46 protein-coding genes, 3 tRNA genes and 2 pseudogenes (1 of these 51 cut by a window edge) are annotated in these 56,392 nt (G+C 74.0%); 34 read left to right on the top strand and 17 right to left on the bottom strand.

Annotated elements, in window-relative coordinates:
* The 4 genes and pseudogenes from ACGFMM_RS14085 to ACGFMM_RS14100 all read left to right on the top strand — a co-directional run.
* Positions 1 to 450 (top strand): annotated as a pseudogene (locus ACGFMM_RS14085) (pyridine nucleotide-disulfide oxidoreductase); the annotation flags it as partial.
* 60 nt (positions 451 to 510) lie between these two features.
* Positions 511 to 1,731, top strand: coding sequence for a T4 RnlA family RNA ligase (locus ACGFMM_RS14090; protein ID WP_393646329.1), 1,221 nt, complete (start codon positions 511 to 513; stop codon positions 1,729 to 1,731).
* A 3-nt stretch (positions 1,732 to 1,734) separates the two neighbouring features.
* The gene (locus tag ACGFMM_RS14095) at positions 1,735 to 2,652 is read left to right on the top strand and encodes an AAA family ATPase (RefSeq protein ID WP_393646331.1); all 918 of its coding nucleotides are present in this window, start codon (positions 1,735 to 1,737) and stop codon (positions 2,650 to 2,652) included.
* 47 nt (positions 2,653 to 2,699) lie between these two features.
* Positions 2,700 to 3,569 (top strand): hypothetical protein, encoded by an 870-nt coding sequence (locus ACGFMM_RS14100; RefSeq protein ID WP_393646333.1) that lies wholly within the window; start codon positions 2,700 to 2,702, stop codon positions 3,567 to 3,569.
* 2 nt (positions 3,570 to 3,571) lie between these two features.
* Here the strand turns inward: ACGFMM_RS14100 and ACGFMM_RS14105 are convergent, their stop codons facing one another.
* Complete coding sequence (locus tag ACGFMM_RS14105; protein WP_393646335.1) at positions 3,572 to 4,180, bottom strand: TetR/AcrR family transcriptional regulator; 609 nt, start codon at positions 4,178 to 4,180, stop codon at positions 3,572 to 3,574.
* 177 nt (positions 4,181 to 4,357) lie between these two features.
* Between ACGFMM_RS14105 and ACGFMM_RS14110 the strand changes: the two genes are divergently transcribed.
* Positions 4,358 to 5,761, top strand: coding sequence for a purine-cytosine permease family protein (locus ACGFMM_RS14110; protein ID WP_393646337.1), 1,404 nt, complete (start codon positions 4,358 to 4,360; stop codon positions 5,759 to 5,761).
* 30 nt (positions 5,762 to 5,791) lie between these two features.
* Positions 5,792 to 7,441 carry an amidohydrolase gene (locus ACGFMM_RS14115; RefSeq protein WP_393646339.1) on the top strand — a complete coding sequence of 550 codons (1,650 nt, stop codon included), beginning with the start codon at positions 5,792 to 5,794 and terminating at the stop codon, positions 7,439 to 7,441.
* An 87-nt stretch (positions 7,442 to 7,528) separates the two neighbouring features.
* Here the strand turns inward: ACGFMM_RS14115 and ACGFMM_RS14120 are convergent, their stop codons facing one another.
* From ACGFMM_RS14120 to ACGFMM_RS14130, 3 genes are all read right to left on the bottom strand, one after another.
* A complete protein-coding gene (locus ACGFMM_RS14120) occupies positions 7,529 to 7,873 on the bottom strand; it encodes a tetratricopeptide repeat protein (RefSeq protein ID WP_393646341.1) in 345 nt (114 codons plus the stop codon).
* A gap of 105 nt (positions 7,874 to 7,978) precedes the next feature.
* Complete coding sequence (locus ACGFMM_RS14125; RefSeq protein WP_393646343.1) at positions 7,979 to 9,142, bottom strand: N-acetylmuramoyl-L-alanine amidase; 1,164 nt, start codon at positions 9,140 to 9,142, stop codon at positions 7,979 to 7,981.
* Positions 9,142 to 9,750, bottom strand: coding sequence for a hypothetical protein (locus ACGFMM_RS14130; protein ID WP_393646345.1), 609 nt, complete (start codon positions 9,748 to 9,750; stop codon positions 9,142 to 9,144). The genes ACGFMM_RS14125 and ACGFMM_RS14130 overlap by 1 nt, the downstream gene beginning before the upstream one ends.
* Positions 9,751 to 9,997: 247 nt before the next feature.
* Between ACGFMM_RS14130 and ACGFMM_RS14135 the strand changes: the two genes are divergently transcribed.
* The gene (locus ACGFMM_RS14135; RefSeq protein WP_393646347.1) at positions 9,998 to 10,423 is read left to right on the top strand and encodes a hypothetical protein; all 426 of its coding nucleotides are present in this window, start codon (positions 9,998 to 10,000) and stop codon (positions 10,421 to 10,423) included.
* An 88-nt stretch (positions 10,424 to 10,511) separates the two neighbouring features.
* Here the strand turns inward: ACGFMM_RS14135 and ACGFMM_RS14140 are convergent, their stop codons facing one another.
* Together ACGFMM_RS14140 and ACGFMM_RS14145 are read right to left on the bottom strand one after the other, a co-directional pair.
* Positions 10,512 to 11,477, bottom strand: a complete 966-nt coding sequence (locus ACGFMM_RS14140; protein ID WP_393646349.1) for a pirin family protein — start codon at positions 11,475 to 11,477, stop codon at positions 10,512 to 10,514.
* Positions 11,478 to 11,567: 90 nt separating this feature from the next.
* Complete coding sequence (locus ACGFMM_RS14145; RefSeq protein WP_393646937.1) at positions 11,568 to 14,216, bottom strand: FAD/NAD(P)-binding protein; 2,649 nt, start codon at positions 14,214 to 14,216, stop codon at positions 11,568 to 11,570.
* 182 nt (positions 14,217 to 14,398) lie between these two features.
* On the opposite strand from ACGFMM_RS14145, the gene ACGFMM_RS14150 reads away from it, so the two are divergent.
* The 5 genes from ACGFMM_RS14150 (at position 14,399) to ACGFMM_RS14170 (ending at position 17,672) form a co-directional block, all read left to right on the top strand.
* Positions 14,399 to 14,866, top strand: coding sequence for an RrF2 family transcriptional regulator (locus ACGFMM_RS14150; protein WP_393646351.1), 468 nt, complete (start codon positions 14,399 to 14,401; stop codon positions 14,864 to 14,866).
* Between the two features lie 36 nt (positions 14,867 to 14,902).
* Positions 14,903 to 14,974: transfer RNA gene (locus ACGFMM_RS14155), tRNA-Ala, on the top strand.
* A gap of 6 nt (positions 14,975 to 14,980) precedes the next feature.
* A tRNA-Ser gene (locus ACGFMM_RS14160) sits at positions 14,981 to 15,053 on the top strand.
* 37 nt (positions 15,054 to 15,090) lie between these two features.
* Positions 15,091 to 16,428, top strand: a complete 1,338-nt coding sequence (locus ACGFMM_RS14165) for an SDR family NAD(P)-dependent oxidoreductase (protein WP_393646353.1) — start codon at positions 15,091 to 15,093, stop codon at positions 16,426 to 16,428.
* Positions 16,422 to 17,672 carry a ribonuclease inhibitor gene (locus tag ACGFMM_RS14170; RefSeq protein WP_393646355.1) on the top strand — a complete coding sequence of 417 codons (1,251 nt, stop codon included), beginning with the start codon at positions 16,422 to 16,424 and terminating at the stop codon, positions 17,670 to 17,672. The genes ACGFMM_RS14165 and ACGFMM_RS14170 overlap by 7 nt, the downstream gene beginning before the upstream one ends.
* 43 nt (positions 17,673 to 17,715) lie before the next feature.
* On the opposite strand, the gene ACGFMM_RS14175 is transcribed toward ACGFMM_RS14170, so the two are convergent.
* The 3 genes from ACGFMM_RS14175 to ACGFMM_RS14185 form a co-directional block, all read right to left on the bottom strand.
* Positions 17,716 to 19,641 (bottom strand): glycoside hydrolase family 5 protein, encoded by a 1,926-nt coding sequence (locus ACGFMM_RS14175; protein WP_393646357.1) that lies wholly within the window; start codon positions 19,639 to 19,641, stop codon positions 17,716 to 17,718.
* 114 nt (positions 19,642 to 19,755) lie between these two features.
* Positions 19,756 to 21,609, bottom strand: coding sequence for an AAA family ATPase (locus ACGFMM_RS14180; RefSeq protein ID WP_393646359.1), 1,854 nt, complete (start codon positions 21,607 to 21,609; stop codon positions 19,756 to 19,758).
* Positions 21,606 to 23,009 (bottom strand): hypothetical protein, encoded by a 1,404-nt coding sequence (locus ACGFMM_RS14185; RefSeq protein ID WP_393646361.1) that lies wholly within the window; start codon positions 23,007 to 23,009, stop codon positions 21,606 to 21,608. The genes ACGFMM_RS14180 and ACGFMM_RS14185 overlap by 4 nt, the downstream gene beginning before the upstream one ends.
* A 103-nt stretch (positions 23,010 to 23,112) precedes the next feature.
* Between ACGFMM_RS14185 and ACGFMM_RS14190 the strand changes: the two genes are divergently transcribed.
* Positions 23,113 to 23,188, top strand: a tRNA-Trp gene (locus tag ACGFMM_RS14190).
* A gap of 52 nt (positions 23,189 to 23,240) precedes the next feature.
* Here the strand turns inward: ACGFMM_RS14190 and ACGFMM_RS14195 are convergent.
* Positions 23,241 to 24,080 (bottom strand): hypothetical protein, encoded by an 840-nt coding sequence (locus tag ACGFMM_RS14195; protein ID WP_393646363.1) that lies wholly within the window; start codon positions 24,078 to 24,080, stop codon positions 23,241 to 23,243.
* 113 nt (positions 24,081 to 24,193) lie between these two features.
* Between ACGFMM_RS14195 and ACGFMM_RS14200 the strand changes: the two genes are divergently transcribed.
* The 10 genes from ACGFMM_RS14200 to ACGFMM_RS14245 all read left to right on the top strand — a co-directional run bounded on the left by ACGFMM_RS14200 (position 24,194) and on the right by ACGFMM_RS14245 (position 35,814).
* Positions 24,194 to 27,568 (top strand): hypothetical protein, encoded by a 3,375-nt coding sequence (locus ACGFMM_RS14200; protein WP_393646365.1) that lies wholly within the window; start codon positions 24,194 to 24,196, stop codon positions 27,566 to 27,568.
* 102 nt (positions 27,569 to 27,670) lie between these two features.
* Positions 27,671 to 28,441 carry an amino acid ABC transporter ATP-binding protein gene (locus ACGFMM_RS14205; protein ID WP_393646366.1) on the top strand — a complete coding sequence of 257 codons (771 nt, stop codon included), beginning with the start codon at positions 27,671 to 27,673 and terminating at the stop codon, positions 28,439 to 28,441.
* A 96-nt stretch (positions 28,442 to 28,537) separates the two neighbouring features.
* Positions 28,538 to 29,386: a glutamate ABC transporter substrate-binding protein gene (locus ACGFMM_RS14210; RefSeq protein ID WP_393646368.1), complete on the top strand. Its 849-nt coding sequence runs from the start codon at positions 28,538 to 28,540 to the stop codon at positions 29,384 to 29,386.
* Between the two features lie 10 nt (positions 29,387 to 29,396).
* The gene (locus ACGFMM_RS14215; protein WP_393646370.1) at positions 29,397 to 30,062 is read left to right on the top strand and encodes an amino acid ABC transporter permease; all 666 of its coding nucleotides are present in this window, start codon (positions 29,397 to 29,399) and stop codon (positions 30,060 to 30,062) included.
* Positions 30,059 to 30,973, top strand: a complete 915-nt coding sequence (locus ACGFMM_RS14220) for an amino acid ABC transporter permease (RefSeq protein ID WP_393646372.1) — start codon at positions 30,059 to 30,061, stop codon at positions 30,971 to 30,973. The genes ACGFMM_RS14215 and ACGFMM_RS14220 overlap by 4 nt, the downstream gene beginning before the upstream one ends.
* 54 nt (positions 30,974 to 31,027) lie before the next feature.
* The gene (gene bla / locus ACGFMM_RS14225; RefSeq protein WP_393646374.1) at positions 31,028 to 31,966 is read left to right on the top strand and encodes a class A beta-lactamase; all 939 of its coding nucleotides are present in this window, start codon (positions 31,028 to 31,030) and stop codon (positions 31,964 to 31,966) included.
* A gap of 102 nt (positions 31,967 to 32,068) precedes the next feature.
* A complete protein-coding gene (locus ACGFMM_RS14230) occupies positions 32,069 to 33,190 on the top strand; it encodes a substrate-binding domain-containing protein (protein WP_393646376.1) in 1,122 nt (373 codons plus the stop codon).
* 73 nt (positions 33,191 to 33,263) lie between these two features.
* Positions 33,264 to 34,163, top strand: a complete 900-nt coding sequence (locus ACGFMM_RS14235) for an SIS domain-containing protein (protein ID WP_393646378.1) — start codon at positions 33,264 to 33,266, stop codon at positions 34,161 to 34,163.
* Between the two features lie 22 nt (positions 34,164 to 34,185).
* Positions 34,186 to 34,947 carry a PIG-L deacetylase family protein gene (locus tag ACGFMM_RS14240; RefSeq protein WP_393646379.1) on the top strand — a complete coding sequence of 254 codons (762 nt, stop codon included), beginning with the start codon at positions 34,186 to 34,188 and terminating at the stop codon, positions 34,945 to 34,947.
* Positions 34,948 to 34,980: 33 nt separating this feature from the next.
* A complete protein-coding gene (locus ACGFMM_RS14245) occupies positions 34,981 to 35,814 on the top strand; it encodes an enoyl-CoA hydratase/isomerase family protein (protein ID WP_393646381.1) in 834 nt (277 codons plus the stop codon).
* Between the two features lie 4 nt (positions 35,815 to 35,818).
* On the opposite strand, the gene ACGFMM_RS14250 is transcribed toward ACGFMM_RS14245, so the two are convergent.
* The 3 genes from ACGFMM_RS14250 to ACGFMM_RS14260 all read right to left on the bottom strand — a co-directional run bounded on the left by ACGFMM_RS14250 (position 35,819) and on the right by ACGFMM_RS14260 (position 38,723).
* Positions 35,819 to 36,601 (bottom strand): VOC family protein, encoded by a 783-nt coding sequence (locus ACGFMM_RS14250; protein ID WP_393646383.1) that lies wholly within the window; start codon positions 36,599 to 36,601, stop codon positions 35,819 to 35,821.
* Between the two features lie 141 nt (positions 36,602 to 36,742).
* The gene (locus ACGFMM_RS14255; protein WP_393646385.1) at positions 36,743 to 37,639 is read right to left on the bottom strand and encodes an SDR family oxidoreductase; all 897 of its coding nucleotides are present in this window, start codon (positions 37,637 to 37,639) and stop codon (positions 36,743 to 36,745) included.
* A 73-nt stretch (positions 37,640 to 37,712) separates the two neighbouring features.
* Positions 37,713 to 38,723, bottom strand: coding sequence for an NAD(P)/FAD-dependent oxidoreductase (locus ACGFMM_RS14260; RefSeq protein WP_393646387.1), 1,011 nt, complete (start codon positions 38,721 to 38,723; stop codon positions 37,713 to 37,715).
* A 65-nt stretch (positions 38,724 to 38,788) separates the two neighbouring features.
* On the opposite strand from ACGFMM_RS14260, the gene ACGFMM_RS14265 reads away from it, so the two are divergent.
* The 11 genes and pseudogenes from ACGFMM_RS14265 (at position 38,789) to ACGFMM_RS14315 (ending at position 52,448) form a co-directional block, all read left to right on the top strand.
* Positions 38,789 to 39,385: a helix-turn-helix domain-containing protein gene (locus ACGFMM_RS14265; protein WP_393646389.1), complete on the top strand. Its 597-nt coding sequence runs from the start codon at positions 38,789 to 38,791 to the stop codon at positions 39,383 to 39,385.
* Between the two features lie 83 nt (positions 39,386 to 39,468).
* Positions 39,469 to 40,437 carry an NADPH:quinone oxidoreductase family protein gene (locus tag ACGFMM_RS14270; RefSeq protein ID WP_393646391.1) on the top strand — a complete coding sequence of 323 codons (969 nt, stop codon included), beginning with the start codon at positions 39,469 to 39,471 and terminating at the stop codon, positions 40,435 to 40,437.
* Positions 40,438 to 40,481: 44 nt separating this feature from the next.
* Positions 40,482 to 41,663, top strand: coding sequence for an acyl-CoA dehydrogenase family protein (locus tag ACGFMM_RS14275; RefSeq protein WP_393646938.1), 1,182 nt, complete (start codon positions 40,482 to 40,484; stop codon positions 41,661 to 41,663).
* Complete coding sequence (locus tag ACGFMM_RS14280) at positions 41,660 to 42,745, top strand: acyl-CoA dehydrogenase family protein (protein WP_393646393.1); 1,086 nt, start codon at positions 41,660 to 41,662, stop codon at positions 42,743 to 42,745. The genes ACGFMM_RS14275 and ACGFMM_RS14280 overlap by 4 nt, the downstream gene beginning before the upstream one ends.
* Positions 42,746 to 43,526: 781 nt before the next feature.
* Positions 43,527 to 44,951 carry a hypothetical protein gene (locus ACGFMM_RS14285; RefSeq protein ID WP_393646939.1) on the top strand — a complete coding sequence of 475 codons (1,425 nt, stop codon included), beginning with the start codon at positions 43,527 to 43,529 and terminating at the stop codon, positions 44,949 to 44,951.
* Complete coding sequence (locus tag ACGFMM_RS14290; protein ID WP_393646395.1) at positions 44,948 to 46,264, top strand: VWA domain-containing protein; 1,317 nt, start codon at positions 44,948 to 44,950, stop codon at positions 46,262 to 46,264. Before ACGFMM_RS14285 ends, ACGFMM_RS14290 begins: the two co-directional genes overlap by 4 nt.
* A gap of 12 nt (positions 46,265 to 46,276) precedes the next feature.
* Positions 46,277 to 47,401, top strand: coding sequence for an AAA family ATPase (locus tag ACGFMM_RS14295; RefSeq protein WP_393646397.1), 1,125 nt, complete (start codon positions 46,277 to 46,279; stop codon positions 47,399 to 47,401).
* Complete coding sequence (locus ACGFMM_RS14300; RefSeq protein ID WP_393646399.1) at positions 47,398 to 50,202, top strand: hypothetical protein; 2,805 nt, start codon at positions 47,398 to 47,400, stop codon at positions 50,200 to 50,202. Before ACGFMM_RS14295 ends, ACGFMM_RS14300 begins: the two co-directional genes overlap by 4 nt.
* A 108-nt stretch (positions 50,203 to 50,310) precedes the next feature.
* Positions 50,311 to 50,448 (top strand): annotated as a pseudogene (locus ACGFMM_RS14305) (hypothetical protein); the annotation flags it as partial.
* 123 nt (positions 50,449 to 50,571) lie between these two features.
* Entirely contained in the window at positions 50,572 to 50,766 is a 195-nt protein-coding gene (locus ACGFMM_RS14310) for a hypothetical protein (RefSeq protein WP_393646401.1), read from the top strand.
* A 98-nt stretch (positions 50,767 to 50,864) separates the two neighbouring features.
* Positions 50,865 to 52,448, top strand: a complete 1,584-nt coding sequence (locus tag ACGFMM_RS14315) for a hypothetical protein (protein ID WP_393646403.1) — start codon at positions 50,865 to 50,867, stop codon at positions 52,446 to 52,448.
* A gap of 80 nt (positions 52,449 to 52,528) precedes the next feature.
* On the opposite strand, the gene ACGFMM_RS14320 is transcribed toward ACGFMM_RS14315, so the two are convergent.
* From ACGFMM_RS14320 to ACGFMM_RS14335, 4 genes are all read right to left on the bottom strand, one after another.
* Positions 52,529 to 53,326: a VOC family protein gene (locus tag ACGFMM_RS14320; protein WP_393646405.1), complete on the bottom strand. Its 798-nt coding sequence runs from the start codon at positions 53,324 to 53,326 to the stop codon at positions 52,529 to 52,531.
* A 124-nt stretch (positions 53,327 to 53,450) separates the two neighbouring features.
* Positions 53,451 to 54,617 carry a phosphodiester glycosidase family protein gene (locus ACGFMM_RS14325; protein ID WP_393646407.1) on the bottom strand — a complete coding sequence of 389 codons (1,167 nt, stop codon included), beginning with the start codon at positions 54,615 to 54,617 and terminating at the stop codon, positions 53,451 to 53,453.
* Between the two features lie 133 nt (positions 54,618 to 54,750).
* Positions 54,751 to 55,113 (bottom strand): DUF779 domain-containing protein, encoded by a 363-nt coding sequence (locus ACGFMM_RS14330; protein WP_393646408.1) that lies wholly within the window; start codon positions 55,111 to 55,113, stop codon positions 54,751 to 54,753.
* Positions 55,114 to 55,194: 81 nt separating this feature from the next.
* On the bottom strand, positions 55,195 to 56,392 hold the 3' portion of the coding sequence (locus ACGFMM_RS14335; protein WP_393646410.1) for a phosphoribosyltransferase family protein. The gene runs 98 nt beyond the window's last position; the window shows 1,198 of its 1,296 coding nt (coding positions 99-1,296); its start codon lies beyond the right edge, outside the window — the gene reads right to left on this strand; it ends in the stop codon at positions 55,195 to 55,197.

A 56,392-nucleotide genomic window follows, 5' to 3' on the forward strand; every position in this document is an offset into this window, starting at 1 on the left:
GCCATCGCCGCGCGGGCCGCCGCGGTCCCCCTCCTGGAGACCGACCGCTGGGGTGCGCACGCCGCCACCGCCGACCACGCGGCCCTCCCGCAGGTGGTGTTCACCGACCCCGAGGTCGGCGCGGTCGGCCTGACGCTCGCCGAGGCCGAGCGCGCCGGCCACCGGGTGCGCGCCGTGGACCAGGACCTCACCTCCGTCGCCGGCGCCGGGCTCTACGTCCACGGCTACCGCGGCCACGCCCGCCTGGTCGTCGACCTCGACCGCCGGGTCCTGCTCGGCGCGACCTTCGTCGGCCCCGGCATCGGCGAACTGCTGCACTCCGCCACGATCGCCGTGGCCGGCGAGGTCCCCCTCGACCGCCTCTGGCACGCCGTCCCGGCGTATCCGACGCTGAGCGAGATCTGGCTGCGGCTCCTGGAGGCGTACCGCGCCCAGGAGACCGGGGCGTAATTCGGTGTCGGACGGTCCCTCCCGCACACGACAATGAGTGATCACCGAACGGGAGGGACCATGAGCCAGGAGACCCTGACTCTGCAGGAGCTGCTGCCGAGCGAGGACCTCGCGGCCGCGATCGACGCCGGCCACGTCACGCGCAAATCGCACCCCGAACTGCCGCTTTCCATCTACACGTACACGCGAGCCGCGCAGTACGAACGTGCCTGGACGACGGTCACGACGCGCTGCCGCGGACTGGTGGCCGACGACGAGACCGGGCGGATCGTCGCGCACTGCCTCCCGAAGTTCTTCAACGTCGGCGAGCACACCACCGGGCAGCCCTACGCGCCCGCGCTGCCGGTCGAGCCGTTCGAGGTGTACGACAAGGTGGACGGCAGCCTCGCCGTCGTCTTCCACTACGCGGACCGCTGGCGGATCGCGTCCAAGGGGTCGTTCATCAGCACCCAGGCGACCTGGGCGCAGCGCTGGCTCGACGCGAAGGACACCTCCGCGCTGGTGCCGGGCGTGACCTACCTGGCCGAGATCCTGTACCCGCAGAACCGGATCGTCGTCGACTACGGCGACCGCCGTGACCTCGTGCTGCTCGCGGCGTTCCGGGCGGACGGGACGGAGGTCCCGCTGGCCGAGGCGGCGCCGCGGTGGGAGGGGATCGGCTCGGTCGTCACCGTCTGGCCCGCGATGTCGCTGGACGAGCTGACCAAGCTGACCGAGACGAACACCCTGCCCGGCGGCGGGGCCGCGACCGGCACGGACGCCGAGGGCTTCGTACTGCGGTTCGCCTCCGGCGTCCGGGCGAAGGCCAAGATCGCCGAGTACGTGCGGCTGCACAAGGTCCTCACCGGCGTCACCGAGCGGGACATCTGGCGCAGCCACGGCGTCGAGCGCTTCGCCGGCACCGCCGCGAAGCGGCTGGCGCAGGGCCTCGGGCTGTCCGTCGCCGAGCTGGGCGGGCTGCACGCGCAGGGCGGCCGGCCGCTGGAGGCGCTGCTGCAGCAGGTGCCCGACGAGTTCGACGCCTGGGTGCGCGGGGTCGTCGCCCGGCTGGAGGACGAGGCCGCCGCGTACGAGCGCGCCATCGACGAGGCGTACGCCTCCGTCGCCCATCTCGCCGCGGACCGCGGTGCGTTCGCCCGCGCCGTCAAGTCGCTGCCGGTCGGCTCCGGCATCCGGTCGGCGCTGTTCCTGCGGCTGGACGGCAAGTCGACGGACCTGATGGTCTGGAAGCAGGTACGCCCCGAGGCGTCCGACCCCTTCGCCACCGACGAGGAGAACTGATCCGTGCCTTCCGTACACGTCATGACGGGACTGCCCGCCTCCGGCAAGACCACCGCCGCGAGGAGGCTGCAGGCCGAGTCCGAGGGCCGGATGCGCCGTGTCAACCTCGACGATCTGCGTGCGATGTTCGACGTCCCGGCGCCCGAGCGCGGCCGCTCGCACGCCCATGAGCAGACCGTGCTCGCCGTCCAGGATGCCGCGGTCCGCGAGGCCGTCGCCGGCGGCTTCGACGTCGTCGTCGACAACACCCACCTCACGCCGCACATACCGAAGCGGCTGAAGGCGGCCGTCACCGGCCTGGACGTGACGTTCGTGGTGCACGACTTCACCGAGGTGCCGGTGGAGGAGTGCGTCCGCCGGGACGCGGTGCGCGAGCGGCCGGTCGGCGAGGAGATCATCCGCATCCTCGCCGACAAGCACACCAAGGCCCGCAAGGGCGGCTGGCGGCTCACCGCCGAGTGGCTGGGCGACCGGCCCGGCGTCGAGACGTACGTCCACGACCCCGCGCTGCCCTCGGCGGTGCTGTGCGACATCGACGGCACGCTCGCGCTGCGCGGCGACCGCGGCCCGTACGACTTCACCCGCTGCGACACCGATCTGCTCAACCCGCCGGTGCGGCAGGCCCTGTTGGCGTTCCGGAAGGCGGAGAACGACACCATCGTGCTGCTGTCCGGACGCAGCGAGGACCACCGCGAGATCACCGAGCAGTGGCTGAAGCGGCACGACGTGCCGTACGACGAGCTGTGGATGCGCGCCTCGGGCGACACCCGCAGCGACGACATCGTCAAGGCCGAGCTGTTCGACGCGAACGTCCGCCGCCGGTACGCCGTCCGGGTCTCCCTGGACGACCGCGACCGTGTGGTGGCGGTGTGGCGACGGATGGGTCTGCCGACCTGGCAGGTCAACTACGGCAATTTCTAGGGGGGTTCCGGAGACCTGAGGGGGGCCGAGCCGAGCTGGGAGCGCACATGGACCGGGACGCGCCTCACCCCCGTCAGAACCGGACGAACGACTACCCCGCGCCGTGCGCGGCCTGCGGCGAGGTCGTCGCGGCCGGCGCCGGGGTGCTGGTCGGGCTGCGGCCGAAGGGCTGGGCGGTGTACCACCCGGAGCATGTGCGCGAGCCCGGTCCGCCGCCCCGGCACGACCATCCCGGCTGGCACCGGCGCGGGCTGACCGCCTTCGACCTCGCCGCCACCGGTCACCGGCACTCCGTCGACCGGATCCTCGCGGTGTCAGTGCGTCGCGCCGACGGCACGGCCCGGGACTGGCTGGTCGACCCGGGCCCGGGCCCGCTGGCCGTCGACCCGGGCAAGCGGCACGGGATCACCGTGGAGCGGGCCCGCGCCGAGGGCGTCCCCGCCGCGCCGGCGCTCGACGAGCTGGCGGAGCTGCTCGCCGGGTCGCTCGCGGCGGGGGAGCCGCTGGTGGTCTGGTACGCGCCGTACGTGCTGACGATGCTGGAGGCCGAGCTGGCCCGGCACGGGCTGCGCCCGCTCGGCGCTCGGGTGCCGTACGGCCTCGCCCCGGTGTGCGATCCGCTGGTCCTGGACCGCCACGCCGATCCGTACCGCTCGGGCGGCCGCGCCCTGGAGACGGTCACGGCCTGGTACGGCGTGCCGCACGAGCGCCCCGGCGACGCCGCCTCCGACGCCGCGGCGACGCTGGCCCTCGCGCAGAGCCTGGGCGCCCGCTATCCGGCGCTGGCCCGGCTGTCCCCGCCGGCGCTGCACAACGAGCAGATCATCTGGAACGCCGCCGCCCACGGCCGCCACGAGCCGGAGCCCTGGCCGGTCGCGCCCGTCGAGCCACTTCCCTGGCAGGCGCACGGGACCTGAGGCTACGAGCGGCCGATCAGCCGCTCCGCCGCCGCCCGGGCGACATCGAGGGCCGGCCTCGGGTCCGGGCCGGGGGCGCCCTGGCCGAGGACCACGCGGGTGCTCAGCCCGTCGAGCAGCGCGAGGAGTTCCGAGGCGCGGGCCGGGACGTCCAGGTCCGGGAAGCGGCCCTGGGCGACGCCCTTGGCGAGCAGGGCCTCCAGGTCCTGGTGCCAGGCCAGGTCCATCTCCTCCTGGGCCGTCCGCAGGGCCTCGTTGGCCGGGGTGCGGGCCCACAGCTCGATCCAGAGCATCCAGCGCGGATCGCGCGGGCCGCGCGGCAGGTAGAGCTCGAGGAAGCGGTCGAGCTTCCGCTCCGCGGTGATCCGGCGGCCGAGCAGGGCCTGCCGTTCCTCGGTCAGCGCGGCCTCGCTCCAGCGCAGGGCGGCGAGCAGCAGCAGGTCCTTGGAGCCGAAGTAGTACAGGATGTGGCCGCCGCTGGTGCCGAGGCGTTCCGCCAGCGCCGACATGGTGAGCGCGGCCAGACCGTTCTCGGCGATGGCCGCCATGGCCTCCTCGAGCATGCGCTCCTGCGCGATGTGCCCGTCCCGCCGTCGTGCTGCCCCTGCCACTGTCCCCGCCTCGTGCGCTCGAAGGGTCGTCCGGGCACGACCCTAACCGCAACCTACCGGGGTCTTGACGCGGTCCGGCCTTGTCGCACATCTTGAATGCTGTTCTAAAAGTTAGAACGCCATTCAAGATCCCTTCACGATCCGGTCGGGTGCCGGATCCGAGGAACGGAGCCCGGTGTGATCGAAGAGCGGACCGTCGAGACCGCAGGTCGGGACGAGGTGTTCCAGGTCGAGGCGCACGGCATCGACCCCATCCCCGACGACGAGAGGCACGGCAGTGCCAAGGACGTCTTCTGGCTCTGGTTCGGCTCGAACCTGACCTTCACCTATGTGATCAACGGCGCTCTCGCCGTCGCCTTCGGGCTCTCCTTCTGGCAGGCCACGGCCGTCGTGGTGATCGGCGGACTGTCCTTCTTCGCGATCAGCGCCGCCGGCCTGAGCGGCATCCGCACCGGCACCGCGACCCTGGTCGTCTCCCGCGCCGCCTTCGGCGTCCGCGGGAACTGGCCCGCCGGACTGCTCAACTGGATCGTCAGCATCGGCTACACCATCGTCAACACGGTCGTCGGCACCCTCGCCCTGGAGGCCTTCTTCGCCGACCTCGGCTGGTCCGGCGGCCCCGTCCCGCGCGCCCTCGCCCTCGCCGTGACCCTCGCGCTCACCTTCGCCGTCGCCCTGTGGGGCCACGCCACCGTCCAGTTCGCCGAACGCTGGATGGCGTACGTGCTCGCCGTCGGCTTCGCCGCGCTGCTGGTCTTCCTGCTGCCCGGCGCGGACACCGGCGCCCCGGCCGCCGCGCCCGGCGTCTCCGGCTGGAGCCTCGCCTTCGTCGTGATGCTCGCGGGCCCGTTCTCGTACCTGCCGATGCCCGCCGACTACACCCGCTACCTGCCCCGCACCACCACCCTGCGCTCCGTCACCTGGAGCGGGGCGCTCGGCGGCCTCCTCTCCTCGGTCGCCCTCGGCGTCGCCGGCGTCGCCGCCGCCACGCAGACCGACATGACCGACGCGGTCGCGGGCGCCGAGAAGCTGCTGCCGGGCTGGTTCCAGCCGCTGTTCCTGGCCCTCGTGCTCGGCGGCTCGGTCACCAACTCGATCATCACCCTCTACTCCTCCAGCCTGAACCTCCAGGTCCTCGGCATTCCGTGGAGCCGCGCCAAGGCCATCGTGATCAGCGCCGCGGTCACCGCCGCCGGCTCGCTCGGCGCGCTGTTCCTCACCGACTTCACCGCCTCGCTGCTCTCCTTCCTCTCCCTCCTGATCATCGTCTTCGCCCCGTGGGGCGGCGTCTTCCTCGCCGACATGCTGCTGCGGCGCTGCCGGTACGACGCCGAGGCGCTGCACACCGGCGCGGGCGGCGGCTACTGGTACCGCGCCGGCTACCACCCCGCCGGCCTGGCGGCGCTGCTCGCCGGAATGCTCTTCGCCGCCCTCACCTGCGACTCCGAGCTGTGGACCGGCCCGCTCGTCGCCCCGCTCGGCGGCGCGGACCTCACCCTGCTCGGCGCCCCGGTCGCCGCGCTCGTGTACGTGCTGCTGGCCCGCGGCCGGACCGCAGCGCCCGCCCCGGCCGCTCTGTAACACCCCGCACTCGCACAGGAGTTCACCCTCATGCCCCGCCCCAATCCGCCCGCGGACCTCGTCCTCACCCACGCCCGGATCCACACCGTCGACCCCGACTTGCCCGAGGCCGAGGCGCTCGCCGTCCGCGACGGGCGGATCGTCTGGCTCGGCGCGGCCGCCGACGCGGCCGCCTGGACCGGCCCCGACACCGAGGTCCTCGACGCGGGCGGCCGGCTCGTCCTGCCCGGCTTCGTCGACGCCCACAACCACGTCCGGCTCGGCTCCGACGACGCCTGCGTCCAGCTCGCCGGCGCCCGCAGCCTCGACGAGATCCACGCCCGCATCCGCACCTGGCACGCCGCCCACCCCGACGCCCCCTGGGTCGAGGCCGAGGCCTTCGACTACTCGGCCCTCGGCGGCCGGATGCCCACCGCCGCCGACCTCGACCCGGTGACCGGCGACGTCCCCGCGATCGTGCTCAGCTACGACGTGCACACCGCCTGGCTGAACACCGCGGCACTGCGCCGCTGCGGCATCACGCGGGACCGCACCAGTGTTGCCTTCGGCGAGGCCGAGACCGACCCCGAGACCGGTGAACCCACCGGATTCGTCCGGGACTTCGCGGTCAAGGGCCTGTCCCGCGACGGTCACCGCGCGCTGCACGAACTCGGCGTGCCGTGGGCCTCGCCGGACCGTCAGTACGGGCGGCTCGCCCGCAGCCTCGACGACGCGATCGGCTACGGCATCACCACCGTCGTCGAACCGCAGAACTCCCTCGACGACCTCGCCCTCTTCGAGCGGGCCCGCGCCGAGGGCCGGCTGCGCTCCCGGATCGTCGCCGCCCTCTTCCACCCGCGCGGCACGAGCGCCGCCGAACTCGACGCGTTCGCCGCCGCGGCCTTGGAGTACGCCGACGACCGGCTGCGCGTCGGCCCGCTGAAGCTGTACATCGACGACGTCGTCGAGCCGCGCACGGCCGCGCTCCTGGAGCCGTACGCGGGCTGCGGCCACCACCGCGGCGAGACGTTCTACCCCGCCGAGGAGTTCGCGGAGCTGCTCGCCGGACTCGACGCCCGGGGCTTCCAGTGCTTCGTGCACGCCACCGGCGACCGCGGCATCCGCACCGTGCTCGACGCCGTCGCGCACGCCCGCACGGTCAACGGCCCGCGCGACGCCCGGCACCAGGTCGTCCACGTCGAATGCCTCGACCCCGACGACACCCCCCGCTTCGCCGAACTCGGCGTCGTCGCCTGTATGCAGCCCCGGCACGCCGCACCGGAGATCGCCGGACCCGGCCAGGACTGGGCCGAGAACGTCGGCCCCGAGCGCTGGCACAAGGCCTGGCCGCTGCGCAGCCTGCACGCCGCGGGTGCGACGCTCGCCTTCTCCAGCGACTGGAACGTCGCCGAGATGGACCCGATGATCGGCGTCTACTCCGCCGTCACACGGTGCCCGCTCGGCGGCGGCGAGCCGTGGACCGAGGCGGAGGCGGTGGACGTCGAGACCGCCGTCGAGGCGTACACGATGGGCTCGGCGTACGCCAACTTCCTGGAGGACGAACGTGGTTCGCTCACCGTGGGCAAACTGGCGGACTTCGTGGTGCTGTCCCGGGACATCCTGCGGATACCGGCCGAGGACATCGTCGGCACCGTCGCGCAGACGGTGGTCGTCGGAGGGGAGATCGTGCACCGGGCCTGACGCCCGTCGATCCCCGGGCCCGTCGCACACCGCACGGGCAACGGCCGCCGGCCCGCGAAGGGCCGGCGGCCGCCGGAGCCGTCCTGGTCAGTCGGTGAACTCGCCAGCCATCGCCGCCGCCAGCCGCAGGTGCGGCGCGGCCTCGCCGGCCCGGCCCTGGCGCTCCAGGGTGCGGCCCAGCATCAGCAGGGCGTACTGCTCCACCGGGTCGCGGTCCAGGATCGCCCGCAGCTCGGTCTCCGCCCGGCCCAGCTGGGCCGAGTGGTAGTACGCACGGGCCAGCAGCAGCCGCTGCGCCGTCTGCTCCGGCGCCTCGTCCACCAGGCCGCGCAGGATCCGCGCCGCCGTGAGGTACTCCTTGGCCTCGAAGAACAGCTGCGCCCGGTCCCAGCGCTCGGCGGCCGTCCCGAACTCGTAGTAGGTGTCGCTCACCGGCGCTCCCCTTCTTCGTGTCGTCGTGGGCGCCGGGCCCTCTCGGCCCGGCACCCCGCTCAACACGACGGAGCGACGGAACATTCCACCGCCGCGGAGGCGGCCCTACTGCACGGCGAGCGTGCGGATCGTGGGCAGGTCCGCGTACAGGTTGTTGCCCGGGCACTCGGTCGGGAAGCCGTCGCGGTGGCCGGATATCCGGTTCATCGCGACCTGCTGGCCGGCCGTGTACTTGCCGTTCGACGCGGCGGCCGTCATGACCACCGTCGACGTCGGGTCGTAGCCGTACAGCCCCAGCTTCCAGGCGGCGACCGCGGCGAGGGACGCGCGCACCTCGGGCGTGCTCGTCGCGTCGTTGTAGTTGCCGAGCACGGCGACGCCGGTGGTGTCCGTGTTGAAGCCGTACGTCTGCGCGCCGATCACCGGCTTGTCGATGCCGCCGGCCCGGCCCTCGTAGACCGTGCCGCACTTGTCGACGAGGAACTGGTAGCCGATGTCGTTCCAGCCCTGGCTCTGCACGTGGTACAGGAAGATCCCGTTGACGACCGAGGCGGACTCCTCGCAGGCGTAGGTGTTGGTGCCCGCCGTGTGGTGGACGAACACCACCTTCGTCTCCTTGGAGTACGTGGCCGGGTCCTTGACCAGGGTCTCGTCCGCGCCCCAGGCGGAGCGCGGCAGGATCGCCGGCTGCGGGGCGGGCGTCACGGTCTTGGCCTCCGCGGTCACCGTTGCCGCTGTCGCCGTCCTGGCCTCGGCTGCCGTCGCCGTGGCCGTCGGGGCCACCAGCTCGATCCGCAGCCCGTCCGGCAGCGCCGACGCCTTGCCGGACGCGCCGCGGACCCGCGCCTGCACGCCGTCGGCCGGGCCGGTCCACAGCGGCTGGGTGCCCGCCCGCACGCCGGCGGCGGTGCTGTCCCGGCCGGTCTCCGGGGTGCGGACGTCGGAGTCCAGGTCCCGCCACGCGGACCAGCCGCCGGAGGCGCGGTCGCGGACGCGGACCTGCGCGGTGCCGCCGAGCTGCGCCCGGGCGTCGGTCCAGGTGAGGCCGACCATGCTGAACGGCGCGGTCCGGCGGGCGGACAGCTCCCGCACGGCGCGGTCGGAGTCCGGGAGGACGATGCTGTGCACCGAGCCGCGGCCGGAGGCGGCCGGACGGGCCTGCTCCGCGGACGACGCCGGAGCGGCCGAGCCGAGCGTGCCGGCCAGGACCGCGGCCGTCAGGGCGGCGGTCGGAGCGGCCAGGGGGATACGACGCGCGGGGAACGCCATCAGTGTTCGCCTCCAGGAGTGGTGCCCGCGCCTTCCGGAGCGGTGAGTTCGCTGCTGCATGTGGCGCGGCCGAACGCGCCGGTGGCCGAGGAGAGCTGGACGTGCTTGCCGCCGACGGCGAGCTTGCAGCTGGCCTGGCCGCCCTTGGCGCCGAGGGTGATGCTCACGATCGGCTGCTTGCCGAGCGGCACCCGGACGGTCTTCTTCCAGGGCAGGCTCGCGCCCTGGGCGACATCGGCCCGGCCGGCCTCGGCCGCCTTCCCCTCGCCGAGGTAGGTGATGTCGGCCGTACCGGTGCCGAGCACCTCGTACGTCACGGCGGCGGTGGGCACGGCGCGCTTCTCCGGCTCGTCGCCGGAGTCGAGCAGGCCGTAGCCCACGAGTCCGCCGGTGACGAGGAGCAGCGCGCCGGCGATGGCGGCCACGGCGCGCCGGTCGGAGCGCCGCTCCGCCTTCTCGGAGTCGACCGTCTCGGCGTCGACCGTCTCGGTGTCGACCGTCTCGGCGTCGTCCGTCCCGGGAGCGGCCGCGCCGGCCGCGGACGCGTCGGTCGTCGTCTCCCCGTCGTGCGGGGACCCTTCGCTGTCGGTGGTCTCACTCGTAGGCATCGTCAGGCTTTCGTGTTCGGCGTGCATTTCCCCGGCACGAATGCACCGGGGAGGTAAATCCGCCCGGTTCTACACCAGCGGATCAACGCCTCGCAACAGGCCGGAGAAAAGGGACGATTCACCGGCACGAAAACCGACTGCCCGAATTGTCTACAGGGTTGACGGCCCATGGGAACTCTGATTAGAAATCCGCCCCGGTAGGCAGGAATGGCGGCGCGGCATGCGCCCGGTAATGGGGAGTACTCAGATGACCTTGCGCGCACGACTCGTTCAGCTCTTCGCCGTGCTCACCCTCGCGGTGGGCTCCCTCGTCGCGCTGCCCGCGCAGCCCGCCGCCGCGGCCAACGGCTGCAACGGCAGCGTGATCGCCTGGAACGAATGGCGCGACTCCGCCGGCCGCCTGGCGGCCAAGACGTACTACTACGACGAGGGCGCCAACACCTGCGTCAACCTGGTCGCCCAGGGGATCTACTACGGCCAGAGCAAGTACATGGCCATCAAGCTCTGTGACAGCTACAACACGGGCTGCGTCACCGACTCCGGCACGTTCCTGTACTACGCCGGCCCGGTCCGCCGTCCGGCCGACGTGTGCATGTGGGCCGTCTCCACGATGAAGAACTCCGCCGGCACCACCATCGTGAACAAGAGCACCTACGTTCCGCCGTGCAACTGACGCATTGAGAATGCGTCAGAACGGATAGTTCTCGCCGTCGTCGCCCCGCACTTATCCACCGAGCAGGGCGGCGACGGCTTTTCGTCGCTCAGCGCACGCGGCCGCGTGGCTTCAGTGGGACCGGCGGGAGTTCGGGGGCGGTGAGCGGGGCGCCGTCGTAGCCCTTGACCTCGCCGAAGCGGGTGCCGCCCTGCCAGTCGCGGCGGGCCTGCTCGATCTCCTCCTGGCTGCGGCCGATGAAGTTCCACCACATGACCAGCTCCTCGTCGAACGGCTCGCCGCCGAGCAGCATCAGACCGGCGTCCGAGACCGCGTGCAGGGGGAGTTCGGTGCGGCCGCAGCCGAGGTAGAGCATCGAGCCGGGGAGCACCGGGACGCCGTCGACGCGGGCCTCGCCGGACATCGCGAGGACCGCGTACTCGAAGTCCGGCTCCACAGGCAGCGCGGTCTGGGTCCCCCCGGCCAGCGCCAGGTCCGCGCCGACGATCGGGCTGTACGTGGTGCCGGGGGAGCGGGCGCCGTCCAGCTCGCCCAGGATCACGGTGGCCGTCACGCCGGGGGCGGTGGCCGTGGGCAGCGCGGCGTGGTGCTGGAAGTGCGGCTCGACGTGCCGGTGGGCGTCCGGCAGCGCCACCCAGAGCTGTGCGCCGTGCAGGAGGCGGGCGTGGTCGCGCGGGCTCTCCTCCGAGTGGGAGATCGCCCGGCCCGAGGTCATCAGGCCCAGCTCGCGCGGTCGGATCGTCTGCAGGCTGCCGGTGCTGTCGCGGTGCAGCACCTCGCCCTCGTGCAGCCAGCTGACGGTCTGCAGGCCCATGTGCGGATGGGGCGGGACCTGCATGCCGGGCTCGTCCGCGATGTCGTCCGGACCGTAGTGGTCGACGAACGCCCACGCGCCGACCATGCGCCGGCCCAGATTGGGCAGCAGCCGGCGCACCTCGGTCGACTCGCCGAGCTTGACGTGACGCGGGCTGAGGAGTTCCCGCACGGGTTCGGCGACGACGAAACCGCGTCCGCCGCAGACACTGGGCGTGGGCTGACGGTCAAGGTTGCTCATGGCCACAACCTAGTCCGCCGGGACCCGGGGCCGGGCGTTTTCACCGGGTGAAACACACCCCGGGTCGAGCCCGTCCGGCCCCGCCGGAATTCATGAGGGGGTGGGCAGGGCGGCCAGGCGGCGGGTGTCCAGGGGGGAGTCGCGGCGGTCCAGGCGGGTCTGGAGGAGGTGCCGGGCCGCGTCGCTCTGACCCGACTCGACCAGGGCGTACAGCAGGGTCTCCTCGACCACCTCGCGCTGCGCCGCGCTGCCGCCGACCCGGCGCAGCGTGGGAAGCAGCCCGCGCAGGCCCCCCACCGCCTCCGGCCAGCGCTCCTCGAGGACGGCCTCCAGGGCCGCGCACAGCGGGGCGACCACCTCGCGCTGGACCTCGTCCGCGCCCGCCGCGTGCCGGCCCAGCCGGCGCAGGGCCGCCAGGTCACCGGCCGCGGTCAGCGCGACCGCGCTGTGCAGCGCCGTGAACGCCGTGGCCGGGCGCTCGACGAGCTCCGCGGCGACGGTGTCGAGGACGTGGTCGACCGGCATCCGTCCCGACCAGTTACGGCACATCCGCGCCCGCCACAGCAGCGAGCCCGAGTCCACAAGCGCCCGCACCCCGTTGACCCGCCGCGGCGCGAGCTGGGCGAACCAGCGCCGGCGCACGGCCTCCGGGTCGTCCAGGGCGAGTTCGTGCAGCGCCACGTGCCAGGAGAAGTGTGCCCGGTGCACCGCCCCGCGGCCGTGCCCGGAGATCCAGCCGTCCAGCCAGTCGCGCCCCGCGTGATGGTCGCCGGACTCGTAGTGGACGTGCGCCAGGGCGTGCACCGCGTGCCCGGAGGCGGGTTCGGCCGCCAGCGCCTCGCGGGCCAGGACGCCGGCCTCGTCGATCCGGCCCTCCTCCTGGAGCAGGAAGGCCCGCAGCGAGGTGTGGAACCAGTGCCCCTCGTACGCGGACGCGGTCCGCTCCACCAGCCGCTGCGCGAGACGGTCGTCGAGGTCGCCGACGCCGGAGAACGCGATCGTCGGCACCGCCGTGCTCAGCGCCAGCGCGTCGCCCGGGTGGCGGTCCAGGTGGTCCACGAGCGCTCGGTCGCCGTCGTCCGCGGCGATCCGCCGGCCGACGACCTCGACGAAGGACCGCTCCCGTTCGTCGCCGCGTTCCTTCGCGGCCCGCCGCGCGTCGGCCAGCGCCCGGGGCACGTCGACGTCCGCCCCGCACTCGTGCCCGAGCAGCGCCAGCGCCGCGTGCCCGAGCGCGAAGCCGGGGTCCAGCTCGACGGCCCGCGCGAACGACTCCGCCGCCTTGGCCCGTACCGTCACCACCCGGGCGAGCCCGGAACGGTACGCGGCGGCGGCCGCCGCGTGCGTGGTCAGCGGCAGCCCGAACTGGTCGGTGGGCCGACGGCGGGCCGGCCGCACCCGGGCGGCGGCCGGGGCGAGCACCGCCTCGGCGACCTCCCGGGCCTGGGCGCGGATCTCCGGGATCGCGGTGGTCTCCCACAGCTCGCCGCGCCGGGGCGCGCCGAGCGTGAACAGCGGGCGGAGGGAGGTCCCCGCGGCGTCCGTCAGCCGCCCGCCGTCCGTGGCCACGCCGATGCCCAGCGGGCCGGGGACCGCGAGCCCGTCGGCGAGCAGCCCGGCCCACAGCGGGTCGCCGCCGGCGCGCAGTCCGGGGCCGGTGCAGTCGACCACCCGGCCGACGTGCAGCTCCCCGCCGTCGGCGAGGGACACGGCGAGCCGGCCGTCGTCCAGCGGCCGGACGCCCGCGACGCGGCCGGCGTGCAGCCGCAGCCGGTGCGCGGCCCGGATCCGGGCGATGGCCTCGGCGGTCGTCGGCGCCATCCGGTGCCGGTGGACGTTCCAGCGGGTGGCGTCGCGGCCCAGGAACTCGGTGCGCTCGTCGTCGTTCAGGCCCTCCCACAGCGCCGCGATGTGCGGCCGCAGCCCGTCCATCGCGGGCCGCCAGTCGCCGTGTTCGCGCAGCGAGGCGACCAGGTGACGGTGGATCACGGACCGCAGCCGGGCGAGCGGCAGCCCGGCCAGTCCTTCCGGCACCGGGACCGGCGGCAGCGGGGCGACGGCGTGCGGCCGGGGGAGCAGTCCGCTGCGGGAGAGGGCGTGCACGGTACGGCCGGGCCGGTCCAGGACGAGCGCCAGGTCGACGGCGGTGAGCCCGGCACCGACCAGCAGCACGTCGTCCGTGTCGGCGACGGCGTCGAGCGCGCCGGGCGCCCAGGGGCGGGCGACGAACCGGTCCGAGGCGCGCAGTTCCTGCGGGGCCCAGGAGGACGGGCCGGCCGCCGGGCCGGTCGCCAGGACCACGCTGTCGGCGGCCAGTTCCGTCCCGTCGGCGAGGTTCAGCAGGAAGCCGTTCCCGTCGGCCGCGCACCGGGTCGCGGTGGTGCGCAGCCGGCGCACCGAGACGACGCCGTGCGCCGTGATGATCGCCCGGCCCAACGTGTCGGCGAGGTACGAGCCGAAGCGGTAGCGGGCCGCGAAGTCTGCGGCGGTGACGGCCGATTCGCCGTGCCGGCAGAGCCAGCGCTGAAAATGGCCGGGATCGTCCGGGTAGCAACTCATACCGCCCACCGGCACGTTGAGCCGGTGCTCCGGAGCCTCCGTGGCGTACGCGACCCCGCGCCCCGCCTCGGGCGCGGGGTCGATCAGCACCAGCTCCAGCGGGGTCCGCCGCCGCGCGGCGGTCTCGCAGAGCTGGACGGCGACCAGCGCTCCGGCCGCGCCCGCGCCGACCACGGCCACGACGGGGCGGTCGGTCACGGCGGGCGCAGAAGCCTCGGGAACCACGGGAACCACCTGAACCTCCGGAATCGGGGCGGGACGACGCGCATACAGGGAAGTTCACTATCTCGATAAACAATATGAAGAGACAAGGCCGCCGCACCGCTTCCGCCATTTCCCGCCACTCGTGAGACATTGAGTCGGTGAGGATCTCAGCGCGCACGGACTACGCGGTACGGGCCATGGCGGAGCTCGCGCTGTCCCCCGAACGGCCCCGCAAGGCGGAGGACGTCGCCGGCGCCCAGGACATCCCGGTGCGCTTCCTCTTCGTCGTCCTCAGCGAGCTGCGCCAGGCCCGGCTGGTCCGCAGCGAACGCGGCCCCGACGGCGGCTACCTGCTGGCCCGCCCGCCCGCCGAGATCACCCTGGCCGACATCATCCGCGCCATGGACGGCCCTCTGGTCAGCGTGCGCGACCTCAAGCTGACCGGGCTCGAGTACGAGGGCGCCGCCGCGCCGCTCCCCGACGTCTGGCGTGCCGTGCGCACCAGCCTGCGCGATGTCCTGGAGGGCACCACCCTGGCCGACCTGGCCTCGGGGGAGCTGCCCGCACTTGTGCGGGAGCGGGCCCGGGCGTACACCGACGACCCCCGCACCTACCCGCCGCGCTGAGCGGGTCCGAGCCGACGATATGATCTCCGGCACTGTCCGGACGTCGCGCAGAGGCAGGCGCTCCGACTCCGCAAGTCGGCTACGTCGGTTCGAATCCGACCGTCCGGGCAGCCCGGTCCCGTAGCGCAGAGGCAGTCGCACCCTCCTGCTCGGAGGGGACACGCCGGTTCGATTCCGGCCGGGACCACGGGGACGGGACGGCAGCGGGGCGGGCGGGGCGGGACATGGAGCACATCAGCGACGAGGAACTCGCCGCCTTCGACCGTACGGTCGCCAGGCTGCGTGCCCTCCCGGTCGACGACCCGGTCCGGCTCCGTGCCGAGCAGGTCGCCTCCTCCTTCACCCGCGACGGCCGGACCCGCCGCCGCAAGTCCCGCACCGACGCCCGCGCCGACGCCGACGCGGCGGTGATGGCGGCCACCGCGACCGGCGCGGTCGCCCGGCGCGAGGACGCGCCGCTGACGCCCAGGCACGGCGGAGAGGGCGGCGTCTACCAGCGGCCCCGGCGCTGCTACGTCTGCAAGTCGTTCTATCGACAGGCCGACGTCTTCTACCATCTGCTCTGCCCGGAGTGCGCCGCCGACAACACCGCCCGCCGCGCGCTGAGCACCGACCTCACCGGCCGCCGCGCCCTGCTCACCGGCGGCCGGGTCAAGATCGGCTACCAGCTGGCGCTGATGATGCTCCGCGACGGCGTGGAACTCCTCGTCACCTCCCGCTTCCCGCACGACACCCTGCGCCGGTTCCGCGCCGAGCCCGGCAGCGCGGCCTGGCTCGACCGGCTCACCGTCGTCGCCGTCGACCTGCGCGACCCGCGCCAGGTCCTCGGGCTGTGCGAGCGGCTCCGCGAGGAGGGGCAGCCGCTGGACATCCTCGTCAACAACGCCGCCCAGACGGTGCGCCGGCCGCCCGAGTCGTACGCGCTGCTCGCCGCCGGCGAGACCGGCGCGCTCCCGCCGGGCGTGTGGCACGCCCCCGGGTACGAGCCGCTGCGCGCCCTGGAGGCGCCGGCCGCCGGCGCGGCGCTGGCACTCGTCCTGGACCAGGCCGACGAGGCGGGCCTGCTGCCCGACCACGCACCGGTCAACTCCTGGTCGGCGAGGCTGGGCGCGCTGGATCCGGCCGAGCTCCTGGAGACCCAGCTCGTCAACGCGCTCGCGCCCGCCCTGCTGGTCGACCGGCTGCTGCCGCTGCTGCTGGCCTCGCCCCGGCCCCACCGGTACGTCGTCAACGTCACCGCGGTCGAGGGCCGGTTCGCGGCCCGCCGCAAGACGTCCGGCCACCCGCACACCAACATGGCCAAGGCGGCCCTCAACATGCTCACCCGCACCAGCGGGCCGGAACTCGCCGAACAGGGCGTCCACATGTGCGCCGTCGACACCGGCTGGATCACCGACGAGAACCCCCTGCCGAAGAAGAACCGCATCGCCGAAGCCGGCTTCCGCACCCCGCTGGACATCGTGGACGGCGCGGCGCGCGTGTACGACCCGATCGTGCGCGGCGAGGCGGGCGCACCCGTCTCGGGCGTGTTCCTCAAGGACTACCGGGAGGCGGCATGGTGAGCGGGCCGGAGCAGCGGGGCGGGGACGCGGCACCCGACGGCACCGCACCGGACCTTCCCTTCGCCGGCGTGCCCGAGGTGCTGCCGCGGTCCGTGGCCGAACTCGGGCCGCTGCTCGACTGGCTGCGCGGCGGGGCCGCCGCGGACCGGCGGCTCGACTTCGCGGCCGGGACGGCGATGCCCGACGGGCGGCTCGACCTGTGCAAGCAGGCCCTCGGCCCCGAGGGCGCCGCGCTGATCGCCGAGGCCCTCGGCGACAGCGCAGGACCGCCTCGCGTACGGCATCTGCTGCTCGGCACCGACGGGCTCGGCGACGACGGCGCGGCCGGGGTCGCCGAACGGACCGCGGGCGCGGGGGTCGAGACCCTCTATCTCGGCTGTAACGGAATAACCGCGGGCGGCGCCTGCCGGATCGCCGACAGCCTGCGCGCCTCCGAGCACGTCGTCGGCGGCGTATGGCTCAAGCGCAACCCGCTCGGCCCGGCCGGCGGCCGGGCCGCCGCCGACCTCGTCGCCGCCGCGTCCGGGCTGCGCACCCTGGACCTCGTGCAGACCGGCCTCGACCCGGCCGGGCTCGCCGTACTCGCCGAAGCGCTGCTCGCGGCCGCCGCCGACGGCCGCCGCATCGAGCGGCTGTTCGTCGGCGGCAACGCGCTCGGCCGCACCGGGGCCGCCCCGCTGGCCGCGCTGCTCGCCACCGGTGCGGTCGGCGAACTGTACGTCTCCGCCGCACGGCTGGGCGACGAAGGGGCGCTGCTGCTCGCCGCGGCGCTGGAGCGCGCCCCGTACGGCCGGACCGCGCGGCTGTCCGTCGCCAGCAACGGCATCGGCCCCGAGGCCGCCGTCCGGCTGGTCGCGGCCGCGGCCGGCGCGGGCGTCGAACTGCTCGACTTCGGCCGGGTCCGCGCCGCGGGCACCCTCGGCGCGGCCGACAACCGCCTCGACCTGGGCGCCGCGAAGGCGATCGCCGAGACGCTGGCCGGCCGCGAGCACCGGCTCGGCCATCTCGTCCTCGCCCACACGGGCCTGCGCAGCCGCGAGGCGCACACGTTCCTCGACGCCGCGCCCAGGGCCGTCAGCCCGACCCGGTACGTGCTCGGCAAGGGCATCGCGACCAGCGTCCGCCGCCGCCTCGAGACGTACTGCGCGGAGCTGCCGCTGCCGGCGGTCGCCGCGGACGTCCTCGCCGTCCGCAGCGTCCACCGCACCGCGCCGCCGTCCGTCGACGAGCCGGACGCGGACTGACCCGGGCCCGACCGGGGCCCGACCCGGGTCAGGACCGGGCCCGCTACAGGGTCCGGCAGAGCAGGGCCGCGGGCTTGTTGCCCCTGGCCCAGGCGCCGGAGTGGGCGACGCCGGCGGCGTACTCGCCGCTGCCGCACTGGCCCTTGTAGGCGCCGCGGGCGAACTCGCCGCCGGGGGCGTCGGCCGGGCGGTTGTCGCCGCGGTCGAACCAGAGGGTGCGGCCGCTCTTCGGCAGGGCACGGCCGGCCCCGGCGCACAGCACCGCGGACAGGGCCCGGCCGCGGACGCTGTAGCCGACCATGAACTGGTCGGCGGGACACTGGTACTTGGTGTAGCCGCCGGCCCAGTCGCCGTCGGTGACGTACCGCTCGTCGGTGACGACAGTGAGCGCCCCGCCGGGCGCGGCGAGCCCGCGTGCGCCGGTGTCCGTGCACAGGCCGCGTCCGCTGTCGTGGGAGAGGCCGACCAGCCGCTGACCGTCGGGGCAGGCCGCCTTCCGGGCGCCGTTGTCCCAGTCGCCCTTCGCGCGCACGCGCAGGGACTGGACGAAGTCCGTGTGGTCCGTGGTCAGCTGGTCCCAGGTGTCGGCGACGGGCACCGCGCCGGTCCGGCCGGGGGCGTCGACGAGCCGGCGCCAGTGCGGGGCGCGCCAGTCGTCGCCGTCGAGGACTCCGGAGCGGTTGCCCCGGTCGTCGTAGTCGAGCAGCTTCCACCGTCCGTGGCCGGTGAAGCCGACGGCCGGCCAGTAGGCGAAGTCGGCGTCGTGCTCGATCAGGTAGTCGACGAAGTTCGCGAACCAGGTGCGGCCCTGGGGGTTGGTCTCGTCGGCGCCGATGCCGAACTCGCTGATCCAGACCGGGGCGGTGTAGTGGCGCCGGGTGTCGTCGGCGACGAAGAGGGCCTGGCGGGTAAGGGTCCGGAACAGCTCCTCGCGGGACAGTTCCTGGTAGCGCGGGTCGTGGGTCTCGCCGGTGCCGGTCGCGCCGGTGTGGTTCGGTCCGGTGTAGCCGTAGAAGTGGGCCGAGTAGACCAGCTTGTCGGAGGCGACGAGGGTGTGGGAGAGCTCGCGGGCCGGTTCGAGGGTGGGCCGCCCGTGCGGGGTCAGATCGGTGGGGATGCCCTGCCAGTTGATGCCCTCGACGATCACCAGCAGATCGGGGTTGGCCTCGGTGAGCAGCCGGTCGCCGAGGCGCTGTGTGGCGGCCCACCAGTCGTGGTCGTTGCCCCAGCCCCAGTTGGCGTCGTCCATGACGGTGCGGCGGACCTCGTTGTACAGATCGGCGCCGACGACGCGCTTGTTGTCCTTGTAGCGCTTGGCGAGGAAGAGCCAGTCGGACTCCCACTGCGCGGTGGACTGGCTGGTGTTCCAGCGCTCGTTGCCGTCGAGGCCGCAGCACCAACGGGAGGTGTTGGTGTGGTTGTTGAGGATGACCGCGAGGCCCTCCGCGGTGGTCGCCGCGATCACCGCGTCGAAGATCTGGAGGGGCGTCCTGCCCTTGAAGGCGGGGTTGGCGGCGACGGCGGCGTCCGGCACGGGCCGCTGGTCGTGCAGCATCTCGTTGGAGAAGGGCAGCCGGATGCTGTTGGCGCCGAGCCGGTGGAAGTCGGCGAGGATGCTCGCGAGCGGGGCCCGGTCCAGGCCCAGGGGCACCTGGTCGGACTTCTCGGCGTCGTGGTGGCTCGCCGGGTCGTTCACATCGCCGGAGCCGTTGTAGGAGCCCTGGGCGCCGTGCCAGTTCACGGACTTGAGCTTGAAGCGCTCGTCGTCGGCGTCCACGACATAGCGGCCGCGGGTGCTCAGAGGCGGCCGCCAGCTCTCGGCGAGCAGGGTGCCGGCGGACGAGGGCGCGGACGCGACGGCGGACGCGGACGCGGTCGAGCGGGCCGGTTCGGCGGTGGCGGGGGCCCCGGCGGCCCCGGTGGCCAGGAGGGTCGCGGCGAGCGCGACTCCCGGCAGCGATTTCTTCATGACGGCCTTCGGGTGGGTGAGGGGTGGGAGCCGTGCCGCAGCATGTTTGCGTGAACACCACGTGGCTGACAAGACTCGCGTACCGACAAGTAACCCCTCTGTGCCGTCCGTTCGTCAGCGGTTCATCGTCGTGAACACCTCGATCCAGAACCGCTGTTGCTGCTCGGAGGCCCCGACCAGGTACGTCGAGCGCAGCTTCGGCGGCAGCAGGGCCACGAGCCGGGCGACGGCCCTGCGGTGCTTCTTCAGCTGGGACAGCTCTGCGTTGGCGATGATCTGGTGCACCGTGTCGCTGTCGTCGCCGCCCTCCGCCGACTCCTCGGCGGCGCGGCGCAGCCGGGCCTCCCAGGCGTCGACCTGACGGGCGAGCTCCCGCAGTCCGGTCACCGGCCGGTCGTTGAGCCGGTCGATCAGCGCGGTGAGCGGCACCGGCGCGTACTCGCCGTCGCCCAGGTACACCGTGCCGATCTCCAGCGGCAGCCCCCGCTGGTGCAGCTTGATCATCCGCTCGATGGTGCGCTTGGTGATCCAGGCGCGGCCCTCCTCGTCGATGTCGTGCTTCCACCACTCGAGCACCGTCTCGGCGACCGGCCCGTACTTCTGGATCAGCCACTCGTTCGCCGGGATGTCCTCGGGCTCCACGGTCAGCGAGGCCGTGAACCGTGTCGCCTGGGCGATGTTGTTCCGCGACACCAGCAGCTTGCGGCCCAGGTGGTACGGCGGGTTCTGTACGGCGATCTGGGCCCGCAGCCCCTCGATCCTCCGGCCCGCGAGCGACCACTCCTGGGTGATTTCCATGAGCTTGGCGAACGCCGCCTTGTCCTTGGGCCGGTTGTACTCGTCCCAGACGATCGCCTTCGGCTCCGTACCGGTGAACGCGGCCGCGAGCAGGTTGTCCAGGGAGCCGTCCGGCGTCGGGATCGGCGCGCAGAGGTCCTCCACGTTGGTCACCGGCATGGAGAAGTACAGCGGCTCCCGGCCGTCCAGGCCCTCCCGCACGGTCTGCCGGACCAGCTCCGTCTTTCCGCAGCCGGGCGGGCCCTGCAGCAGGACCGTCCAGCGGTTGCGCAGTGCCGCGCGCACCACCTGGCGGACCGGGTCGGGGATCGTCGACGGGTTCGGCACGCCGAGGGCCTGGGCGATCCGGTCGAGGATCTCCTGGGTGCGGTTCTGCCCCGGCCGCCCGTCGGGGCGCGGCTCGGTCAGCTTCAGCCGCTCGCCGTTGACCAGCGGCAGGCCCCAGCGCAGCGGGAAGCCCTCCTGCGCGTTGGCCAGGATGTGGTCCAGGGTGCGCGGCGAGAGCAGTTCGCGCACCACGGGGCTCACCGAGGCCCACACCTGGAAGACGCCGGAGAGGTCCTGACGCCGGTACTTCGCCGCCAGTTTGAACCGCCAGGCGGTGTCGTTGGCGGTCATCCGGACGGTGACCATCCGGTCGAGGATCGCGAGGTCGCTGCGCCGGGCCGCCGTCTCCGCCAGCGACTCGTTGTCGGTGAGGAACACGCCGATGCAGCCGAGGGCCCGCAGGTCGTGGTCGCCGAGCGTCCAGTTGCAGGCGATCTGCATCAGCTGCGACTGGATGGACTCGCCGGCCTGCAGCGAGTCGTCGATCAGCAGCACGAACGGCCGCCCCGGCCTGAGCTGGCTCATCACCAGCTGGCGCAGCACCAGTTCACCGGTGGCCGCGTCCCGCACCGGCGCGTTGGCGAGCAGGTCGTCCGGGGTCAGGTTGGCCGCCGGCACGAAGACCAGCTCGGCGTCCGGGTACGCCTCGGCGATGTGCGAGAAGAACGTCGCGGTCTTGCCGATGCCGTGCTCGCCGAAGACCTGCCCGGTCTGGCCCATGTCGATCATCGCGTCGATGAAGGACTCCAGGCGCGACACCCCGGTCCAGCCCTTGGGCGGCTCCGGATAGGTGGCGTTGGGACGCCAGGCGGCGGTGCGCGGCGGCGCGGGGGTGGCGGTCATCTCGATCCTGTCGTGACGCGATGGCAGGCCATCGGGGGAGTGTGCGAGTCGGGCCAGTCGTTTCCGCCCTCGGTGATCAGCCAGATCCATTTGTCGGGCTCGGCGGGGGTGATGGTCGGGGCATAGCCGTCGGTGAGCATGATCACGGCGTCCGGTGTCAGGTCGAACGGCCGCCCGGCGATCGTCGACCGGCCCTCCACGTAGTCCGCCACGGCCTGGAAGCTCGTGCCCCCGCCGCCGTAGACCCGCTCGCCGGGCGCGAACGGCATCACGATCGCGTCGAAGGAGAGCCAGTGGGCCTCCACCCCGTCGATCCCGCCGACCAGTTCGGTCAGCCAGTCGACCACGTGGTCCGGCATGGAACCGGACGTGTCGTACGCGACGACCAGGACCTTGTCCCGCACCGGGCCGCGCCGCGACAGCATCGGGTCGTGCCCGAGCGCCGCGAGCAGCGCGCCCCGCTTCTTCGGGTACACCAGCCGCTCGCCCTCGCGCAGCTTCGACGCCACCACGTCCACCAGCCAGCGCTGCCACCAGTCGACCCGGCCGGTACGCGCCGTCCGCCCGCGCAGCAGGCCCGCGCCGAGCCGGCCCCACATCTTGGACAGCCGCTCGGTGGCCCCGTCCGTCCGGTCCATCAGCTCGCCGAGCTCCTGCTCGGCCACCCCGTGCCCGCGGCGGGCCGCGAGCAGCGTGTTGAGCAGCACCGAGGACGCCACGGTGTCCACCGTCTCCTGGTCGGCGGGCACCCCGCCCTCCGCCAGATGCACGCACACCGGCGCCGGCACCGGCGGATGCGCCATCCGCTTCAGCTCCGTGTACACCGACATGTCCGTGGCGACGAACTCCGTGTACTCCACCGGCGCCAGGCCGTGCGCCAGCAGGTCCGCCCGGTACTCCTCATGGATCCGCCGCGGGTCGATGCCGACCGGCCGGCCGTCCTGCAGCGGCAGCTCGGTGCGGCCGAGCCGGACCAGCGCCACATGGTTGATGGACACCTCGGCGGCCAGCGTGAACACCGGGTCGTCCCGCAGCTCCGGCTCCACGAACAGATGCCGGTGCACCAGGTGGCGCGCCTCGTGGAAGAGGACGAACGCGACCCCGTCCAGGCCGAGGGCGACGAAGAACTCCGGGTTGTACAGCAGCAGGCAGGTGCCGTCGCCGCTCGCCACCACGGCCGCGGTGTCGACCGCCGTCGTCGGTATTTGGTGGTGGCACTTGGCGTACAGCCAGGAGGCCACGGCCGAGCCGGACAGGCCGAAGTCGAGCAGCGCGGCCTCCTTAAGCCGCCGAGCCTCGGCCACCACGGCCTCGTCGGCGGGCCGGAAGCGCTCCAGCGCCCGGCGGTCCGCCAGATCGACGACATGGCGCGGCCGACCCCCGCGCTCCCGGTATGCCATGGTCCGTGCACCCCCCGTCGTTCGTGTTCCATTGGTACCAAGCGCCACCGACAACGGGCGAAGCTGTTTTCGCCGTGACGTTTCCCCTAAGATCTCCGGCAGGGCGGGGCCGTAGCGCAGAGGCAGACGCACCGGTCTCCAGAACTGGGACACGCTGGTTCGATTCCAGCCGCCCCGCCCGCCTTTCGTCCTGCGGCCGCCTCTCGTCCTCCGCCCGCCTGTCGGCCTCGCTCAGGCGATCGCGCCCGAGGTGACGATCAGTTCCGGCACCGTCCCGGTGAACGTCGGCAGCAGCTGGGCCAGTACGGCCCACGCCTCGACGTTGCCCCCCAGCGAACCGAGCACCAGCGGCCGCAGCAGCTCCTCCGCCTCCGGCATGCGCGTGGGGAACGCCCAGCGCCCGGTGTGCAGGACGGCCAGCACCGACCGGGCCGACCGCCACTCCCGCGCGTACACCGCCGGACTCGCCACGATGCCGCTGTTCCGCATCCGGTACGCGTACGACGGGTGGTCCGAGAACCGCTCCCGCAGCACACCCGGGCAGTCGGGCCGCAGCGCCAGCGCCCACCGGGCGAAGCCGGGCAGCGGGTCCGCGACGTCCGCCTCGATCACCGCCGTCCAGTCCGCGCGGCCCAACTGGGCGGCGGCCCGGCGGCCCTGCTGCATGGTGCCCACGGCGCGCAGCGCGGGCACCGCCTCGCCCGGGGCGAACCGCGTGACCCCCAACGGCATCGGCCGCCCCTGCAGCGCCCCGTGGAGCGGCAGGGTGCGCCCCCCGTCGGGCCCGAACGGCTCGCCCATCAGGACGGACATCTCCAGGGCGCCGGGCAGACGGGCGGAGAGCACGACGAGTTCGTTGAGCTCGGGATCGTCGGCCTCCAGCATCCACAGCCGGGCCGAGACCGGCAGCGCGGCCTCGCCGATCGCGGAGACGGCGGCCCAGCGGTCCGGCCGCTGCGCGGCGGCCGGGGCGGCGACGCCGATCCGCTCGCGCACCCGCTCGGCGTCGTCCGCGCCGGCCAGGGAGATCAGCAGGTCCAGTGCCCTGTCCGTGTCGCGGTGGTGTTGCATGACCCCTGCCCTCCCGTTGTTGCCCGGCCCGTGTCGCCCTTGGGCGTCCGCCCGATCATGCCAGGTTCGAAAACCGTTACGAGAACCCCGGGGTGACCAGGCACAATCCGCGCATGACCACTGGCTCCCGCGCGCGGACCGAGCGGCTGCTCGACGCCCTCGAACCCCTTCCGTACCACCGCCGCACCCGCGAACTCGCCGACCACGCCCGGGGCCTGGACCGCACCGGAGTCACGGAGCTGCTGCGGCAGCTGGACGCGCGCGGGGCGTACGAGCGCGGCCTCGCGACGGTCGTCGCCGCGGCCGCCGGCGACGGGGACTGGCTGGGCGAACGGCTCGCCGACCCCGACGCGTTCGTACGCGGGCACGTACTGCGCGTCGCGCGGCCGCCGGTCGTCCCGGACGAGGCGTACGCGACCGCCCTCGACGACGCGCCCGAAGCGATCCGCCGCGATCTGCTCACCGCCGTCGTCGCCCAGGGGCGCACCGCGCTCGCGGACCGGCTGGTCGACGCGCTCCGTGACGCCTGGGGCGACGCGGAGGCGGCCCGCCTGCTCCCCGGCTGCGGCCCGGACACCGTACGGCGGCTGCTGCCCGGGGTGTTCCACGCGGTCCCCGGCTGGACGGCGCTCGTCAAGCGCCACCCGCAGGCCGTCGCCGACGCCGCCGAACGGGAGCTCGCCGCGCTGCCGGCCGGGCTGCGGGACGACTGGTGGAAGCGGTACCTGCCCGCGCTCCTCGTCCTCGCCGAGGCGGCGCCGGAGCGCGTGACCGGGTTCCTCGCCGCGTACCCGCCCGGCTCCCGGCCCTGGCGGTTCGACCGGGTCGTCCGCACCCTCGCGCTCGGCGACCCGGCGGGCATGGCGCGGGTGCTCGTGCGCGACACCGGCGGGCTGGTCGGCACCGTCCTCCGCAGCGCCGAGGCTGCCCGCCGTCTCGCACGGACCGCGCCGCCGGAGCACGTGCTCGCGCTCGGCCGCACCCTGATCGACGGGCCGGGCGTCCTGGCCAAGCTGATCGCCGCCCATCTGCCGGCCCGCCGCACCGCGTTCCACGCGGCCGTGTTCGACGGCCGCACCGGGGCCAGGCGCCTCGCCCACACCGAGGTCCTGGCCGTCCTGCCCCGAGAGGCCGCCGCACGCGAGGCGCGCGCCGTCGTCGCGTATTGCGAGGACCGCACCGGCACCCGCCAACGGCGCCTGGAGGCCACGGCCTTCCTCCCCGTCGCGGAGGCCCGCGAGCCGCTGCTCGCCGCGACCCGCGAGCCGGTCATGGAGGAACGGGCCGAAGCCTGGCCCCTGTTGATCCGCAACGCGGCCCGCTCCGGCGACCCCGACGCCGTCACGACCGTCCTCGCCGACATGACCCGGCTGCGCAACGAACCCGACTCGGTCCGCCGGTCCGCCCTGACCGCCCTCGCCGCGCTGCCGCCACGCCTGCTCACCCCCGCCGCCGCCCCGGGCCTGGCCCGCGTCGCCGCCGACGCCACCGAGGCCCCGGACCTCTCCGCCGAGAGCCGCCGCGCGCTCGGCGACCTGGCCCGCAGCCTGCTGCGCGCGCATCCGGACGAACCCGCCCTGAGGGATGTCGCGCTGGACGTCCTCGTCCGGCTCTGCGGCATCAGCGGGCCCGCCGGGCTCGGCCACCTCGACCACGCCCTCCGCCCGGGGCAGGAGTCCCTGCTCCTCGACGCGCTGCGGCCGCTGGTCGAACCGGCCGCCGCCAAGGCCGACTTCGGGCCGGTCCTGGCTCTGACCCGCGCCCTCGGCGCCCGCGCCGCCGCCCTGCCGGAACTCCAGGAACTGCTGTGGCGCGCGATCCGCGAGGGCGACGGCGTCACCGCGAGCTCCGCCGCCGGGCTCTGGCTCGCACCGGCCGCCGAGCGCGACGCGCGGGTCGAGCGGCTGCTCGCCCACGATCCCTCGGCCGCCGTGCTGCCCGAGGTCCTCGACATCCTCCTGAGCCGCCGCACCGACCTGCTGGGACCGCTGCTCGGCGACGACCTGCCGTACGGCCGCTTCCTCGCCGCCGCCACCCGCTGGACCGTGCCCGTACGGCCCGAGGCCCGGCGCTGGACCGGCCGCCAGCAGCAGGCCGCGGTCCGCCGCTGGGAGAGCGTCGTCGCGGACACCTCGCTCCCGTCGTACGACCGGGCCGAGGGCCTGCGCCCGCTGGCCGGGCTCCCGGACGGCGCCGACGCCGTCCGCGCCCGCACCGAGGACCCCTCCGTGGTCCTCGCCGAGGCCGCGCTCGCCGCCCTCGCCCACACCGTCCGCCCCGGCGACGCCCTGGCCGCACTCCTCGGCCACGCGGGCGACGACCGGGCCCGCGTCGCCGTGTACGCGGCGGACCGCGCCTCCCGGCACGTACCGCCGTCCCGGCTGTCCGCCCTGCTGCGCCCCCTGCTCTCCCCCACGGGGACCAAGGTCACCAGCCGCAAGGAGGGCGTCCGCCTCGTCGCCGCCCGGCTTCCCCGGGCCGAGGCGGCGGACCTGGTCGCAGAGGCCTTCGAGCGGCCCGACCAGCACCGCGACGTCCGGACGGCCTGCGTGGCCGCCGCCGCCAGGCTCTTCGGCGAACCGCGCGCCCGGCGGCTGCTGACCGGGGCGGCCTCGGGCCACACCGCGCAGCGGCGCGCCGTACTGCGCGTCCGGCCGTCCGACCTTCCCGAGCCGTACCGGCCCGCGTACGCCCGGCTCGTCGAGGAGGTGTGCGCCACCGACGACGACGAGCTGGCGCACGACGCCTACCAGGCGCTCGCCGCATGGCTGCCGTGGTCGCCCGCGGCCGCGCAGACGCTGAAGGCGGGGGTGGTCGACCTCGGCGTCGAGGACGCCTGGTACGCCGCCGGGCAGGCCCTCGCCCGTGCAGCCGGCGCGGTGCCCGCGGCCCGGACCGCGTACGCCGAGACCCTGGACGTGCTGCTGGCGGCGGACGCCGCCGCCGTCGGCGGCCCCCGGGACGCCGGCGCCGAGACGGACCGGCCCGCCCTGCGGCGCATCGGCCTCCTGACGCGCCTGCTCTACGCGCCGGGCGGGGACCTCGCCGGGGTCCGCGCCGTGCAGTCCGAGACGGCCGGGCGGCTCGCCGGGTACGACGCCACCGCGGGCGAGGCCGCCCGGCTGTGGGCCGAGTCGCTGGACCTGAACGCCGGACCCGAGGAGCTGCACGCCGCGCTGGTCCGGCTGGCCCGGCTCCACGACGGTCGGCCCATGGCGCTCGCACGGTCCGCGAACGAGCTGGAGCGGCGGCTCGGCGGACGCCAGCTGGAGGGGGACGAGTCGTCACTGCTCGCCGTCGCCCGGCGACTCGCCGCGGGCGGCGGCCACGCGGAGGGCGTCCTGGCCGTCGTCCTCACCGCCGCCGGCGGCGAGCGTACCGACTGGGCCGAGCCGTGGCGCACCCTGCTGCGGGAGCTGCGCGCCCACGCCGAGCCCGAGGTCAGGGACGAGGCCCGGCAGCGCCGGACGGGGTCGGCGTACGGCTGACGGGCCCCGGCCGCGCACGACTGGCCGCCGGATCGCGGAGGGCGGAGCATGAACGTGAGAAGAACGCGGCAAGCGGGAAGACGGTGACCCCAGGAGGGTGCCATGTCCGACCCGGAGGCGACGCGCGCCGGTCTCGGCGACGCCCTGGTCGTGCTGAAGAACGTGGACAAGCACTTCGGCGCTCTCCACGTGCTCCAGAGCATCGACCTGACCATCGACCGCGGTGAGGTCGTCGTGGTCATCGGCCCGTCCGGCTCGGGCAAGTCCACGCTGTGCCGCGCCATCAACCGCCTGGAGACCATCGACTCCGGCCAGATCTTCGTCGACGGCAAGCCGCTGCCGGCCGAGGGCAAGGAGCTGGCCGCCCTCCGCGCCGACGTCGGCATGGTCTTCCAGTCCTTCAACCTGTTCGCGCACAAGACCGTGCTCGAGAACGTCACGCTCGGCCAGCTGCGGGTGCGCAAGAAGGACAAGAAGGCCGCCGAGTCCCGCGCCCGCACACTGCTCGACCGGGTCGGCGTCGCCTCGCAGGCGGACAAGTACCCGGCCCAGCTCTCCGGCGGTCAGCAGCAGCGCGTCGCGATCGCCCGGGCGCTGGCCATGGACCCCAAGGTGATGCTCTTCGACGAGCCGACCTCCGCCCTCGACCCCGAGATGATCAACGAGGTCCTGGAGGTCATGCAGCAGCTCGCCCACGAGGGCATGACCATGGTGGTCGTCACCCATGAGATGGGCTTCGCCCGCTCGGCCGCCAACCGCGTCGTCTTCATGGCCGACGGGCGGATCGTCGAGGAGACCTCCCCGGACGAGTTCTTCAGCAACCCGCGCAGCGAACGAGCCAAGGACTTCCTGTCGAAGATCCTGCACCACTGATCCCGCACCACCGACCCCGCACCGACCGATCCCGCACCCACCGATCCCGCACCACTGACGCCCACCACAGGCGCCCAACACCCAGGGGTGAACATCATGAACCGATCCAAGGTCAGCAAGGCCACTCTGGCCGCGGCCGCAGCGGTCGCCCTGGCGCTGTCCGCCGGCGCCTGCGGCGGCGACGGCGGGAACGGGGGGAGCGGCAGCGGCGACGGCGACAAGATCACCGTCGGCATCAAGTTCGACCAGCCGGGCCTCGGCCTGAAGACGCCGGACGGCACCTACACCGGCTTCGACGTCGACGTGGCCACGTACGTCGCCAAGGAGCTCGGCTACGAGCCCGGCGACATCGTGTGGAAGGAGGCGAAGAGCGCCGACCGCGAGACCCTGCTGCAACGCGGCGACGTGGACTTCATCGCCGCCACGTACTCGATCAACGACGAGCGCGCCCAGAAGGTCGACTTCGCCGGACCGTATCTGCTCGCCCACCAGGACGTGCTGATCCGCGCCGACGACGACACCATCAAGTCGCCGGCCGACCTCAACGCCAAGAAGCTCTGCTCGGTCACCGGCTCCACGTCCGCGCAGAACGTCAAGACCAAGCTGGCGCCCGACGCCCAGCTGCAGGAGTACGGCGGGTACTCCGAGTGCCTGACCGGGCTCGAGAACAACGCCATCGACGCGCTGACCACCGACGACTCGATCCTGGCCGGCTATGCCGCGCAGGACGAGTTCAAGGGCAAGTTCAAGCTCGGCGGCTTCGAGATGAGCAACGAGAACTACGGCATCGGCGTGCAGAAGGGCAGTGAGCTCAAGGCCCAGATCAACACCGCGCTGGAGAAGATGGTCGAGGACGGGTCCTGGGACACCTACGTGAAGAAGAACTTCGGTCCGGCGAACTACCAGAACGAACCCGCACCGAAGATCGGCGTCATCGTCGACTAGGCAGGTCGCCGTGTTCGACTTCCTCGAAGGCTACGACCTGCTGGGAGCCTTCTGGGTGACGGTGCAGCTCACCGTCTACTCCGCGATCGGCTCCCTGATCTGGGGGACGCTGCTGGCCGCCATGCGGGTCAGCCCCGTCCCCCTGATGCGGGGCTTCGGCACCGCCTACGTGAACATCGTCCGCAACATCCCCCTCACCGTCATCATCGTCTTCACCTCCCTGGGGCTGTTCCAGACCCTCAACGTCAGCCTCGGCGCGGACGACTTCACCACCATCAACTTCCGTCTCGCCGTCCTCGGCCTGATCGCCTACACCTCGGCGTTCGTCTGCGAGGCCCTGCGCTCCGGCATCAACACCGTCCCCATCGGCCAGGTCGAGGCCGCCCGCGCCATCGGCCTGAACTTCACCCAGACCCTGCGGCTGATCGTGCTGCCGCAGGCCTTCCGGTCGGTCGTCGGACCGCTGGCCAACGTGCTCATCGCCCTCACCAAGAACACCACCGTGGCCGCGGCCATCGGCGTCGCCGAGGCCGCCCTGCTGATGCGGGAGATGATCGAGAACGAGGCCCAGCTGATCCTGATCTCCGCGATCTTCGCGGTCGGGTTCATCTGCCTCACCCTGCCCACCGGACTGTTCCTGGGCTGGGTGGCCAAGAAGGTGGCGGTGAAACGATGAAGCACGGCGCCACCGTCCTGTACGACGCCCCCGGGCCCCGCGCCCGGCGGCGCAACCTGCTGTGGACCGCCCTGTTCCTGGTCGCGCTCGCCGCGGTGATCTGGTGGGTGGTCGCCAGCCTCGTCGACAAGGGACAACTCGAATGGCCCAAGTGGGAGCCGTTCTTCACCGACTCCCGGGTGTGGAGCACGTACCTGCTGCCCGCACTGAAGAACACCCTGATCGCCGCGGCCCTCTCGATGGTGATCGCGCTGCCCCTCGGCGCGGTCCTCGGCATCGCCCGGCTCTCCGACCACTGGTGGGTGCGCGGCACGGCGGGCACCGTCGTGGAGTTCTTCCGGGCCATCCCGGTGCTGATCCTGATGCTCTTCGCGAACGCCGCGCTCTCCGAGTTCACCGACATCAGCCCGGAGAGCCGCCCGCTGTACGCGGTCGTCATCGGCCTCGTCCTCTACAACGCCTCCGTCCTCGCCGAGGTGGTACGGGCCGGCATCCTCGCCCTGCCGCAGGGACAGACCGACGCGGCCAAGGCGATCGGCATGCGCAAGGGCCAGATCATGGTGCATGTGCTGCTGCCGCAGGCGGTCACCGCGATGCTGCCCGCGCTGGTCAGCCAGCTCGTCGTCATCGTCAAGGACACCGCGCTCGGCGGCGCGATGCTCGGCTTCTCCGAGCTGCTCGCCTCCGTCCGCCCGATGAGCGCCAACTACGGCGCCAACACGATCGCCAGCTTCACCGTCGTGGCCGTCATCTTCATCGTTCTGAACTTCGCTCTCACCACCTTCGCCGCCTGGCTGGAAGGCCGGCTGCGGCGCGCCAAGAGGACCACCGGAGCGGTCGTCGGAGCGGAGGCCGTGGAGGAACTGGCCACCCCCGGAGAGCATCTGCCGCCGGCGGACGGGACCAAGTGAGCGCCCTGGGCGGCGGTGCTTGGACCGCGCACAGCCGTCCTGTTGAGTGGGGCCATGAACGCGATGACCTCAGGGAGACGAACGGGGCGGCGCGCGATCGTCATCCTCCTGTCCTTACTCCTCACCGGCACCTCGGTGTCGGCGGTCGCGACGGAGCGGCCCGGCGGTGCTCCCGCACCGATCGCCGAACTGCGGAGGATCGAGCGGGAACGCGAGGTGCGCATCGGTGCGTTCGCCCATGACACGGCCACGGGCCGCACGCTCTCCCACCGCGCCGACGAGTCCTTCGCGATGCTGTCGGTCTTCAAGGCGTTCGCCGCCGCCGCGATCCTGCAGAAGGCCCGCCGCACCGACCCGGGGCTGCTCGAGCGGACGATCCACTGGACCGCCGCCGACGAGGTGGCCGACTCCCCGGTCACCCCGGGGCGCGGCGAGGCCGGCATGACCGTGGCCGAGCTGTGCCACGCGGCCGTGACCCGCAGCGACAACACCGCCGGCAACCTGCTCCTGAAGCAGCTCGGCGGCCCGGCCGGTCTCACCCGCTTCTTCCGCTCGCTCGGCGACCCCGTCTCCCGGCTCGACCGCCGGGAGCCGGAGCTCAACGTCTGGCAGCCGGGGGAGACCCGGGACACCACCACGCCCGCCGCGGCCGGCGCGACCTTCGCTCGGCTCGCCGTCGGACGGGCCCTGGCGCCCGCCGACCGTGACCGGCTCAACGCCTGGCTGCGCGCCAACGAGACCGGCGACGCGCGGATCAGGGCCGGGCTGCCCGACGACTGGACGGTCGGCGACAGGACCGGCACCGCCGTCTCCGCGTACGGCGGCGCCCACGACATCGCCGTGGCGACGCCCCCGTCCGGGGCCCCGGTGATCCTCGTCGTGCTGACCCGCCGCAACGCCGCGGGCGCCCAGCCGGACAGTGGCGCCGTCGCCGCGACGGCCACCGCGCTCGTACGGGAACTGGGACTGCTTCCCCGCGGATCGTCGACCTGATTCCCCGCGATCGTCGACCTGAGGTCTAGACCGCTCCCGCCCACCCGGCGCTAGGATGCGACGCGCAATCGGTCAGCAATCGGTGCGGGTCAAGGGGGCCGGGTGGCGCGGGACGAGGTGCCCACGAGCGGGCGGGAGCTGAAGTTCCGGACCCTCATGGCCGAGCTGCGGCGCGGCATCCTCGACGGCACCTGGCCGCCCGGCAGCAAGCTCCCCACCGAACGCGCCCTCGCCGCCGAGACCGGCCTGTCGGTGACCACGGTGCGCCGCGCCTACGAGGACCTCGTCGCCCTCGGCCTGGTCGAACGCCGCCAGGGCGCGGGCACCTTCGCCGCCCAGCGGCCCGACGAGGACGTCGGGCGGCGGCTGGTCGTCGGGGTGCTCGTGCCCGACACCGCGTTCTACTACCCGCGGGTCCTCCAGGGCATCGAGAAGGAACTCGCCGCCGCCGGGGCCCGGCTCGTCCTCGCCTGCTCCGGCTACGACCCCGCCGAGGAGGACGCCGCCGTGGCCCGGCTGCTCTCCTCCGGCGTGCACGGACTGCTCCTCGTCCCCACCCTGCACACCGCCGCCGACCCCGCCCGCCGCGCCGAGGAACTGCTCGCCCTGCCCGTGCCCGTGGTCCTCGTGGAGCGCCGGCTCGCCGCCCACGGCCCCGGCGACCCCACCGAGCACGTCTGCACCGACCACGAGGGCGGCGCGTACGACGCCGTCCGCCATCTGCGCGGCCTCGGCCACGAGCGGCTGGCCCTCCTGGCCCGCTCCGACGCCCCCACGACCGCGCCTCTGGAGTCCGGTTTCGCCCGCGCCGTCGCCGACCTCGGGCTGCGCCGGCCGGTGTGCGTGCGCGAGCGGATGGACGACTGGGACCCGGCCCGCGCCGACGCGGCCGTGGCCGCCGTACGCGCCGCCGGCGCGACCGCCGCGCTCTGCTTCGGCGACCGCGAGGCCGCCCTGGTCCTCGCCGCGGCCCGCCGCGCCGGCCTCGACGTGCCCCGAGACCTGGCCCTGATCAGCTACGACAACGAGTTCGCCGACGTCGCCGAGACCCCGCTGACCGCCGTCTCCCCGCCCAAGTACCAGGTGGGCCGGCTCGCCGCGCAGATCCTGCTGCGCCGCCTCGCCGACGGCGAGGCCAGCCCGCTGCACCAGGTGCGGCTGCGGCCCCGGCTGGTGGTGCGGGCCTCGTGCGGCGCGCAGAAAAGTCCAAGCCCTGCTCACTGATTGCTCATGGTGCGCGCCCGCCGGACGGGATAGAAATCCATGCGTACCGCAGCCCGCACGAGAGGAACCGGACATGACCGCGCACGTCACCGCCGAGATCGCCGGCCAGCCCGACTGCTGGCGCCGCGCCGCGGAGCTCGCAGCCGCCCGAGCGTCTCAACTGCCCCGTCCCGGCGAGCGGGTCGCCGTCGTGGGCTGCGGCACCTCGTACTTCATGGCCCGCGCCTACGCCGCGCTCCGCGAGTCCCTCGGCGCGGGGGAGACCGACGCCTTCCCCGCCTCCGACCCGACCCCGCTCGGCCGCGGCTACGACCGGCTGGTGGCCCTCACCCGCTCCGGGACGACGACGGAGGTCGCCGAACTCCTCGCCCACGCCCAGGGCCGGGTGCCCACCCTGGCCCTCACGGGCGTGCCCGACAGCCCGGCCGGCCGCCGCGCCGACGTGGTGATCGACCTCGGCTTCGCCGACGAACGGTCGGTCGTGCAGACCCGGTTCGCCACCACCGCGCTGCAACTCCTGCGCGCCGGACTGGGCGTTGACCTCGGCCCCTCGATCACGGACGCCGAACTCGCCCTGTACGAACCGCTGCCCCGGGCCTGGGAGCAGCGCGGCCAGTTCACCTTCCTCGGTACCGGCTGGACCGTCGGACTCGCCGACGACGCCGCGCTCAAGCTGCGCGAGGCGGCCCGGGCGTGGACCGAGTCGTACGCGGCGATGGAGTACCGGCACGGCCCGATCTGCATCAGCGACAGGTCCAGCCTCGTGTGGTGCTTCGGCGCCGCGCCGTCCGGGCTCGTCGACGAAGTCCAGACCACCGGCGCGCTGTTCGTCGCCGACGCCCTCGACCCGGTCGCCGCGCTGGTACGCGCGCAGCGGCTCGCCGTTGCCCTGGCCGCCCGGCGCGGACTCAACCCCGACCGCCCGCGCCACGTGGCCCGTTCGGTGATCCTCTCCAGCGCGGCGCGGGGGTAGCGGCGCGGGTTAGGGTGCGGCCATGAGCGAGAAGACCGAACAGACCCCGCCCGCGCTCGCACCGATGCCCGAGGACTGGCGGCGGGCGCTCGCCGTGGTCGCCCACCCGGACGACCTGGAGTACGGCTGCGCTGCCGCCGTCGCCCACTGGACGGACGGCGGCCGGGAGGTCGCCTACCTGCTCGCCACCCGCGGCGAGGCCGGCATCGACACGCTCGACCCGGCCGCCTGCGCGCCGCTGCGCGAGGCCGAACAGCGGGCCAGCGCCGCGGTGGTGGGCGTGGAGACGGTGGAGTTCCTGGACCACCGGGACGGGGTGATCCAGTACGGGCTCGACCTGCGCCGGGACATCGCCGCCGCGATCCGCCGGCACCGGCCCGAGCTCGTCATCACGCTCAATCACCGCGACACCTGGTCCGCCGGGCCCGGCGGACCCTGGAACACCCCCGACCACCTGGCCGTCGGCCGTGCCACGCTGGACGCGGCCGGCGACGCCGGCAACCGCTGGATCTTCCCCGAGCTCGCCGAGCAGGGCCTGGAGCCGTGGAACGGCGTCCGCTGGGTGGCCGTCGCCGGCTCCACCAGCCCCACCCACGCGGTCGCCGCCGAGCCCGGTCTGGAGCGCGGCATCGAGTCGCTGCTCTGCCACCGCGCCTACATCGAGGCCCTGACGGACGAGGAGCCCGAGGAGTACGTGCGCGGGTTCCTCACCGGGATCGCCGCCCGCACCGGCGAGCGCTTCGGCGGCGTCCCCGCGGTGTCGTTCGAGGTCTTCCCGCGCTAATCTGACGCTCCATCAGCCAGGGGGTGGGGTGCGGTGATCGACACGCTCGACCGGGAGATCCCGGCGGGACAGGAGCGGCTGCGGCTCACGGTCGGGGACGGCATCGGCGTCCTCACCCTCTGCCGGCCGGAGAAGCTCAACGGCTGGAGCTGGGAGGCCAGTCGGCAGCTCGGCGTGTACGCCGACCGGCTCCGCTTCGACGAGGACGTACGGGTCGTGCTGCTGCGCGCCGAGGGGCGGGCGTTCTGCGCCGGCATCGACGTCACCGCGCCGGGCGGGGCGATCACCGGGCGGTCGGCGGCCGAGCGGACCCACCGGTACGACGAGGGCATCCGCTGGGTGCACGAGCGGTTCGCCGCCTTCGCCCGGCTCCCACAGCCGGTGGTGGCCGCCGTGCAGGGGTACTGTCTCGGCTTCGGCTTCGAGTTGGCGCTGATGGCGGACGTCCGGATCGCCGCGGACGACGCCGTGTTCGCCCTGCCCGAGGCGCAGTTGGGCGTCGCCGTCGACGCCGGCGGCGATCTGCGCATCGCCCGCGACGCGGGGGCCGGCTGGGCCAAGTACCTGGCCCTCACCGGCCGCCGCCTCGACGCCGCCACCGCCGAACGCCTCGGCCTGGTCCAACTGGTCGCCCCGCGCGCCGACCTGGACGCGGTCGCGCGCGACACCGCTGCCGCGATCGCCGCGAACGCGCCGCTCGCCGTCCGGGCGATCAAGCGGAACATCGACGCGTACGCGGACCGGGGGATGGCGGCCGCCCTCGACCGCGCGGCCCTGGCCGCCGCGCTCACCCTCACCTCCGACGACGCCCGCGAGGGCTACGCGGCGAAGGCCGAGCGCCGCCCGCCCGGCTTCGAAGGCCGGTGAGCGGTTAACCCGGCATCGGCGCGGGCTTCAGAACGGCGAACGGCGCGCCGTACGGGTCGGCGAACCAGGCCAGCCGGCCCACGTCCGGCACGTCGGACGGCGGCATCAGCACCGAACCGCCCCGGCCCTGCACCAGTTCGGCCGTCCGGTCCGCGTCGGCCACGTCGAAGTACGGGATCCAGCTCGGCGCCATGCCCTCGCTCTGGATCTCCGCCGCCCCGCCGAACGAGGCGTCCTCCTGGTCGCCCTCGGCCGTCGAGATCACCCGGTAGGTCATGCCGGGCGCCTCCATCGAGGCCCACCGCCAGCCGAAGAGGGACTGATAGAAGCCGAGCGCGGCCTCGGGGTCGGGCGTGTGCAGCTCCACCCAGACGAGCGTGTTCTCCTCGGAGGTCCGGTCCAGGCCCTTGGTGGTCCCCGGCTGCCAGAGCGCGAACTGTGCGCCCGCCGGGTCCGTCAGGGCCGCCATCCGCCCGGCCTCCATCACGTCCATCGGCGCGACCCGCACCTGCGCGCCGGCCTTCTCCGCGGTCTGCGCGGCGCCGTCCGCGTCCGGAGTGGTGAAGTACACCGTCCAGGCCGAGTTCGCGCCCTCCTCGGTCAGCGGACCGAGCGCGGCGACGACCTCCGTGCCCTTCCGGAAGAACCCGTAGCCGCCCGCCTCGGGGCCGGCCGACAGGTACTCCCAGCCGAACACGGCCGAATAGAAGGCGGCGGCCGCGTCCGTGTCGGGGCTGCCGAGGTCGATCCAGCTGGGGGAGCCGGTCCTGAAGTCCGTACCGAGCATGTGCTGCGCCTGCCTTCCGCGGTCATGGCGGGTGGGTGTGGAGTGCGGTCGAGCCAGGGTGTCCCGCCCGGCGATCCTTTCCGTCCCGGCGGGCCCGCGCAGCCCGAGCGCCCCGCAATCACACGCACGGCCGAGCGCGCGTCAGCCGCCGGGCCGCTCCGGCCGGCCGCGCAGCTGCTCGCGCACCGGCACGACCGGGTCGTTGACCAGGGTCCGGCGCTGCCAGTTCGCCCCGTCCACCACCAGCGTGTGCCCGCTGACGAAGCGGGCGTACGGCGAGGCGAGGAAGGTCGCCGCCCAGCCCAGTTCGCGCGGCTGCCCCACCCGCAATGCGGGCTGCCGACGCCCCGGGTCCGGCCCGCGGTCGAGGCCCGCGCGCAGGGCCGGCGGCAGGTCGTCGTGCGGCATCAGACCGGGGACGAGTCCGTTGACCTGGATGCCGTACGGGCCCCACTCCACGGCCAGCGTCTCCACCAGGCTCTTCACGCCCGCCTTGGCCGACGCCGAGTGCACGAATCCGGGACCGCCGGTCCACGCGTACGACGCGCCGACGGCGATCACCGAGGCGGGCGTCCCGGCGGCCAGATGCCGCCGGGCGAACTCCCGAATGGCGAACCACGCTCCGGTCAGGGTGATGTCGACCACCGCGCGCCAGCCGTTCGGCGTCAACTCCTCGGCGGCCACCGGGAAGTTCGCGGCGGCGTTGCTGACCAGCACGTCCGGCAGCCCGACCGGACCGGCCTCGCAGGCGTCCAGGACCTCCGCGATCCGCTCCGGGTCGCGGACGTCGCAGACGGCCGTGACCACCCGTGTCCCGCCCGCCGCCGCCAGCTCCTCGCGGGCCCGTGCGAGCCGGTCCGCGCGGCGGCCGACGAGGACCAGGTCCGCGCCGAGCCGCGCGAACTCCGCCGCGACGGCCTTCCCGAGGCCCGACCCGCCGCCCGTGACCAGCACGGCCCGCCCCTCGTACGTCCCGTGCGGCAGGGCCCGCGCCCCCGACGGCGGGGGCGCGGGCAGTCCGGGCGGCTCGGTCGTCATGACGCATCGATAGCGCGGCGGGGCGCAGAACTGAAGACCCGTACGCCGGACGCGCGCGGACCACGCCCGTACGTCAGACCGCTGCCACTGCTTCGGCCGCCGCCGTCGTCTTCCGGTCCAGGTCCTCGTTCAGCAGGTCCATGTTGAGGATCGCGCCCGCGCGATAGCCGCCGCTCGCCGCGTTGACGACCTGCTCGGCCGCGCCGATCGCGTTGCCCGCCGCCCAGACGCCCGGGACGCTGGTGCGGCCGGTCGGGTCGACGGTGACGAAGCGGCCCATCGGGGTCTCCTCCGTGGCCGCGCCGAGCGCGGTGAGCAGACCGTCCCGGGGGGTGACGACGGTGCCGACGAACAGGACGGAGCGCTCGACCACCCGGCCGTCGGCCATCCGCACTCCGGTCAGCCGGTCGCCCTCGACCTCGAGACCGGCCACCTCGCCCTCGACCGTCCGCACGCCCGCCGCCGCGAGCCGCAGCCGGTCCTCGTCGGTGACCGCGTCGTACGTGTGCGGGAAGAAGACCACGTCGTCGGACCACTGGGTGACCAGCAGAGCCTGGTGCGCGCCCATCACCGGGTGGGCGACCACGCCGAACGCCTGGTCGCGGACCTCCCAGCCGTGGCAGTACGGGCAGTGCAGCACGTCCCGGCCCCAGCGCTCCGCCACCCCGTCCAGCGGCGGCAGCTCGTCCACCAGACCGGTCGTCACCACCAGCCGCCGGGCCCGGACCGTCCGCCCGTCGGCGAGCGTGACGGTGAACCCGACCGCGCCGCCGCCGTCCGGGGCCGCGGCCACGACCTCGCCGGCCGTCCACTCCACGCCGTACGCGGCGATCTCCCGCCGCCCGGCCTCCAGGAACTCCGCGGGGCTCATCCCGTCCCGGGACAGGTAGCCCTGCATGTGCGCGGCCGGGGCGTTGCGCGGCGCGCCGGCGTCGACCACCAGGGTCGAGCGCCGGGCCCGCCCGAGGACCAGGGCCGCGCTCAGGCCGGCGGCCCCGCCGCCGACGACCACGACGTCGTACCGCCCGTGTGTCCCGCGTGTCCCGCGTGTCTCGCGTGCGAGGGAAGCGCTGTGTGTGTTCATGTCCGCGAGCCTGCGCCCGCCCGCGCCCGCTTGACAAAGTTTGTTGCCGTTCCTGCAATGAACCCATGCCCGAGCCTTCCTCCGAGGACCCCCGTATCGACGACGTGCTCACCGAGGTCGGCCCCCGGCTGCGCCGTATCCGGCGCGACCGGGGCGTCACCCTCGCCGAGCTGTCCGCCGCCACCGGTATCTCCGTGAGCACCCTGTCCCGCCTGGAGTCCGGTGGGCGCAGGCCCAGCCTGGAGCTGCTGCTGCCGCTGGCCCGCGCGCACCAGGTCGCCCTGGACGAGCTGGTCGGCGCGCCGCCGGTCGGCGACCCCCGGGTCCGGTCGAAGCCGATCGTGCGGCACGGCCGGACGATGTACCCGCTGACCCGGCAGCCCGGCGGTCTGCAGGCGTACAAGGTGATCCAGGAGAAGCCGTACGAGAACCCGGACCCGCGGGTCCACGAGGGGTACGAATGGCTCTACGTGCTCTCCGGGAGGCTGCGGCTGGTCCTCGGCGAGCACGACGTCGTGCTGGGCGCCGGCGAGGCCGCCGAGTTCGACACGCGGGTGCCGCACTGGTTCGGGCCCACGCCCGACGGGCCGGTGGAGTTCCTGTCGCTGTTCGGCCCGCAGGGCGAACGGATGCATGTGAGGGCGCGCCCGAAGAAGTCCTGAGCAGCCTGTTCCGCGAGGAGCAAGCGACCGCTTAGTATGCGACCGACCGCCCAGTACGGACGACCGCCCCTGGAGGACCGACGATGCAGGCATGGCGTGTGCACGAGAACGGCGAGCCGGGCGAGGTGATGCAGTGCGACGAAGCCGACCGCCCCACCCCCGGTGACGGGCAGCTCCTGCTCAAGGTGCGCGCCGCCAACGTGAACTTCCCCGACGCGCTGCTGTGCCGGGGCACCTACCAGATCCGGCCGCCGCTGCCCTTCACCCCGGGCGTCGAGGTCTGCGGCGAGACCGAGGACGGCCGCCGGGTGATCGCCACCTGCGCCCTCCCGCACGGCGGCTTCGCCGAATACGCCCTCGCCGACGCGGCGACCGTGCTCCCCGCCCCCGAGGCGCTGGACGACGCCGAGGCCGCCGCGCTGCACATCGGCTACCAGACCGCCGTGTTCGGCCTGCACCGCCGTGCCGCCCTGAAGGAGGGCGAGACGCTCCTCGTGCACGCGGCCGCCGGCGGCGTCGGCAGCGCCGCCGTGCAGATCGGCAAGGCCACCGGCGCGACCGTCATCGGCGTGGTCGGCGGCCCCGAGAAGGCCGCCGCCGCCCGCGCGCTCGGCTGCGACGTGGTCGTGGACCGCCGCGCCGAGGACGTCGTCGCCGCGGTCAAGGCCGCCACCGGCGGGCGCGGCGTGGACGTGGTCTTCGACCCGGTCGGCGGCGACGCGTACACCCAGTCGACGAAGGTCGTGGCCTTCGAGGGCCGGATCGTGGTCGTCGGCTTCGCCAGCGGCACCATCCCCGCGCCCGCCCTCAACCACGCCCTGGTGAAGAACTACTCGGTTCTCGGCCTGCACTGGGGCCTGTACAACCTCAAGGACCCGGCCGCGATCCTGCGCTGCCACGAGACCCTCACCGAGTACGCCGCCAAGGGCCTGGTGAAGCCGCTGGTCAGCGAGCGGGTGCCGTTCGCCGGGGCCGCCGACGCGGTGCAGCGCGTCGCCGACGGCGTCACCACCGGCCGTCTCGTCGTCCTCCCGGCGGGAGCCGCCTCGTGACCGCCGCCACGCCCGCCGCCACGCCCGCCGCCACGCCCGGTGCCGTGCCCGACGCCGCCGAACTGACCGCCCGTACGCGCAGACTGCTCGTCGAGCACCCGCCGGCCACCACCCCGCGGCTGGACTTCCTGCGCGCCCGCTTCGACGCCGGGCTCGCCTGGGTGCACTACCCCGCCGGACTCGGCGGCCTCGGCGCGCCGCGCGCCCTCCAGGCCGTCGTCGACGCCGAACTGGCCGCCGCCGGAGCCCCCGACAACGATCCGCGCCGCATCGGCATCGGCCTCGGCATGGCCGCCCCGACCGTCCTCCAGTACGGCTCCGAGGAGGTCAAGCGGCGGTTCCTGAAGCCGCTGTGGACCGGCGAGGAGGTGTGGTGCCAGCTGTTCAGCGAGCCCGGCGCCGGCTCCGACCTCGCCGCGCTCGGCACCCGCGCCGTGCGCGAGGGCGAAGCCTGGGTGGTCGACGGGCAGAAGGTGTGGACGTCCAGCGCCCACACCGCCCGCTGGGCCATCCTCATCGCCCGTACCGACGCGGACCAGCCCAAGCACCGTGGCATCACGTACTTCATCTGCGACATGACCGACCCCGGCGTCGAGGTACGGCCGCTGCGGCAGATCACCGGCGAGGCCGAGTTCAACGAGGTGTTCCTCACCGGCGTGCGCATCCCCGACGCGCACCGCCTCGGCGAGGCCGGCGACGGCTGGCGGGTCGCCCAGACCACGCTGATGAACGAGCGGGTCTCCATCGGCGGCGCCCGGCTGCCCCGCGAGGGCGGCATGATCGGCAAGGTCGCGGAGACCTGGCGGGCCCGCCCCGAGCTGCGCACCCACGAACTGCACCAGCGGCTGCTCGACCTCTGGGTGGACGCCGAGGTCGCCCGGCTCACCGGCGAACGGCTGCGCCAGCAGCTCGTCGCCGGCCAGCCCGGTCCCGAAGGCAGCGCGATGAAGCTGGGCTTCGCCCGTCTGAACCAGGAGATCAGCGGACTGGAGGTGGAACTCCTCGGCGAGGAGGGGCTGTTGTACTCGGACTGGACCATGGTCCGGCCCGAACTGGTCGACTTCACCGGCCGCGACGCCGGATACCGCTATCTGCGCGCCAAGGGCAACTCGATCGAGGGCGGCACCACCGAGGTGCTGCTCAACATCGTCGCCGAGCGGGTGCTCGGCCTGCCCGCGGAGCCCCGCAACGACAAGGACGTGCCCTGGAAGGAGCTGGCGCGATGAGCGACCTGCTGTACTCGGACACCGAGGACGACCTCAGGGCCGCGGTCCGCGCGCTGCTCGCCGATCGGGCCGGGCCGAACGAGCTCCTCGCCCGGATCGAGACCGACAGCCCGTACGTCCCCGGCCTGTGGCGGACGCTCGCCGCCGACATCGGCGCGGCCGGGCTGCTCGTCCCCGAGAAGCTCGGCGGCCAGGGCGCGAGCCACCGCGAGGCCGCGGTGGTCCTGGAGGAGCTGGGCCGCGCGGTGACCCCGGTCCCGTACCTGACCTCCTCGGTCGTCGCGACCGAGACGCTGCTCGCGGTCGAGGACCCGGACGAGCAGGTCACCGGGCTGCTCGCGGAGCTGGCCGCGGGCCGGACCGTCGCCGTGCTCGCCGTTCCGCTGTCCGCCGCCCCGGACGCCCGGCCGGCGGCCGGCGGCCGGGTCACCGGCGTCGCGGACGCCGCCGTCGCCGACGTCCTCCTCGTGCCGCGGGCCGACGGGCTGTACGCGGTCCCCGCCGCCGAGGCCGTGATCGAGCCGCAGACCCCGCTGGACCTGACCCGCCCGCTGGCCGCCGTCGACGCCGACGGGGCGGCCGGCGTCCGGCTCGCGGACCGGGCGGCCGCCGACACGGCGATCCGGCGCGGGCTGCTGGCCGGCGCGGGGCTGCTCGCCTCCGAGCAACTGGGCCTCGCCGCCTGGTGTCTGGAGGAGACGGTGCGGCACACCAAGGAGCGGTACCAGTTCAACCGGCCGGTCGGCTCCTTCCAGGCCCTCAAGCACCGGATGGCGCAGCTCTGGCTGGAGACCGTCAACGCCCGGGCCGCCGCCCGTGCCGCCGCCGACGCGCTGGCCTCCGGCAGCGCCGAGGCGCCGCTGACGGTCGCCGTCGCCCAGGCGTACTGCGCGAAGGTCGCGGTGCACGCGGCGGAGGAGTGCGTGCAGCTGCACGGCGGCATCGGCATGACCTGGGAGCACCCGGCGCATCTGGCCCTCAAGCGCGCCAAGTCCGACCAGATCGCGCTCGGTTCGGCGGGGCGCCACCGGGCCGTGATCGCCGAGCTGGCGGAGCTGCCGGCGCCGGCGTCCGCGATGTAAGGGTCCTGACGTCGACCTGGCGGCGGCGGAGCGGATCGGGTGGCCGTCATGCACGCGGCCGGCTCGTCGAAGTGGCGGACGCGGTCCGCCTCTTCGGCGCGCCGGGCGCGCGTCACCCGTACGCCCGCGTCACCCGTACGCCCGCGGTCTCCTGGACGACCGCACCCTCGACTGGAGCGACGCCGGCCCGGCGGCGGACCCCGCCGCGGCCGGCGTTGTCAGTGGCTCCCACTAACTTCGATCACGTACCGCCTGCGCCGGCTCGACGCCTCGGCGCGGCATTCCCCTGCGCTCGAACGGAGAAGGTGCGTTGTCGGACTGGGAGAGGTCGAGCACGGCCCGGGTGCTGCCGCCCGCGCGGCCGCGGAAACTCGCCAAGGTGCCGTTCGCCGAACTGGCCGACGGCCGCCTGCAGGGCGTCGTGTCCAGCGGCTCGGACATCGGGCGCGTCTACGTGTCGTCCGTCGCCGCCGGCAGTTACGCGTTCGCCTGCAGCACCAACAACAACCGGCCCTGCGGCGGCGCCCGCGGCTCGTTCTGCAACCACATCCGCGCCCTATTCACCGAGGCCGTCCTCCAGTACGGCGGCGCCCGCGTCGCCCGCTACCTCAGGATCGACGCCGCGGTTCCCGACGACCCGGCCGCCGTCGACCTCATCGGGGCCATGACCGCCACGCACCCCTCGCCGGGCGCACGCGACGCCGCCGCGGTCGTCTTCAGCCGCTTCCTGCGCCACCTGGCCTACCTCGAACTCGCCCCCACCACCGCCCCGTTGCCGGAAATGCAGTGGTTCCCGCCCACCCGGGGCGCCGCCCCGGCGACGACCGCGCAGGAGCCGCTCGACGGGCTCGACGAGGCCCTCGCCGCCGTCGACGGCCTCGACCGCGCGCTCGTCGCCGGACTGCTGCGGCCCCAGCCCGCCCATGCCGCCGGACTCGCCGGGTTCGCCGAGGCGTTCGGGGCCTCCCCGCTCGCTGCCCGCGTCGCCGAAGCCGCCGAGAAGGCCGCCGCCGGCACCGCAGGCGAGGACCACCTCGTCGCCCTCGCCGCCGCCCGCACCGCCCTGCTCGGCTCCGTCCACGACGCCGTCGCGGAACACGCGGCGCAGTTCGTCCGCCGGGACCGCGCCGCCGCCGGCTCCGGCGACCCCGCCGCCGAGCTGCCCGCCAACCTCCTTGCCGCCGCCCGCTCCTGGCTCGCGGACCTCGCCCGCGCCGGCTGGCGGGGCCTCGACCACGAGACCGTCTCCGGTGCGGCCCAGATCGTCTCCGCGATGCTGCCCGACCCGGACCTGCGCCGGCTCGCCACCCTCCTCGACGGCTTCGCCGCCGAACTCGCCGCCTCCTGCCCGGGCGCCACCCTGGAACGCGTCCCGATACGCCGCTGGGCCGACCTGTGGTCCCGCGCCATGGTCCTCACCGTCCCCGGCGCGCTCGCCGCCCCCGCGGCCGGCGCTCCCGCCACCGGCCGGCTGCTGCCGCTCGGCGTCGACCTGCACGAGCACGCCACCGCAGTCCAGGCCCAGGTGCACGCCGTGTTCGAACCCGCCGACGGCTCCCGGCCGCTGCTCGTCCGCGCCGCCGTCTCCGCCCCGAAGCCCGACACGGTCGTCGGTGCCGGCCTGTGGCAACTGCTCCGCCCGCACATGTCGCTGCTCGCGGCCGTCGGCGAGGGCCGCGCCATGGAGCTCGACGCCATGCCGCTCACCGCCGAGGGCGACCTCGTCTGGGACGACGCCCGCGCCCGCGCCGGCGAGCCCGCCGACGCCTTCGCCACCGCCCGCGTCGCCCTGTCCACGGCCGCCGACCCGGCCACCGCACCCCTCGACCGGCACCCGGTGCGCCTCGTCGTGCCCGCACTCCTGGAGGGCTACACCACCGAGGACGGCGCCGAAGGGCTCACCCTCACCGTCGCCGGCCGGCCGCCGTACGCGGTGGAGACGGACCGCCTCCCGGTCGCCGGCCCGCTCACCCCCGAGGCCGTCGCCGCCTCCCGCGCGTGCATCGGACTGCTCCGCTGGGACGCCGGGGCGTACCGGATCCAGCCGCTCGCCGTCGAGACGACCGTACGGAAGAAGGCGGTCGCCCTGCACGCCGGCGGCTGGGCCGGCGGCACCACCGACAAGACCGGCGCCAAGGCCGAGAAGGCCGCCACCGACGCCGTCGCCGTCCTGCGCGAACGAGCCGGAAAGCTGCTGCGGAAATGACCGACGCCAACGACCCGACCCCCGAGCCCGACCCGTACGCGAACCGGCGGCAGGTCCTCTACTGGAGGCTGCTCGCCCGCCTCTTCGACCACGAGGAGCAGCCGGCCCTGGAGACCGGCGCTCTCGCCGTCGTCGAGGACCTCGGACTGCCGTCCGGGCTGCTCGACCCGCAGACCTCCGTGGACTCGCTCGTCCAGCGCCACCCGGAGCTGGCCGCCGAGTTCGAGGGCCTGATGACCCCCGGGCCCGACCCCGACGGCGAGCGCGACCGCGCCGCCGAGGTGCGGCGCGCCGCCCTCGCCTCCAAGGCGCTGCTCAACGTGTACGCCACCGGCTCCGGCACGGTCACCGCCGACCGGCTGGCCCGCTGGCAGTCCGACGCCGGCTGGCTGGAGCGCGCCCTCGGCCGGACCCCGGGCGCGGGCCGCGATCCCGAACTCGCGGGCATCGAGGGCGAACTGGTCCGGCGGATGCAGCTGCGCGAGGTGCTCGCCGATCCGGTGCTCGCCGCGCGGCTGACCCCGAGCCTGTCGCTGATCGAGCAGCTGCTGCGGGACAAGAACAACCTCTCCGGCGTGGCCCTCGCCAACGCCAAGGCGCTCATCAAGCGGTACGTCGACGAGGTCGCCGAGGTGCTGCGCACCCAGGTGGAGAAGTCGACGGTCGGCGAACTCGACCGCTCGGTGCCGCCCAAGCGGGTGTTCCGGAACCTCGACCTCGACCGCACCATCTGGAAGAACCTCACCAACTGGAGCCCGGAGGAGGAGCGGTTGTACGTCGACCGCCTCTATTACCGGCACACCGCCCGCCGTACCACGCCGCAGAAGCTGATCGTGGTCGTGGACCAGTCCGGCTCGATGGTCGACTCCATGGTGAACTGCACGATCCTGGCGTCCGTCTTCGCCGGACTGCCCCGGGTCGACGTCCACCTCGTCGCCTACGACACCCGGGCCATCGACCTCACCCCCTGGGTGAACGACCCCTTCGAGGCGCTGCTGCGGACCAACCTCGGCGGCGGCAACGACGGTCCGGTCGCCATGGCCATGGCCCGTCCGAAGATCACCGACCCCAAGGACACCGTCATGGTGTGGATCTCGGACTTCTACGAGTTCGACCGCTCGCAGCCGCTCTTCGAGGGCATCGAGGCCGTCCACCGATCCGGCGTGAAGTTCATCCCCGTCGGCTCGGTGACCAGCTCCGGCCGCCAGGAGGTCAACCCCTGGTTCCGGGAGCGCTTCAAGGCCCTCGGCACGCCGGTGATATCCGGCCATATCGACAAGCTCGTCCGCGAACTCAAGACGTTCCTGGCTTAGAAAGGCCCTCTCATGTCCGACCTGTTGCGCGCCCCCGCCGAGATCAAGTACGCCGAGGAGCTGGACTGGCTGGAGTCGGTCGACGACGCCCCCAAGCCGTTCTCCTGGCGGCTCTCCCCGAAGATGGTCCGGCTGTTCATCCTCGGCTCCGAGCGCGCCGACGGCCTCGACCGGGAGATCCCGCCGAAGTGGTTCGGCGACCGCAGCTTCGTCGAGCGTTCCATCGTCACCCTGGCCTCCGACCGCGGCCTGCTGCTCATCGGCGACCCCGGCACCGGCAAGAGCTGGCTGGCCGAACTGCTCGCCGCCGCGATCAGCCGGAACTCCACGCAGGTGGTGCAGGGCACGGCCGGCACCACCGAGGACCACATCAAGTACTCCTGGAACGTCTCCATGGTCATCGCCAAGGGCCAGTCCCGCGAGTCGATGATCCCCTCCCCGATCATGACCGCCATGGAGACCGGCACCATCGGCCGCTTCGAGGAGCTCACCCGCTCCACCAGCGACGTCCAGGACGCGCTGATCTCGATCCTGTCCGAGAAGTACATCTCGGTCCCCGAGCTGGGCGCCGGCGACGGCGGCGAGAACATCGTCTTCGCCAAGCCCGGCTTCTCGGTCATCGCCACCGCCAACAGCCGCGACCGGGGCGTCAACGACCTCTCCTCCGCGCTGAAGCGCCGCTTCAACTTCGTCCGCATCCCCGTCGTCACCAACAAGAAGAGCGAGGCGGAGATCGTCCGCTTCCGCACCGAGGAACTGCTGCGCCGCCACCGGATCGAGCTGGACGTCCCGCCGACCCTGCTCGACGTGCTCCTGCAGAGCTTCGCCGATCTGCGCGCCTCCGCCGCCGCGGCCGGCAGCGACGACGAGAAGCTGGAGTCCGCGCTCTCCACCGCCGAGCAGATCGGCGTCCTCGAGGACGCCATCCTGCACGGCGACTTCTTCGGCGAGCAGGCCCTGACCGCCCGTACCCTCGCCTCCTCGCTCGTCGGCTCGCTGGCCCGGCGCGCCCCGGAGGACCTGGCCATCCTGAACACGTATCTGCACGGCGTCGTCGAGCCGCGCAGCAAGGAGGACGGCGGCCCGTGGCCCGAGTTCCTGGAGGGCGGCCGCGACGCGATCGCCACCCTGTCATGAGCGCCGCCCCCGACGGGACCTTCGAGGCGCTGCGGGCCCAACTCCACGAGGCCGCCGTCGCGTTCGCCGACGGGCCCGACGCGCTGGAGGGCGTACTGCTCGGGCTGGTCGACGACGTCGACCGCGCGGTCCGCGAGCCCCTGGAGATCTTCCCGGTCTGCCACCACTCCCCGGCGTCCGCGCTCGCGATGGCCCGCCGGCTGCGCGAGAAGCAGCCCAAGGTCGTGTACCTGGAGCTGTGCGAGGACATGGCGCCGCTCCTGACCGAACTGCGCAACTGCCGGCTGCCGGTGGCGGTGCAGGCCTTCGCCACCGAGACCGACGGCTTCCCCGCCGACTGGTCGCCGCTGTCCGTCGTCGCCCCGATCACCGAGGCCTCGGCCGAGTACCAGGCCATCGCCTACGCCCTGGACACCCCCGGCGTCGAGCTCGTCCTGGTCGACCGGTCGTCGGACCACGTCTTCCAGTGGGACGCCCGCGCGCAGCGGGCCGACGACGGGCCCGGGGAGCCGGAAGCCGCCTCCGACGCGACCGCCGCCGAGCAGGAGGCGACCGGACTGCACGGCGACGCGGTCGGCGTGGAGATCGGCGACCTGCGGCCCCGGTTCGCCGAGCTGGAGGAGCACCTGCTGCGGCACGGCCGCGTCCGGCACTGGTCGGAGTGGTGGCACCAGTACGTCGAACTGCCGCTGGGCGACGCCGACCACGACACGTACCGCCAGGCCATGTTCCTCATCGGCAGCCTGTTCCGCCGGCTCGCCCCCGGCGACGGCCACCGGCTGCGGGTGGACGAGGACCGCGAGCGGTACATGTGGACCCGGATGCGCGAGCACCTGGCCGCGAGCGGGGCGGACCCCGCGGACTGCCTCTACGTGTGCGGCGCGTTCCACGCGGCCAGCCGGGTCCCGGAGTTCGGTGTGCACGGCAGCGACACCTTCGCCATCGAGCCGCGCACCGCCACCGAGTGGCGGCACGGACTGATCCCGTCGAGCCACGCCGCGATCGAGGCGCAGTTCGGGCTCGCCGCCGGGTCGGTGTCGATCGCCGCGACCGTGTGGGCGCAGAACCTGAAGCGGAGCCGGGTCGAGCCGTACCGGCTGGCCGGCCAGGCCGGAACGAGGAAGCTCCGCAAGGCGGCGCCGCCCGCGCCCGTCGCGGCGGCCGAGCCGTCCGACCGCCTCAGCGGCTTCCTGCAGCGGCCGCCGGTGCTCGACGGCCTGGACGAGGCCGAACTCCTCGGCTGGTCGGTCGACATCGTGCGCGCCGCCCGCCGCAACGGCTATCTCGCCTCCACCGCCGACGCCATCGCCGTCTTCGAGACCTCGATCCTGCTGGCCGGCATGCGGGACCGGGCCAGGCCCACCCCGTACGACTTCCAGGACGCGGCCGTCACCTGTATCGAGAAGGACTCCGTGCCCGGCCGGCGCGACGTCCGCCGGCTCGTCGAGATCATGATGGGCGGCGACCGGATCGGCCAGGTCGGCTACGACGCGCTGCCGCCGCTCGCCCGCGACGTGCACGACCGTCTCGCGCCGCTGGAGCTGCGGCTGCAGCAGCGCGGCGTCCAGCGCGCCCTGCTCGACCTCGCCGGCCGGCCCGAGCTGGAGCGCTGCTCCGACGTGCTCTGGATGCTCCGGTACCTGCTGCCGTACGGCGCGGCCCGCCCCATCATGGGCGACCGCGGGCTGGGGGAGCGGTCCCTCCAGGAGTCCTGGGACCTGGCGCTCGGCACCCACCAGCGGGCCCTGATCGAACTCGGCTACGAGGGCGTCAGCGTCGAACAGGTCCTGGAACAGCGGCTGCGCCGCCGGGCGTACGACGCGCAGGCCACCGCGGCGACCGTCCTCGAAGCCGTCGAGGACGCGATCCGCTATCTGGGCAGCCGCCGGCTCGCCGACGAACTGGGCGCCCGCGCCCTGGAGGTGCTGGCCGCCGAGCGCACGGTCGACGGCGCGCCGGACGTGCTGCGGCGGGTGCGCCGGCTCCTCGCCCACTACCGCACCGCGGAACCGGTGCTGCCGAGCTGGATCGAGTCGTTCGTCAAGGCCGGCTACGCGCACTACTGCACGCTGCTCCCGACCGCGTTCACGGACGAGGAGGCGAGCGTCCGGCACGTCGCCGCGATGCTCGGGTTCCTCTTCGGCATGGAGTCCCTGGCGCTGTCCCTCGGCTGCGACCGCACCCAGCTGGAGCTGGCCGTCGCCCAGTCGCATCCGCAGGAGCCGGCGAAGACGGCGCTGCTCTGGGCCGCGCAGACACAACTGGACGTCCTGAGCCGGACGGAGCTGCGCGCCCGCTGCGACGCGCTGCTGGCCAACCCGATGACCCTGCCCGCGTACCCCCGTTACCTGAGCGGCCTGCTGCACGCGCTCGAACCGGCCCCGGGGCTCACCGACTTCGTCGTGGAGGCGGTGTCGAACGCCTTCGGCCGGCTGCCGGACCCGGTCCTCCTGCCGTGGCTGCCCACGCTGATCACCACCCTGCGTGCGAACGGAGCCGAACTGGCCCCGCTCCTGATCCGCGAAGCGGGCCGGGTCTTCCCCGGCCGGCTGGCGGACCTCGCCACCTGGATACCGCCCTGGCGCCAGGCCCCCGTCGCCCTGCCGGCGCGGCGGTCCGCCGTGGGCAGGAGCACGGGCGCAGCCCTGCTCACCGCCCACCCCGCCGCCTGCGACGCGGTGGCCGGGCTGCTCGGCTGCGACGACGGCTGGCCGCAGGACGCCGCCCCGACCGGCGCGACTCTCCTGGCCCGCCACCCTGAACCGGCCCGGGCGATGGAGGAGCTGCTGGGCTCGCGCTGACCGAACTCCCGACGACCTGCGCCGGGATGTTCGGCCAACTCTCGGCGATGCAGGCGCAGTTGAGTCAGGCGACTGCGCATAGTCGGAGCCGCGCCGACCCGGCGGCCCTGGGCGTTCTGGGCCACCCCCGACCGGCCCGGCCCGGCGCGCGAGGCCGTCTGGACCGAGCTGCTCGCCGCGGGCGTCGACCACCTCAACACCTACGACCTGGCCGGCCTGCAGCGCTTCCTGAACGCCCGCGCCTGAGCGGACCCCTTACGAGGAATCACCCGTACGGCCGCCACGCCGTACGGCCGGACGGGCCTCCCGTTCCGCCACACTTGCCGCCGAACGCCGCGATTCCGGCGCGGCGCAAGGAGGGTGTGGGCGATGGCGGTCTCGATTTCCGTGGTGCTTCTGCTGCTGATCCTGGCGGTGATCTTCCTCCGCAACGGCGGACTGAAGATCAGCCATGCACTGGTCTGCGCCCTGCTCGGTTTCCTCCTCGCGGGGACGAGCATGGCGCCCAGCATCCACAACGGCGTCGCCGCCACCGCGGACGTGGTGAGCAACCTGAAGCCATGAACAGCATGTGAAACCAGGGGCCGTTGCATGTACTTCTCGGGCACCCGGGCCTAACGTCGGCCGCCGGCGCGACCGACGTACCCACCCGAGGAGCCGTGATGCCCCCCTTCTCCCGACGAGCCCGCGCCCGCGTGCTCGCCGTCGTCGCCGCGCTCTGCGCGACCGCGCTGGTCGGCGCGGTGCCGCCGGCGCTCGCCGACGACATCCCCCTCGCGCCCGGTCACCGCCTCGTCGCCCCCTACGAGGGCGCGCCCGTCACCGCCCGCCCCGTGCCCGGGGATCCGCCGCCCCAGCACCCGTACCTCGCGCCCAACGGCCGCAGCGGGATGCACGCCGACGCCGCCGGCAGCGGCACCCACCCCTACTCCGGCCCGCTCGGCCGCGATCCGCAGGTCACCAGCGAGAAGATCGCCGCGCTCGGCGGCGAGTGCGCCACCGCCACCTTCGACGCCGGCGGCCGACTGCTCACCGTCTGCGGCACGTTCAGCGGTTTCCTGCTCAAGCTGCTCGACCCGCGCACGCTCGCCACCCTCGCCGAGTACAAGCTGCCCCAGCGTCCCTCCACCGTCGAGGCCGTCACCCGGCTCGACTTCGAGAAGATCTTCAAGGACACGTCGGGCGGTGCGTACTTCTACCTCGACGACCGGGACCGCGTCGTGCTCGCCGACTCCCGCCAGCACGTACTGCGCATCGCGCACCGCCAGGCCCGCGACGGCAGCTGGGCGTTCACCGTCGAGGACGACTGGGACCTCACGTCCCATGTCCCGCACGACTGCGTCAGCTGGACCAACCTCTTCCCGAGCGGCGTCTGCGACCCCGTCACCTCGGTCATGCCCGACTGGCAGGGCCGCATCTGGTGGGTGACCCGCCTCGGCCGGGTCGGCACGGTCGACCCGGCGACCGGTGCGCTGAAGTCGCTCCGGTTGCCCGGGGAGGAGATCCAGAACTCGTTCTCGGTCGCCGCCGACGGCGTCTCGATCGTCTCCGACCACGCCCTGTACAGCTTCCGCGCCGCGCCCGACGGCACGCCGCTCGTCCAGTGGCGGCAGACCTACGACCGGGGCAGCGGCCCCAAGCCCGGCTCCGTGAACCAGGGTTCGGGGACCACCCCCGACCTGTTCGGTGACGGGTACGTCGCCATCACCGACAACGCCGACGGCCGCATGAACGTCCTGGTCTACCGGCGCGCTCCCGGCGTCCCCGCCGACCGCCGTCCGGTCTGCCGGGTCCCGGTCTTCGGCGCGGGCGCGTCCACCACCGACAACTCCCTGATCAGCTGGGGCAACAGCCTCGTCGTGGAGAACAACTACGGCTACGAGAACCCGGCCGGCCTCACCCTCGGCCGCAGCGTCGTCGGCGGCGCGACCCGGATCGACGTCCGACCCGACGGCAGCGGCTGCGACACCGTCTGGGAGAGCGACGTGCGCTCCCCGTCCACCGTCCCCAAGCTCTCCACCGCCAACGGCCTCCTCTACTTCTACGAGAAGCAGCCGCACGCACTCGGCATCGACGCCTGGTACCTCACCGCCGTCGACTTCCGCACCGGCAAGCGCGCCTGGAAACGCCTCACCGGCACGGGCCTCCTCTACGACAACAACTGGGCCCCCATCACCATCGGCCCCGACGGCACCGCGTACATCGGCGTCTTCAACGGCATCGTCGCCGTCCGCGACCGGACGTGAACGGGCCGACCCGGCACGGCGAAGCGCCCGGGTCGGGTTGGTCCGGGGCCGGGCGCTTCGGGCGTGCGGGGAGGGCGGGGTCAGAGCATCTCGGGCATCTCGCCCTCGGTGGTGTTCACGTCGATGACCGCGAAGGCCGCGCCCTGCGGGTCGACGATCGCCGCGAAGCGGCCGAAGGGGCTGCCCATCGGGCCGAAGACCTTGCGGCCGCCCAGCTTCTCCGCCTTCGCGACGGCCGCGTCGCAGTCGTCGACGCCGAAGTAGATCTGGACGTACGACGGGATCTCCGGCGGGAAGTCCTCCTCGGTCATCCTCATCCGGCCGAGGACGGGCATCTCGCCGCCGAGGTCGAAGACCTTGAAGTCGACGTGCTCGTCCTGCATCTTCTTGGCGTTGTAGCCGAACAGGGCGGCGAAGAAGGCGTCCGACTTCTCCGGCTGCCGGGTGAACACCTCCGCCCAGTTGAACGCCCCGGGCTTGCCCTCCAGCTCGAAGCCCTCGTGCGTACCGCCCTGCCACACGCCGAACACGGCGCCGGCCGGGTCCTGGGCGAGCGCCATGGAGCCGAAGTCGCCGACCGCCATCGGCTCCATCAGCACCGTGCCGCCCGCCGCGGTGATCTTCTGCGCGGTCGCGTTCACGTCGTCCGACGCGAAGTACAGACACCAGGCAGAGACCGGCTCCCCCTCGCCGGGCATCGGCGGGACGACGGCCGCGACCGCCTTGCCGTCCTTGTACGCCTGCGTGTAGTTCCCGTACTCCGACGACGCCTCGCCGAAGGTCCAGCCCAGCACTTCGCCGTAGAAGGTCTTCGCCCCTTCGACGTCGGTGAACGCCGCGTCGGCCCAGACAGGCGTGCCCTCAGGTCGTGCTGCCATGACGGTGACTCTCTTCCGATCGACGGATCCTTCCGTGAGCCACGCTAGCCACGGCCCGAGCCGCCCGCACGGTGACCGGCCGGAGCGCCCGCGGTCAGGTCCGGTCGGCTTCGGTCGGCTCCGGTCAGCGGCGGGCGAACACCCCGATGCCGTTCGCCACCGGCCGCTCCGCCCCGCCGCTCGGATGGTTGCGAACCGTGGCCGACCCCGCGCCGGGGGGCCGCGTGACCAGCGTCGACGAGCCCCCGCCGTCCAGGCTCAGCGCGTCCGACGCGCCCAGCTCCGCCATCAGATCCGCCACCTCGGCGACCGTCAGCCCGCTCCGGTACCCAGCACCGCCGTCGAGCGCCATCAGCAGCAGCCACCGCCCGTCCGCATCGGTCCCGGCCGCCGAGCGCACCGCGAACGCCACCCGGTCGAGGCCGTCCAGCGGGACCCCGCCGCGCAGTACCGGGAAGCCGCCGACCGCGAACCGGTACGGCACCGCGGACCCCTCCGCGACCATCCGGTGCCGTACGGACACCGGGTCGCCGACCGCCAGCCCGCGCAGCTCCCGCGCCCCGGCCTCCCGCCCCACCAGGACCTCCGTGCCCTCCGGGATCGGGCCCCGGCCGGGCTGCTCGGACACCGCCGTCACCCGGCCCGCCCGCACCGTCACCTCGTACGTCTCCGCGCTGCACGGCGCGGCGCGGCTGGTGTCCGTGCCGCAGGTGGCGCGCAGCCGGGACGGTGTGCCCCAGTCGGAGGTGAACACGCCGACCGAGCCGACCGGCAGCGCGTACTGGTTGAGGCCGCCGAGCGGCAGGTGCCTGCCCCGCGTGGTCACCGTGCCGTCCAGCTCCAGCTCCCCGAGCCGGGCCCGGTCGTCGACGCCGACGCCGAGGACGTCCCGGGTGCTGGTGCCCGGCGGCAGCGCCGGACCGAAGCGCTGCCCGTCCGGCACCGCCGCCTTGAGCGCCCGGCCGTCGGCGACCGCCGGGCCGACGGCCGCGCCGGTCGCCTCCACGCCGGGGTGCTGGGTCTCCGAGATGTGGAAGAAGTCGCCGTTGACGCCGCCGACCGCCTGCTGCGCGTCCGCCAGCGCGGACAGCGGGGCCCGGGCCGCGACTTCACCCGGATGGAGCAGGTCCACCGACACGTTCGGCTCCGTCAGGTCCACGGAGAGCAGATGCGCGCGGACCGGGCCCTTGGCCGCGGTGAGGTCCAGCGTCGCGTACCGGACCCCCGGCGTGAGCGTGGTCCACGACTGCGGACGGACCGGCGCGGCGGCGGAGGAGGAGGGTGCGCCCACGACAAGAAGGGCGCACCAGGCGAGTAAGAGGGACAGCAGTTGCGTGTTTCGGACCCGGGACGGCGGCGTCACGTAGCCTCCTGATGCTCGGTCAACTCGGCGACAACCTGACGAGTTGACCAGAATCAGGAGACTACGAGCCAATCACCCGGGAACGGATCAGAAAACGCACGCCCTCCGGCGCCTCCAGCGAGAAACCGCTGCCGCGGCCGGGCACCACGTCCACGATCAGCCGCGTGTGCGCCCATACCCCGTACTGCGCACGCGACATCCAGAACCGCACCGGCTCGGCGACCCCGGGCACGGCCAGCGACTCCAGGAGCACGTCGGAGTCACCCGTGCGGAAGTCCCCCTCCGGGTAGCACATCGGCGCGCTGCCGTCGCAGCAGCCGCCGGACTGATGGAACATCAGCGGCCCGTGCTCCGCCCGCAGCCGGCACAGCAGTTCGGCCGCGGCGGGCGTCAGCTCCACCCGCGGTTCCCCGGTCGCGTCCATGGCCCCGCCCCCTTCTCCCGGTTCGGTGCGTCCAGGAGACAGCGCGCGACGTTGCAGCCGGGTTGCGCGTACCCCGCGGGCTCAGAAGTGCGAGGCGAACCAGTCGGCCGCCAGCTCGCCGACCCGCTCCAGCGTCCCCGGCTCCTCGAACAGGTGCGTCGCCCCCGGTACGACCTCCAGCCGGTTCTCGCAGCGCAGCCGCTCCTGCGCCCGGCGGTTCAGGTCGAGCACCAGGTCGTCCCGGCCGCCGACGATCAGCAGGGTCGGGGCCCGCACCACCCCGAGCCGCGCCTCCGCCAGGTCCGGCCGGCCGCCCCGCGACACCACCGCCGACACCGTCGACGCGGGCTCGCCGGCCGCCCACAGCGCGGCCGCCGCTCCCGTGCTGGCCCCGAAGTACCCGGTCGGCAGCCGCCCGGTGTCCTCGCGGGCCGCCACCCAGGCGGCGGCCTCGGCGAGCCGCCCGGCGAGGAGTTGGGTGTCGAAGACGTTGGCCCGGTCCGCCGCCTCCGCGTCGGTGAGCAGGTCGAACAGCAGGGTGCCCAGGCCCGACCGGTTCAGCCGGGCCGCGACCGCGCGGTTGCGCGGGCTGTGCCGGCTGCTGCCGCTGCCGTGCGCGAACAGCACCACGCCCGACGCGCCCGCCGGCAGGGTCAGCTCTCCGCCGACCTCCGCGCCGCCGACCGGCAGCCGGACCTCGGCCGGTGCCGCGGACGCCGAGGCTCCGCCCGAGCCGTACGCGGCCCGGTTGCGGTCCAGGCAGGCGACGACGTCCTCGTCCGGGGTCTGCGAGAAGTCCCGGTAGAACTCGCCGATCGCGCGGAAGATCACCGGCTCCTGCACGCAGACCGCCTCGTCCGCGCTGCTGCCGACCCGCTCGGCGCGCCAGCCCGCCGGCGCGACCGGCACCGCCAGCACGATCCGGCCCGCGCCGCCGGCCCGGACCACATGGCAGGCCGCGAGGGCGGTCGCCCCGGTGGCCAGGCCGTCGTCCACGACGATCACGGTCCGCCCCTGGAGCGGGACCGGCCGTCGCGCCCCGCGGTAGCGCGCGGCCCGCTCCTGCAGGACGGCCCGCTCGTGCTCCTCGACGGCGGCCAGCTGCCGGGCCGAGACCCCGCCGCGGGCCACCACGTCCTCGTTGATCACCTTCACCCCGCCCTCGCCGATCGCGCCCATCGCCAGCTCCGGCTGGTACGGCACGCCCAGCTTGCGGACGAGGCAGAGGTCCAGCGGAGCCGCGAGGGCGTCGGCGACCTGCTCGGCGACCGGCACCCCG

This window comes from Streptomyces sp. NPDC048604, from assembly GCF_043199435.1.
Classification (GTDB): Bacteria; Actinomycetota; Actinomycetes; order Streptomycetales; family Streptomycetaceae; genus Streptomyces.

What these genes read in the sequence shown, in the direction of transcription:
- ACGFMM_RS14295 (WP_393646397.1), top strand. Translation starts at nt 46,277, where the DNA reads ATGTCCGACCTGTTGCGCGCCCCCGCCGAGATCAAGTACGCCGAGGAG.
- ACGFMM_RS14090 (WP_393646329.1), top strand. Translation starts at nt 511, where the DNA reads ATGAGCCAGGAGACCCTGACTCTGCAGGAGCTGCTGCCGAGCGAGGAC.
- ACGFMM_RS14130 (WP_393646345.1), bottom strand. Translation starts at nt 9,750, where the DNA reads ATGCCTACGAGTGAGACCACCGACAGCGAAGGGTCCCCGCACGACGGG.
- ACGFMM_RS14255 (WP_393646385.1), bottom strand. Translation starts at nt 37,639, where the DNA reads ATGACGACCGAGCCGCCCGGACTGCCCGCGCCCCCGCCGTCGGGGGCG.
- ACGFMM_RS14180 (WP_393646359.1), bottom strand. Translation starts at nt 21,609, where the DNA reads ATGACCGCCACCCCCGCGCCGCCGCGCACCGCCGCCTGGCGTCCCAAC.
- ACGFMM_RS14320 (WP_393646405.1), bottom strand. Translation starts at nt 53,326, where the DNA reads ATGGCAGCACGACCTGAGGGCACGCCTGTCTGGGCCGACGCGGCGTTC.
- ACGFMM_RS14125 (WP_393646343.1), bottom strand. Translation starts at nt 9,142, where the DNA reads ATGGCGTTCCCCGCGCGTCGTATCCCCCTGGCCGCTCCGACCGCCGCC.
- ACGFMM_RS14240 (WP_393646379.1), top strand. Translation starts at nt 34,186, where the DNA reads ATGAGCGAGAAGACCGAACAGACCCCGCCCGCGCTCGCACCGATGCCC.
- ACGFMM_RS14235 (WP_393646378.1), top strand. Translation starts at nt 33,264, where the DNA reads ATGACCGCGCACGTCACCGCCGAGATCGCCGGCCAGCCCGACTGCTGG.
- ACGFMM_RS14200 (WP_393646365.1), top strand. Translation starts at nt 24,194, where the DNA reads ATGACCACTGGCTCCCGCGCGCGGACCGAGCGGCTGCTCGACGCCCTC.
- ACGFMM_RS14330 (WP_393646408.1), bottom strand. Translation starts at nt 55,113, where the DNA reads ATGGACGCGACCGGGGAACCGCGGGTGGAGCTGACGCCCGCCGCGGCC.
- ACGFMM_RS14220 (WP_393646372.1), top strand. Translation starts at nt 30,059, where the DNA reads ATGAAGCACGGCGCCACCGTCCTGTACGACGCCCCCGGGCCCCGCGCC.
- ACGFMM_RS14195 (WP_393646363.1), bottom strand. Translation starts at nt 24,080, where the DNA reads ATGCAACACCACCGCGACACGGACAGGGCACTGGACCTGCTGATCTCC.
- ACGFMM_RS14175 (WP_393646357.1), bottom strand. Translation starts at nt 19,641, where the DNA reads ATGAAGAAATCGCTGCCGGGAGTCGCGCTCGCCGCGACCCTCCTGGCC.
- ACGFMM_RS14270 (WP_393646391.1), top strand. Translation starts at nt 39,469, where the DNA reads ATGCAGGCATGGCGTGTGCACGAGAACGGCGAGCCGGGCGAGGTGATG.
- ACGFMM_RS14310 (WP_393646401.1), top strand. Translation starts at nt 50,572, where the DNA reads ATGGCGGTCTCGATTTCCGTGGTGCTTCTGCTGCTGATCCTGGCGGTG.
- ACGFMM_RS14265 (WP_393646389.1), top strand. Translation starts at nt 38,789, where the DNA reads ATGCCCGAGCCTTCCTCCGAGGACCCCCGTATCGACGACGTGCTCACC.
- ACGFMM_RS14315 (WP_393646403.1), top strand. Translation starts at nt 50,865, where the DNA reads ATGCCCCCCTTCTCCCGACGAGCCCGCGCCCGCGTGCTCGCCGTCGTC.
- ACGFMM_RS14140 (WP_393646349.1), bottom strand. Translation starts at nt 11,477, where the DNA reads ATGAGCAACCTTGACCGTCAGCCCACGCCCAGTGTCTGCGGCGGACGC.
- ACGFMM_RS14170 (WP_393646355.1), top strand. Translation starts at nt 16,422, where the DNA reads ATGGTGAGCGGGCCGGAGCAGCGGGGCGGGGACGCGGCACCCGACGGC.
- ACGFMM_RS14100 (WP_393646333.1), top strand. Translation starts at nt 2,700, where the DNA reads ATGGACCGGGACGCGCCTCACCCCCGTCAGAACCGGACGAACGACTAC.
- ACGFMM_RS14185 (WP_393646361.1), bottom strand. Translation starts at nt 23,009, where the DNA reads ATGGCATACCGGGAGCGCGGGGGTCGGCCGCGCCATGTCGTCGATCTG.
- ACGFMM_RS14135 (WP_393646347.1), top strand. Translation starts at nt 9,998, where the DNA reads ATGACCTTGCGCGCACGACTCGTTCAGCTCTTCGCCGTGCTCACCCTC.
- ACGFMM_RS14300 (WP_393646399.1), top strand. Translation starts at nt 47,398, where the DNA reads ATGAGCGCCGCCCCCGACGGGACCTTCGAGGCGCTGCGGGCCCAACTC.
- ACGFMM_RS14205 (WP_393646366.1), top strand. Translation starts at nt 27,671, where the DNA reads ATGTCCGACCCGGAGGCGACGCGCGCCGGTCTCGGCGACGCCCTGGTC.
- bla (WP_393646374.1), top strand. Translation starts at nt 31,028, where the DNA reads ATGAACGCGATGACCTCAGGGAGACGAACGGGGCGGCGCGCGATCGTC.
- ACGFMM_RS14290 (WP_393646395.1), top strand. Translation starts at nt 44,948, where the DNA reads ATGACCGACGCCAACGACCCGACCCCCGAGCCCGACCCGTACGCGAAC.
- ACGFMM_RS14280 (WP_393646393.1), top strand. Translation starts at nt 41,660, where the DNA reads ATGAGCGACCTGCTGTACTCGGACACCGAGGACGACCTCAGGGCCGCG.
- ACGFMM_RS14260 (WP_393646387.1), bottom strand. Translation starts at nt 38,723, where the DNA reads ATGAACACACACAGCGCTTCCCTCGCACGCGAGACACGCGGGACACGC.
- ACGFMM_RS14165 (WP_393646353.1), top strand. Translation starts at nt 15,091, where the DNA reads ATGGAGCACATCAGCGACGAGGAACTCGCCGCCTTCGACCGTACGGTC.
- ACGFMM_RS14250 (WP_393646383.1), bottom strand. Translation starts at nt 36,601, where the DNA reads ATGCTCGGTACGGACTTCAGGACCGGCTCCCCCAGCTGGATCGACCTC.
- ACGFMM_RS14115 (WP_393646339.1), top strand. Translation starts at nt 5,792, where the DNA reads ATGCCCCGCCCCAATCCGCCCGCGGACCTCGTCCTCACCCACGCCCGG.
- ACGFMM_RS14285 (WP_393646939.1), top strand. Translation starts at nt 43,527, where the DNA reads ATGCAGTGGTTCCCGCCCACCCGGGGCGCCGCCCCGGCGACGACCGCG.
- ACGFMM_RS14210 (WP_393646368.1), top strand. Translation starts at nt 28,538, where the DNA reads ATGAACCGATCCAAGGTCAGCAAGGCCACTCTGGCCGCGGCCGCAGCG.